General features: G+C 40.0%; 52 protein-coding genes and 1 pseudogene (1 of these 53 running past the window's edge). 20 read left to right on the top strand and 33 right to left on the bottom strand.

All coding sequences use genetic code 11. The features are described 5' to 3' along the window. The 3 genes from gyrB to dnaA all read right to left on the bottom strand — a co-directional run. Positions 1-1,873, bottom strand: partial view of a DNA topoisomerase (ATP-hydrolyzing) subunit B gene (gene gyrB / locus CQA49_RS04520; protein WP_115574782.1) — the 5' portion only. Its footprint begins 452 nt before the window's first position; 1,873 of the gene's 2,325 nt are visible here — the first part of the coding sequence; it begins with the start codon at positions 1,871-1,873; its stop codon lies beyond the left edge, outside the window. Between the two features lie 71 nt (positions 1,874-1,944). Continuing rightward, positions 1,945-3,015 carry a DNA polymerase III subunit beta gene (gene dnaN, locus CQA49_RS04515; RefSeq protein ID WP_115574781.1) on the bottom strand — a complete coding sequence of 357 codons (1,071 nt, stop codon included), beginning with the start codon at positions 3,013-3,015 and terminating at the stop codon, positions 1,945-1,947. Between the two features lie 262 nt (positions 3,016-3,277). Beyond that, on the bottom strand, positions 3,278-4,603 hold the full coding sequence (gene dnaA, locus CQA49_RS04510) for a chromosomal replication initiator protein DnaA (protein WP_115574780.1): 1,326 nt from the start codon (positions 4,601-4,603) through the stop codon (positions 3,278-3,280). A 104-nt stretch (positions 4,604-4,707) separates the two neighbouring features. On the opposite strand from dnaA, the gene ruvC reads away from it, so the two are divergent. Beyond that, the gene (gene ruvC, locus CQA49_RS04505; RefSeq protein WP_115574779.1) at positions 4,708-5,178 is read left to right on the top strand and encodes a crossover junction endodeoxyribonuclease RuvC; all 471 of its coding nucleotides are present in this window, start codon (positions 4,708-4,710) and stop codon (positions 5,176-5,178) included. Positions 5,179-5,203: 25 nt separating this feature from the next. Here ruvC and CQA49_RS04500 read toward each other — a convergent pair whose 3' ends face one another. The 5 genes from CQA49_RS04500 to CQA49_RS04480 are packed head-to-tail and all read right to left on the bottom strand — an operon-like array spanning position 5,204 to position 8,785. Then, a complete protein-coding gene (locus CQA49_RS04500; protein WP_115574778.1) occupies positions 5,204-5,992 on the bottom strand; it encodes a hypothetical protein in 789 nt (262 codons plus the stop codon). A gap of 16 nt (positions 5,993-6,008) precedes the next feature. Further along, positions 6,009-6,305, bottom strand: coding sequence for a YciI family protein (locus CQA49_RS04495; protein WP_115574777.1), 297 nt, complete (start codon positions 6,303-6,305; stop codon positions 6,009-6,011). Between the two features lie 44 nt (positions 6,306-6,349). Next, entirely contained in the window at positions 6,350-7,162 is an 813-nt protein-coding gene (locus CQA49_RS04490; RefSeq protein ID WP_115574776.1) for a metal ABC transporter permease, read from the bottom strand. Between the two features lie 13 nt (positions 7,163-7,175). Beyond that, entirely contained in the window at positions 7,176-7,985 is an 810-nt protein-coding gene (locus CQA49_RS04485; protein WP_115574775.1) for a metal ABC transporter ATP-binding protein, read from the bottom strand. Then, complete coding sequence (locus tag CQA49_RS04480) at positions 7,985-8,785, bottom strand: metal ABC transporter solute-binding protein, Zn/Mn family (RefSeq protein WP_258864189.1); 801 nt, start codon at positions 8,783-8,785, stop codon at positions 7,985-7,987. Before CQA49_RS04480 ends, CQA49_RS04485 begins: the two co-directional genes overlap by 1 nt. Before the next feature lie 146 nt (positions 8,786-8,931). On the opposite strand from CQA49_RS04480, the gene CQA49_RS04475 reads away from it, so the two are divergent. Together CQA49_RS04475 and rmuC are read left to right on the top strand one after the other, a co-directional pair. Further along, entirely contained in the window at positions 8,932-10,167 is a 1,236-nt protein-coding gene (locus CQA49_RS04475) for an asparaginase (protein WP_115574774.1), read from the top strand. Between the two features lie 15 nt (positions 10,168-10,182). Further along, the gene (rmuC, locus tag CQA49_RS04470) at positions 10,183-11,442 is read left to right on the top strand and encodes a DNA recombination protein RmuC (protein WP_115574773.1); all 1,260 of its coding nucleotides are present in this window, start codon (positions 10,183-10,185) and stop codon (positions 11,440-11,442) included. 43 nt (positions 11,443-11,485) lie between these two features. Here the strand turns inward: rmuC and CQA49_RS04465 are convergent, their stop codons facing one another. The 5 genes from CQA49_RS04465 to rsmA all read right to left on the bottom strand — a co-directional run bounded on the left by CQA49_RS04465 (position 11,486) and on the right by rsmA (position 18,873). Further along, entirely contained in the window at positions 11,486-13,795 is a 2,310-nt protein-coding gene (locus CQA49_RS04465) for a hypothetical protein (protein WP_115574772.1), read from the bottom strand. 35 nt (positions 13,796-13,830) lie between these two features. After that, a complete protein-coding gene (gene mreC, locus CQA49_RS04460) occupies positions 13,831-14,670 on the bottom strand; it encodes a rod shape-determining protein MreC (protein ID WP_115574771.1) in 840 nt (279 codons plus the stop codon). Between the two features lie 23 nt (positions 14,671-14,693). Beyond that, a complete protein-coding gene (locus tag CQA49_RS04455) occupies positions 14,694-15,728 on the bottom strand; it encodes a rod shape-determining protein (RefSeq protein WP_115574770.1) in 1,035 nt (344 codons plus the stop codon). Between the two features lie 170 nt (positions 15,729-15,898). Continuing rightward, positions 15,899-18,064, bottom strand: a complete 2,166-nt coding sequence (locus CQA49_RS04450; protein ID WP_258864188.1) for a ribonuclease J — start codon at positions 18,062-18,064, stop codon at positions 15,899-15,901. Between the two features lie 2 nt (positions 18,065-18,066). Next, entirely contained in the window at positions 18,067-18,873 is an 807-nt protein-coding gene (rsmA, locus tag CQA49_RS04445) for a 16S rRNA (adenine(1518)-N(6)/adenine(1519)-N(6))-dimethyltransferase RsmA (protein WP_115574769.1), read from the bottom strand. Between the two features lie 84 nt (positions 18,874-18,957). Between rsmA and hisF the strand changes: the two genes are divergently transcribed. The 7 genes from hisF (at position 18,958) to clpX (ending at position 25,671) form a co-directional block, all read left to right on the top strand. Next, a complete protein-coding gene (hisF, locus tag CQA49_RS04440; RefSeq protein WP_115574768.1) occupies positions 18,958-19,731 on the top strand; it encodes an imidazole glycerol phosphate synthase subunit HisF in 774 nt (257 codons plus the stop codon). Between the two features lie 11 nt (positions 19,732-19,742). After that, positions 19,743-20,357 carry a purine-nucleoside phosphorylase gene (locus tag CQA49_RS04435; protein ID WP_115574767.1) on the top strand — a complete coding sequence of 205 codons (615 nt, stop codon included), beginning with the start codon at positions 19,743-19,745 and terminating at the stop codon, positions 20,355-20,357. Further along, positions 20,354-21,538 carry a 23S rRNA (adenine(2503)-C(2))-methyltransferase RlmN gene (gene rlmN, locus CQA49_RS04430; protein ID WP_408938910.1) on the top strand — a complete coding sequence of 395 codons (1,185 nt, stop codon included), beginning with the start codon at positions 20,354-20,356 and terminating at the stop codon, positions 21,536-21,538. The genes CQA49_RS04435 and rlmN overlap by 4 nt, the downstream gene beginning before the upstream one ends. 170 nt (positions 21,539-21,708) lie before the next feature. Continuing rightward, entirely contained in the window at positions 21,709-22,938 is a 1,230-nt protein-coding gene (locus CQA49_RS04425) for an epoxyqueuosine reductase QueH (protein ID WP_115574766.1), read from the top strand. 127 nt (positions 22,939-23,065) lie between these two features. Next, on the top strand, positions 23,066-23,521 hold the full coding sequence (fabZ, locus tag CQA49_RS04420) for a 3-hydroxyacyl-ACP dehydratase FabZ (protein ID WP_115574765.1): 456 nt from the start codon (positions 23,066-23,068) through the stop codon (positions 23,519-23,521). A 64-nt stretch (positions 23,522-23,585) separates the two neighbouring features. Then, a complete protein-coding gene (lpxA, locus tag CQA49_RS04415; RefSeq protein ID WP_115574764.1) occupies positions 23,586-24,383 on the top strand; it encodes an acyl-ACP--UDP-N-acetylglucosamine O-acyltransferase in 798 nt (265 codons plus the stop codon). Then, a complete protein-coding gene (gene clpX / locus CQA49_RS04410) occupies positions 24,376-25,671 on the top strand; it encodes an ATP-dependent protease ATP-binding subunit ClpX (RefSeq protein ID WP_115574763.1) in 1,296 nt (431 codons plus the stop codon). The genes lpxA and clpX overlap by 8 nt, the downstream gene beginning before the upstream one ends. A gap of 85 nt (positions 25,672-25,756) precedes the next feature. Here the strand turns inward: clpX and CQA49_RS04405 are convergent, their stop codons facing one another. After that, positions 25,757-26,308 (bottom strand): hypothetical protein, encoded by a 552-nt coding sequence (locus CQA49_RS04405; protein WP_115574762.1) that lies wholly within the window; start codon positions 26,306-26,308, stop codon positions 25,757-25,759. Between the two features lies 1 nt (position 26,309). Here CQA49_RS04405 and CQA49_RS09995 point away from each other — a divergent pair, with 1 nt between their 5' ends. The 8 genes and pseudogenes from CQA49_RS09995 (at position 26,310) to CQA49_RS10465 (ending at position 36,583) form a co-directional block, all read left to right on the top strand. Further along, entirely contained in the window at positions 26,310-26,474 is a 165-nt protein-coding gene (locus CQA49_RS09995; protein WP_181882604.1) for a hypothetical protein, read from the top strand. Positions 26,475-26,504: 30 nt separating this feature from the next. Beyond that, positions 26,505-27,749: pseudogene (locus CQA49_RS04400) on the top strand (saccharopine dehydrogenase family protein); the annotation flags it as partial. A 422-nt stretch (positions 27,750-28,171) separates the two neighbouring features. Next, a complete protein-coding gene (locus CQA49_RS04395) occupies positions 28,172-28,738 on the top strand; it encodes a DNA-deoxyinosine glycosylase (RefSeq protein ID WP_115574760.1) in 567 nt (188 codons plus the stop codon). A gap of 68 nt (positions 28,739-28,806) precedes the next feature. Beyond that, the gene (locus CQA49_RS04390) at positions 28,807-31,248 is read left to right on the top strand and encodes a site-specific DNA-methyltransferase (protein WP_115574759.1); all 2,442 of its coding nucleotides are present in this window, start codon (positions 28,807-28,809) and stop codon (positions 31,246-31,248) included. 596 nt (positions 31,249-31,844) lie between these two features. Next, positions 31,845-32,711, top strand: a complete 867-nt coding sequence (locus CQA49_RS04380) for a hypothetical protein (RefSeq protein ID WP_115574757.1) — start codon at positions 31,845-31,847, stop codon at positions 32,709-32,711. A gap of 2 nt (positions 32,712-32,713) precedes the next feature. Then, positions 32,714-33,721, top strand: a complete 1,008-nt coding sequence (locus CQA49_RS04375; protein ID WP_115574756.1) for a virulence RhuM family protein — start codon at positions 32,714-32,716, stop codon at positions 33,719-33,721. Continuing rightward, complete coding sequence (locus tag CQA49_RS04370; protein WP_258864186.1) at positions 33,718-36,144, top strand: DEAD/DEAH box helicase family protein; 2,427 nt, start codon at positions 33,718-33,720, stop codon at positions 36,142-36,144. The genes CQA49_RS04375 and CQA49_RS04370 overlap by 4 nt, the downstream gene beginning before the upstream one ends. Further along, the gene (locus tag CQA49_RS10465; RefSeq protein WP_258864185.1) at positions 36,128-36,583 is read left to right on the top strand and encodes a hypothetical protein; all 456 of its coding nucleotides are present in this window, start codon (positions 36,128-36,130) and stop codon (positions 36,581-36,583) included. Before CQA49_RS04370 ends, CQA49_RS10465 begins: the two co-directional genes overlap by 17 nt. Before the next feature lie 39 nt (positions 36,584-36,622). On the opposite strand, the gene CQA49_RS04365 is transcribed toward CQA49_RS10465, so the two are convergent. The 9 genes from CQA49_RS04365 to CQA49_RS04325 all read right to left on the bottom strand — a co-directional run bounded on the left by CQA49_RS04365 (position 36,623) and on the right by CQA49_RS04325 (position 45,984). Beyond that, positions 36,623-36,862 (bottom strand): DUF2443 family protein, encoded by a 240-nt coding sequence (locus tag CQA49_RS04365; protein WP_115574755.1) that lies wholly within the window; start codon positions 36,860-36,862, stop codon positions 36,623-36,625. Positions 36,863-36,925: 63 nt separating this feature from the next. Then, positions 36,926-37,891, bottom strand: a complete 966-nt coding sequence (locus CQA49_RS04360) for an SIS domain-containing protein (RefSeq protein WP_115574754.1) — start codon at positions 37,889-37,891, stop codon at positions 36,926-36,928. A 52-nt stretch (positions 37,892-37,943) separates the two neighbouring features. Then, positions 37,944-38,996 carry a 7-cyano-7-deazaguanine synthase gene (locus CQA49_RS04355; RefSeq protein WP_115574753.1) on the bottom strand — a complete coding sequence of 351 codons (1,053 nt, stop codon included), beginning with the start codon at positions 38,994-38,996 and terminating at the stop codon, positions 37,944-37,946. Continuing rightward, on the bottom strand, positions 38,971-40,686 hold the full coding sequence (gene dnaG, locus CQA49_RS04350; RefSeq protein ID WP_115574752.1) for a DNA primase: 1,716 nt from the start codon (positions 40,684-40,686) through the stop codon (positions 38,971-38,973). The genes CQA49_RS04355 and dnaG overlap by 26 nt, the downstream gene beginning before the upstream one ends. 16 nt (positions 40,687-40,702) lie before the next feature. Further along, complete coding sequence (locus CQA49_RS04345; RefSeq protein WP_115574751.1) at positions 40,703-42,046, bottom strand: outer membrane family protein; 1,344 nt, start codon at positions 42,044-42,046, stop codon at positions 40,703-40,705. A 90-nt stretch (positions 42,047-42,136) separates the two neighbouring features. After that, positions 42,137-43,264 (bottom strand): flagellar biosynthesis protein FlhB, encoded by a 1,128-nt coding sequence (flhB, locus tag CQA49_RS04340; RefSeq protein WP_115574750.1) that lies wholly within the window; start codon positions 43,262-43,264, stop codon positions 42,137-42,139. 23 nt (positions 43,265-43,287) lie between these two features. Beyond that, on the bottom strand, positions 43,288-44,013 hold the full coding sequence (locus CQA49_RS04335) for a plasminogen-binding N-terminal domain-containing protein (protein ID WP_115574749.1): 726 nt from the start codon (positions 44,011-44,013) through the stop codon (positions 43,288-43,290). Positions 44,014-44,024: 11 nt separating this feature from the next. Beyond that, a complete protein-coding gene (locus tag CQA49_RS04330; protein WP_115574748.1) occupies positions 44,025-44,744 on the bottom strand; it encodes an NUDIX hydrolase in 720 nt (239 codons plus the stop codon). A 37-nt stretch (positions 44,745-44,781) separates the two neighbouring features. Further along, positions 44,782-45,984 carry a peptidoglycan DD-metalloendopeptidase family protein gene (locus CQA49_RS04325; RefSeq protein ID WP_115574747.1) on the bottom strand — a complete coding sequence of 401 codons (1,203 nt, stop codon included), beginning with the start codon at positions 45,982-45,984 and terminating at the stop codon, positions 44,782-44,784. Between the two features lie 86 nt (positions 45,985-46,070). On the opposite strand from CQA49_RS04325, the gene CQA49_RS04320 reads away from it, so the two are divergent. After that, complete coding sequence (locus tag CQA49_RS04320) at positions 46,071-47,501, top strand: M23 family metallopeptidase (protein ID WP_115574746.1); 1,431 nt, start codon at positions 46,071-46,073, stop codon at positions 47,499-47,501. 103 nt (positions 47,502-47,604) lie between these two features. On the opposite strand, the gene pseB is transcribed toward CQA49_RS04320, so the two are convergent. From pseB to CQA49_RS04275, 9 genes are all read right to left on the bottom strand, one after another. Beyond that, entirely contained in the window at positions 47,605-48,603 is a 999-nt protein-coding gene (gene pseB, locus CQA49_RS04315; protein ID WP_115574745.1) for a UDP-N-acetylglucosamine 4,6-dehydratase (inverting), read from the bottom strand. Positions 48,604-48,613: 10 nt separating this feature from the next. Further along, a complete protein-coding gene (gene mrdA / locus CQA49_RS04310; protein ID WP_115574744.1) occupies positions 48,614-50,395 on the bottom strand; it encodes a penicillin-binding protein 2 in 1,782 nt (593 codons plus the stop codon). Further along, complete coding sequence (locus CQA49_RS04305) at positions 50,379-50,858, bottom strand: hypothetical protein (protein ID WP_115737581.1); 480 nt, start codon at positions 50,856-50,858, stop codon at positions 50,379-50,381. Before CQA49_RS04305 ends, mrdA begins: the two co-directional genes overlap by 17 nt. Beyond that, a complete protein-coding gene (locus CQA49_RS04300) occupies positions 50,807-51,289 on the bottom strand; it encodes an N-acetyltransferase (protein ID WP_408938911.1) in 483 nt (160 codons plus the stop codon). The genes CQA49_RS04305 and CQA49_RS04300 overlap by 52 nt, the downstream gene beginning before the upstream one ends. Beyond that, positions 51,279-52,013 (bottom strand): GTP-binding protein, encoded by a 735-nt coding sequence (locus CQA49_RS04295; protein WP_115574741.1) that lies wholly within the window; start codon positions 52,011-52,013, stop codon positions 51,279-51,281. Before CQA49_RS04295 ends, CQA49_RS04300 begins: the two co-directional genes overlap by 11 nt. After that, on the bottom strand, positions 52,013-52,435 hold the full coding sequence (rnhA, locus tag CQA49_RS04290; RefSeq protein ID WP_115574740.1) for a ribonuclease HI: 423 nt from the start codon (positions 52,433-52,435) through the stop codon (positions 52,013-52,015). The genes CQA49_RS04295 and rnhA overlap by 1 nt, the downstream gene beginning before the upstream one ends. Continuing rightward, entirely contained in the window at positions 52,410-53,492 is a 1,083-nt protein-coding gene (locus tag CQA49_RS04285; RefSeq protein WP_115574739.1) for a lipopolysaccharide assembly protein LapB, read from the bottom strand. Before CQA49_RS04285 ends, rnhA begins: the two co-directional genes overlap by 26 nt. Before the next feature lie 8 nt (positions 53,493-53,500). After that, positions 53,501-54,328, bottom strand: coding sequence for a SurA N-terminal domain-containing protein (locus tag CQA49_RS04280; protein WP_115574738.1), 828 nt, complete (start codon positions 54,326-54,328; stop codon positions 53,501-53,503). A gap of 339 nt (positions 54,329-54,667) precedes the next feature. Beyond that, positions 54,668-55,537 (bottom strand): phospholipase A, encoded by an 870-nt coding sequence (locus CQA49_RS04275; protein ID WP_115574737.1) that lies wholly within the window; start codon positions 55,535-55,537, stop codon positions 54,668-54,670. Positions 55,538-55,720: 183 nt separating this feature from the next. Between CQA49_RS04275 and glmS the strand changes: the two genes are divergently transcribed. Next, positions 55,721-57,517, top strand: a complete 1,797-nt coding sequence (glmS, locus tag CQA49_RS04270) for a glutamine--fructose-6-phosphate transaminase (isomerizing) (RefSeq protein ID WP_115574736.1) — start codon at positions 55,721-55,723, stop codon at positions 57,515-57,517. On the opposite strand, the gene CQA49_RS10275 is transcribed toward glmS, so the two are convergent. Continuing rightward, the coding region (locus tag CQA49_RS10275; RefSeq protein WP_220271722.1) for a hypothetical protein at positions 57,491-57,671 on the bottom strand (181 nt) is incomplete at its 5' end. The genes glmS and CQA49_RS10275 overlap by 27 nt on opposite strands.

Here is a 57,671-nt window from a genome sequence, read left to right as displayed (position 1 = left end):
GTAAAAACTCCTCTATATCTTTGTAGAGTTTTTGATAATCATCAGTTTGTAAATGCGGATTTTCAATAAGGTATTTCGCAACTTCTATCATAGAATGGCGCTTTTCAAGCTCTTTTAAGATAAAGCGATAATGTGAGATAAATTTGAGAATCTCCAAAAGCTCGGCATTTCCTACACCTTCAAAGCTAAAATTGCTAATGCCATTTTCGATGAGATATTCACTCAATGCCTTCTCATCTTTGAGATAAATTTCTTTTTTACCCTTTTTAAAGCGATAGAGTGGCGGTTGAGCGATATAAATATGCCCATTTTCAATAAGAGGCTTCAAATAGCGGTAGAAAAATGTCATCAAAAGCGTTTGTATGTGGCTTCCATCGACATCAGCATCTGTCATAATGATGATTTTATGATAACGCAATTTTTCTAGGTTAAATTCCTCACCAATCCCGCACCCAAAGGCTGTAATCATATTTTTAATCTCATCACTTTTTAAAATCTTATCAAGGCGCGATTTTTCCACATTGAGAATCTTCCCTCTCAGTGGCAAAATCGCTTGATAGCCTCTATCGCGCCCTTGCTTTGCACTACCCCCTGCAGAATCCCCTTCTACCAAATAAATTTCAGATTCTGCTGGATCTTTACTCTGACAATCAGCTAATTTCCCCGGCAATGTCCCAACAGAAAAGCCCTCTTTTTTACGCGTTAAATCACGCGCTTTTTTGGCTGCCTCGCGCCCGCGTGCCGCCATTATGGCTTTTTGCATGATAGCTTTTGCATCATTTGGATTCTCTTCGAAAAATTTTGAGATTTTTTCATAAGTGAGCTTTTGGACAATTGGCTTGACAAAGGAGCTTCCGAGCTTTCCTTTTGTTTGCCCTTCAAATTGTGGCTCAATGACTTTTGTAGAAATAATCGCCACCAAACCTTCGCGCACATCATCGCCTGTGACTTTAGAATCTTTCTCGCGCGCGTTTGCATTTGCATCAATATACGCCATAATCGCCCTGCTTAGCCCCGCACGGAATCCCGCCTCATGCGTGCCACCCTCTGGCGTGCGGATGTTATTTACAAAGCTTAGCACCTTTTCATCATAACCATCATTGTAAGCTAGCGCGATTTCGACCTCGACTTCTTGCTCCAAAGTCTCAAAAGTGATGATTTGCGAAACAAAAGGCTTGTGATTGAGATCTTGGACAAATTGCAACAATCCACCTTCAAAATGATAAACTTCCTCAAATGCGCTGCGTTCATCATAAAAGCTGATTGTGACATTTTTATTTAAGTAAGCGATTTCTTTGAAACGGCGCGAAAGCGTCTCTTTATTAAACTCCAGCACTTCCATAATTTCAGAATCTGGGAAAAATTCTATCGTTGTCCCGCGCTCATTTGTCTGTCCGATGATCTCTAGCTCTGTTTGTGGGATCCCTTTTGCAAACTCTTGGCGGTAAATATTGCCATCTTTTTTGATTGTCATAATGAGCTTACTTGAAAGCGCATTCACCACCGACACGCCCACACCATGCAAACCACCAGAGACTTTGTAAGAATCTTGATCAAATTTCCCCCCTGCGTGCAAAACGGTTAAAACAACCGTCGCGGCGGGCATATTTTCCGTTGGGTGCATATCTACGGGGATTCCGCGTCCATTATCTTCAATAATCGCACTTCCAGATTCTGTCAAAGTCACTTTGATATGTGTGCAGTAGCCTGCCATCGCTTCATCGATGGAGTTATCCACCACTTCATAAATCATATGGTGCAACCCGCCTATATTTGTATCACCGATATACATTCCCGGGCGTTTGCGCACAGCTTCAAGTCCCTTGAGGACTTTGATACTACTTCCTTTGTATTCTTTTGGTAAATCTTGCATATGTTCCCTTTAGTTAGTTTTCAAAGCTTTAGAATCTTTCAAATTTAGGGGATTGCCCCCAAAGTGTGGGTTTAAAGAATAATTGGCATAATGATGGTGCTGAAATTATTATCAATAAGCGTTATTGGCATATTTGTTTCATTGAGTGCGAGGGTAAATTTCGCGCTATCAGTTTGTTTAATAAAATCAATCAAATACCTAGAATCCACCCCAAAAATAAATTCTTCAATGCCTGTGTTGAACTCCATCTGCGTAGAGGCTTTGTGATTTTTATCACTCATAGATTCAAAGAGAATCTCATTTGGCTGGAGATTAATTTTGATTTTATCAGAAAGTGATTTGACGACATTCACAGCTTCTAAGAAAGCATCTTTTGGAAGCTCGATAGTGTTTTTAAACTCTTTTGGAATGATCTTTTCATAATCTGGATATTTTCCGCTGATAACTTTGCCAAAGAAAGTAAATTGCTCGCATTTGGTGATAATATGCGTTTGGTTATAAAAAATTTCTAACTCTGTTTCTTTCTTTGCAAGTTTTAGAATCTCACTAATTGAGCGCTTAGAGATGATAAGTGCAAGGGTATTGATGCCTTGACTTTCATGTTTTACGATTGCTAGGCGTCTTGTGTCTGTCGCTACAAAGTTGAAAGAATATTCTTTAATATCAATCAATGCGCCGTTAAGTTCGTATTTTGGGTTATTTGTATCTACAGCAGAATTGATTTTTTCCATAGAATCTAAAAACTTAAAAGATTCTATATGCAATTTTTGATTTGCTTCATATTCTGGCAGGCTTGGGAATTCTTCGACATTATACATTGGCAAATCAAGCTTTGAGCGTCCTTGCTTGATAAGAAGCGTGTCATCTTTTGCTTCTAGCGTGATTTCCCCATCTTTGAGATTCTGAATAAAGCGTAAAACATCTCTTCCATTGGCTGTAGCTTTGCCTTCTTGCTCGACTTTTGCTTGAATCTGGGCTTGCAGAGCGATTTCATAATCTGTAGCTTTGATGATGAGCGTGTTATTTGCAAAGCATTCAAAGTAAATATGTGCAGTGATTTGGGACATATCCCTTTTTTCTAAAAAATTCTGGCAATTTGAGATGATATTTTCAAATGCAGTTTTTTCGACGCTAAGTTTCATTGCAACTCCTTGTGTGGCTTATTATTAAAATCTTTTAGTAGTTAGTAGTAGGCTTAGTGAAAATGTGAAATCTCGCTTTCTTTTTCGTATTTTAGGGCATTTTTAGCTTCTAAAATTTTCACATAAATTTTGAGTGTTTTTCACATTTATTCACTTCTTTTTAAACCTTACTTTAAACTTTCTAGCTTAAAGATTCTTCAAATGTTAAACATTTTAAAAAGATGTAGCGGGCATTATAGCTCATTTTTATTTGCGAGTTGCTTTAAACTTCGGAAATATTGTTATTTTTTACTTTATTTTTGATTTCTTCAACGATGTTTTTGAGATTCTCATCGACTTTGATTTTTTCTTTGATATTTTTAAGTGCTTTGCTTATAGAGCTGTGATCTTTCATATTGAGCTTGTTTGCAAGCACAGGCATAGAATTAAGCGTAAGTGTGTGTGCTAGATAGATAACAATGCGCCTTGCATACGCCACGCGTTGGCTTTTTTCTTTTGAAGTGATTTCACTTGGCTTGATATTAAGTTCCTTTGCCACGACATTTATAACCTTATCGATAGTGATATTTTCTTGTGTTTCTTTTTGGTAGGACTTTACAAGGCTTTTTGCGATATCAAGTTTTGAGCTGTTTGGATTGAGATTTGATTGCAGATTGATATTATGCAAAATCCCAACAATTTGGCGGATATTATCAATCTTTGTCGCAATGTAGTTTATTGTTTCAGAATCTAGGCTCACAGAGTTCATCTCGCATTTTGTTTTGATAATTTCGATTTTAGTTTCAAGCCCAGCATTTTCAATCTGCACAATAGCACCAGATTCAAAGCGAGTGCGTAGGCGCTCTTCTAATCCGCGGATTTTGCTTGGTGGCTGATCACTTGTAAGCACGATTTGTCCATTATTTTGCTTGAGTTCATTAAAGGTGTGAAAAAACTCCTCACACACATATTCTTTTCCACCAAAAAACTGCACATCATCGATAAGCAAATAATCACAAGTCCTATAATTTTTGCGGAATAAATCCATCGCACGCTGCGTTTTGCGCACATTGAAATCATTTAAAAACTGCTCGGCTGTCACATACATCACAACTTTATTATTTTTTACCACAAAATTTGTAATGGCATTGAGCAAATGCGTCTTCCCAACGCCTGTTTGTCCATAAATCAGCACAGGATTATAGCTTGCTTGGTGTTCGCAAATAGTTTTGGCAATAAGTAAGGCATTTTTATTTGAGCTTCCCATTACAAAATTTTCAAAAGTCTCACTTTCGTTATAATTTGCCAAAGTATTTGATTGTATTTTTTGTGGTGTTTTATTGTTTTTTAAACTTTTCACATTTTGTTGGGTTTCTTTTAAAAGTATGTGAATTTCTGGCTGAATTCCTGTGATTTTTTCCGCGCAAAGCTTGAGTTTTTCAATATAATTTGTCTCTATCCAGCTTGCGATAAAAATATTTGGTGCATAAAGCTCGATTAAGTCCATTCTATTGGAATTTTCATCATATTTTAAAGGTTCAAAATAGCTCTTAAATTCGTATTCTGAAATCTCTGTTTTTAGCTGATTTAAAACCTCAACAACATACATTTTTCCTCCTTAGAATCCTTATGAAATTTTTCACCAAAAGCTGTGAATAACCTGTGAAAAAAACGCGTTATAATAGATGAAAAATCTTTTAAGTTGGATTAAAAATGAATATTTTAGGTATCGATCCGGGGACAAGAAATTGTGGTTATGCAGTTTTGCGCTTTGAAAATCGCACTCTTAGGCTCCTTGAAGCGGGGTTTATTAAGATTAAAACGCGTATTTTGCAAGAACAAATTGTCGAGCTTATCGAAGGCTTAGAAATCGTGCTACAAAGCCACAAAATCGATGAGGTGGCGATTGAAGATATGTTTTATGCTTATAATCCGCAAAGTGTGATTAAACTCGCGCAGTTTCGTGGGGCGCTGAGTTTGAAGATTTTGCAAGATTTTGGGAATTTCGCAGAATACACGCCTTTGCAGGTGAAAAAGGCACTTACCGGGCATGGTAAAGCTGATAAAAGCCAAGTAGCCTTTATGGTAAAGCGTCTTTTAAACATACAAGGAGAAATCAAGCCCCTTGATATTACAGATGCGATGGCTGTGGCAATCACGCATTCACAACGCCTGAAGGCTTAAAAATTAAATTAGATTTAAGAATAAATTAAAAAATCTCTGTATTTTCCAAACTTCCGCCTTGCTCGCTATTAAGAGAATCTTTATCTTGTAAGATTTGTAAATCTTGATTCTGTAATAAATCCGCATTTAGCGGGATTTTGAAGCTTTGTAAGAGTTTAAATGCACCATCTTCAAGCACATACGCACTAATGGTATAAAAATCCGCATTTTTGCTCTCCACGCCCTTCACCCACAAAAGCGCACTATTAGCCCTTGAAAGCACTTCTAAGTTAAAAGGCGCGCTCACTTCTTTATAGCTTACAGGCAATTCTAGGCTTTCACCATTTCGCATATCCACCACGCCTAGGATGATTTCGCCAATGTTTCCTTGCAATTTATACACGCCAAAATTTCCAGCATATTCGATAATGCCCTTTTTAAGCGCCTCTTGCGGACCACCTTCGCAATTCACACAACTTTCATCTGCGCCAAAAAGCGTGCCCTGATAGATATTTGCAGGATAATCTTTAAACTGCAAAATTTTATGCTGTTCGTTAAACATTTCAAGCTTAATATCCCCAGTCTCCACATAAATAGAATCTTTAGAATCTTGCGCGTTTGTGCTGTTTTGCGCTTCTTGTGTGCTAGTTTGCTCTGTATTTTGAGAATCTTGTGGATTCTCTATTTGTGGATTTTTAGAATCCGTAGATTCTACAATGCTTTGCTGCGATGAATCTAAAGAAGTTTTTTGCAATTTTAAAAGCTCTGAAATACCTATGCCAAGTCCCATTCCAACAAGCACAAGAAGGAAAAAACTAAGATTTTTCTTATTCATTGTGAGATTCCAACTTTTAAGCTAAGAAATCTTTCAAAATTTCCGCGTGCAACACGGGGCTAAACTCGATAATCTCATATTTTGCGAGGTTATGTTGAGCATAAGGATCGTTTTTTGTGAAAGCTTCCGCACTTTGCTTGTTTTCAAAATGTCCTAGGATAAGCCCGCCAACGCGTGGATTCTGCGGACCTGAAGCGAGCAAAAAGCCAGCCTCATAGCCTTTTGCCAAATATTCCCTATGCAGTGGCAACACCGCCTCTATCTCTTCTATAGGCTTTGTGTAGGTTACGATAATGCAAAAAAGATTTTTCATTGCTAAGCTCCTTAGTTTTAAGAATCTGAAATTTTAAAAATCCATTATGCCCTAAGTTTATAAAAATTTTTCAATGCTACGCAGATTCCAAAGGCGATTGAAGCGATGATGATAATACTTGCGCCACTTGTGAGATTGTAAAAATAGCTCACAAAAAGCCCAGAGACGCAAAAAAACGCGCTTAAGAGAATAGAGCAAAAAATCATCGAGCCTAGGCGCTTTGTGAAATTTTCAGCGATAAAGCAAGGAATGCTTAAAAGCGCGATGACTAAAATTAGCCCAACCGCGCGGATACTAAGCACGATGCAAAAAGCTATCATAATGATAAGCAGATAATAAAATGCGCGCGCGCTCACGCCTTGAAGCTTTGTAAATTCATAATCAAAGCTAAGCGCCTCAAACTGCCGATAAAAGCATAAAATAAGCACAATAAACACGCCATCGCACACGCCCAAAAGCACCAAATCACTAGGCGCAATGGCTAAAATGCTCCCAAACAAATAGCCCATAATATCGCTCTTATATCCGGGCGTCAAATCAAGCAAAATAAGCCCAAAAGCCATGCCAAACGCCCAAATCACAGCGATGATATTTTCACTCCTATTTGGGTAACGCTGCATGACAAAGCCCACAAAAAGTGCGAGCAAAAACGTCCAAACACTCACACTCAAAAGCAGTGGCAAGCCAAAATAAAACGCCACACCAATGCCACCAAACGCGCCATGTGTGATACCTCCAGCTAAGGAAACAAGCCTATTTATCATCGCAAGCGCGCCCACAATCCCGCATGCAATACTTGTCAAAACCGCGCAAAGTAGGGCATTTTGGAAAAAGCTAAATTCTAAAATTTCAAGCATCGCGTTTGTTCCTTTATTTTTTGGGTGTTTTTGAAGGTTTGGGCGGTAGAGAATCTCGCACTTCTTGCGTATTTGGCGTATGCGTGCATTCACAGCTATTGAGGCTCATTTCTATGTCGCAAAAATGCTTATGTGTGCTACTTAGATGCTTGAGAAATTCAAGTTTTTGCGCTTCTTGCGTGTTTTGGTGCAAGAAAAGCTCTTTATTAACATAGGCGATTTTTTCGGCAAAGCTTAGCACCAAATTTGTATCGTGGCACACGATGACAACGCCAATATCCCTTTTTTGCAAGGATTTTAGCAGTTCAAAAATTTGCAATGCATTTTGCAAATCAAGGCTTGCTGTGGGCTCATCTAAAAGCAAAAGCTTGCATTCCCTGCAAAGTGCGCGCGCGATAAAAACCCTCTGTCTTTGCCCCATGCTTAAATCACTGATTTTGCGCTCGCTTAGATTTTCCAGCCCAACGCTTTTTAACGCCTCAAACGCGGCTTTTTTGTCCTCTTTATCATAGAATCCAAAGCGTTTTTTCCCCACGCGCCCCATTAGCACGACTTCAAGCACGCGCAGTGGGAAGTTTGCGTTTGCCTGCGTGCTTTGAGGCACATAGCCAATTTCTGCAATCTTGCAATTTAGCGCTATTTTTCCGCTTTGTAACTTTGGCGGGATAAGCCCCAAAAGGAGCTTTAAAAGCGTGGATTTTCCCCCGCCATTTGGTCCGATGATGGCTAGAAAATCCTTGCTCTCATACGCCAGATTCACATTTTGCAAGACGCATTCGCGCTCATAGGCAAAGCTAAGATTGTGTATGTTAAAAAGTTGCATTATTTAAGCGCGTTATGCAGAATCTGCGCGGTGTAGAGTAAGTCAGAAGCCCAATTTGCACTCAAATAATCAATTGAAACAGCTTCCACTCGCCATTCTTTTACAAGATTTAGCACGACAACCTGCGGGAATCCCACCTGCACGAAAATGATAGGTATATTTTCCTTTTTTGCAGTTTTGGTAATTGCGGCTAGCTCGCGGGGCTTTGGCTCTTTGCCATCGACTTCTATAGCGACTTGCTCTAAATTATACCGACTAGCAAAATGCCCCCAGCTAGGGTGATAGACGATAAATTTCTTGCTTTCTAGTCCGCTTAAAAGCGCTCTTATTTGAGAATCTAGTATATCAATTTCACCCAAAAACACCGCAAGATTCTTTTCATAAAACGCGCGATTTTGCGGGTAGAGTTCGCTTAGCGTTTGTGCGATGACTTTTGCTTGCTCTTTAACCAAAATCGGATCAAGCCAAGTGTGCGGGTCGCCTTTAAGCGTGTCTTGCGCATTTAGACGCACTTTTTTTACTTTTGTAGATTCTAGCCTTTGCACTAGCTGGCTTTCAAACTCCAAATCCCCAACAAAATACACCGCGCTTTTTTCCAAATTTATCATCGTTTGGGGCTTGAAATCAAAGTTGTGCTCATCAGTGTTTGGCGGAATGAGGACATTTACTTCCACGCTTTCCCCTGCGATTTTTTTGACAAAATAGCTTTGTGGCGGGGTACTTACACTAATGATTGGCTTAGCAGAATCTAGCGCAAAGCAAAGCGCGGTGAGATTTAAAAAAAATAAAATTCCTCGCATATATTCTCCTAAAAATTGTGGTGCAAAATAGCAAAAAAGTCGCAAAAATAGGCTAAAAATGGGTGAAAGTATAGCAAAAAATCCCAAAAAATTTATGCTACACTTTTGAGCTTGAAAGTGAGAATCTCTTAAGGAATTAATTTTTTATGCTAGACTTTTCAAAAATCGCGCTTATCACCACAGGTGGCACAATTGCAGGCGTTGCCAAAGAAACCACAAGCACGCGCTATAGCCCAGCTGTGCTAAATGGCGAGGCTTTATTGCAAGCTCTTTTTAGCACTTTACCTTTTTTTGAGAATCCACCTTTTTCTGATAGCCCGCTTAAGGACATGCTTGAAAATCCCCAAAATAACGCGCAAGCACCTAATTTGCCAAAGCTTTTTGAGTTTGGCAGTTTTGATAGCGCAAATGTAGATGATGAAACATTGCTTTCACTCGCGCGCTTTGTGGAAAATGTGCTAAAAAATGGCACGCAAGGCGATGAGGCAGTGAGTGAGGCGGCGGTGGGTGAAGCGATAGAAGGTGTTATCATCACGCATGGCACGGATTCTTTGGAAGAGAGCGCGTTATTTTTGGAGCTTGTTTTAAACGCACAAAAGCCAGTCATCCTCACAGGCAGTATGCGCGCTAGCAATGCGCTAGGAAGCGATGGTGCGCGGAATTTGTATAATGCGTTTTTGCTTTGTAAGCATTTGGTGGATTTGCAAAAAAGTGCGCAAAATATGACAGAATCTAAAAGCACGCAGATTCTGCCAGCACAAGGCGTTTTCATCACTTTGGGAGATTCTATCTTTGCGCCATTTAATCTTATGAAATTCCACACTTTAGACACAAACGCATTTGAGCAAAGTGGGGCGATTGGGCGCATTGTAGATTCTCGCGTGTTTTTTTCATACGCAAAAAAGCCCTTAAATCAGGCATTGAGAGAAAGTTTTGCCCTCACGCATTTGGGAAAATCCCTACCAAAAGTGCAGATTCTCTATTCTCATCAAAATGACTACTGCGCGCTATTGGCGGCTTTTTTATTTACGCAAGGAGTAAGGGGCATTGTCATCGCTGGAATGGGCAATGGAAGCTTGAATGACAGAATCTTAAGCGCGCAAGAAAAAGAGGCTTTAGCAAAGATTTTACCAGATTTTGCCTCGCTCTGCGCACAGAAGGAATTGAGACAAAAAGAGGTTTTGGAGTTTTTGCACGCGCGCGGGCTGGTGATTGTGACAAGCTCGAGGGTGCCTTTTGGCGTTACGACACAGCGCAATTTTTTAAGCGCATGGAATTTCAACCCTCAAAAAGCCAGAATCTTGCTTATGCTTTTACTACATGCGCGGGATTCTCACGCTTTAGAGGAGTCGCACTTTCAAGAGATTTTTTACGCGTTTTAGACTTAGGAGGTTTGAATGGTTTGGATTTATCTTGTGCTTGGTGCTTTGCTTTTTGGCGCGATTTTAGGGCTCATCATCGCGCTTTTCAAGCTCAATAACACGAAATTTGCGCTTTTGCAGCATAAAAAGGATTTGGAATTTTGCACGCAAAAAGCCAGCGAGTTAGAATCCCTTGTGCGCTTGCATAAAGATGAGCTTGCGTTAAGCGCGCAAAAGCTTCAAGCCACTTTGCAAGAAAATGCCACGCTAAAGGCGAATTTGCAGGCACAAAGCGCTTACACGCAGAATCTAGAGCAAAAATATGCTGAAAATCTTAGCACGCTAAAAAGCCAGTTAGAAAAGCAGTTTTTAGCCCAGCAAGAAGCACTTTTGAAGCAAAGTGAAATAACGCTTAGCAGGGATTCTAAAAAGATTTTGGATGAGGTTTTCACGCCTTTAAAGCACAATATCGAGCACTATTCTCAAAAGTTGGGTGAAAATGAGGCGCGTATCGAAGCAAATATCACAAATATGTTTAACTCAAGCAAGCTTATGAATGAAAACGCTCAAAAGCTCGCTCAAGTGCTAAAGGGCGACAAAAAGGCGCGCGGGAATTTTGCGGAATTGCAACTAAAAAGCGTGCTAGAATCTAGCGGGCTTATTGAAGGCGAGCAATACAAGCTCCAAGAGCATTTCAAGCTTGAGGGCGAGCATTATTACCCTGATGCGGTGGTGTATTTGGATAAACACAAAAGCATCATTATAGATTCTAAGTTTTCTTTGCCAAATGACTTTAACTTCGAGCAGATTGATGAGAGCGTATGCGCGCAGTTAGCAAGCAACCTCAAAGCGCGTATTGATGAGCTTGCTAAAAAGCCCTATGTGCGCTTTGAAAGCCATACTTATGATTTTACGCTACTTTTCATCCCTTATCAAAATATTTTGGATTTAGCACTGGAGTCAAATAGCGCGCTGTATGCGTATGCATATAATAAAAAGGTCTATCTCACCACGCCAAACACGCTATTTATGGCGCTTAAGACGATTGCGATTTCGTGGCAGCATATCGATAGCAACCAAAAGGTGCTAAAGGCATTTGAAGAGATTGGGCTGTTTTATGATAAGTTCGCGGGCGTGATAGAGGATTTTGAAGCCATCCAGCGCAATGCCGAGACGCTAAATAAAAGCATCGATCGCATGGAGACAAAGCTCATCGGCAAAGGCGGGCTAAGCTCACGCGCAAGCAAGCTAAAAGAGCTCGGCGCCAAAACGCAAAAAAGTATAGAGGTTTTGTAGGATTCTAAAATATTTTAATTTGTCTTAAAATAAGCGCTTGTTTTTAAGAATCTTTGTGCGCGATAAGCTCTAAAAACACCTGAACGCCGAGTTTTTCACGCACAAAGTCCCAAATTGCGCGCTCTTGCAAGCTATAGGCGCGCAAGGATTCTAGCACCTGCAAAGAAGCATCCAAAATCGCGCGCGCCTTTGTCAAATACTCTTCCTCGCTAAAAGCCACCAAAGGGCCAGCATAGAGAAACTTCTGCAATTCCTGCGTGTTTGTTGGCTTTTGTGGAAGCGCTATAAAATCCGCATCTTGCGTGCTTTGTGCCGAAAAATTTGAAAATGTAGAATCTAAAGAAGTGGAATCCAAAAACTCCTCCAAAGTCGCGCGGTGAGAATCTACCCAAGATTCTATCCTTTTGGCGCGTATCCCTTTGTTTTCCGCACTTAGCGTGAGCGCGATACCGCCTTTTGCGACATACTCGATGCGACTTTCGCCCTGCTCCAGCGGAAAACTATCAAGCCACACATCAATCAAATGCCCATATATCGCGCTATCCACAAAGCCTTCAAAGGAAAAATGCGCCTGCAAAGATTTAAGCTCTTGCCCGAGATTTTCATCCCGCAAAGCCTTAGCTTGCGGATTCTCACCCTGCGCCTGTGCTAATTCCCAAAACCCCTCATCTATCATTGCGCGCACAGCCTTCTCATTCCCGCCACCACAGGCAAGATAAACGCACTCTTTAGATTCCCGCATAAGGCGTAAAACCACGCGCAAATAGGGCTTTGAAGTGATTTTCACCAAACGCCCGATAGTGCCTAGCCTTTTTGTAGGGAAATGCGCTTTAAGCACCTCTAATGCGCGCAAGGAAGCCTCATCCAAAGGCGGATTATAAAATTGAGAATCCATTTTCACCGGAATCCCAACAAAGCGAAATCCCTCATGCACCACGCTTTTTTGCGCGTTGCAAATATGCGTGGCACGCGCATCTATGCCTGCGATGTCATAGACAAAATTCCCATGCGAGTAGTAAATCTGCCTTTCACACGCTCGAATGCTTAGCAAAAAATCGCTTATCCCATAGCCATTGTTTGGGCTTAAAAGCACCTTTACGCCGTCATTTTCAAGCTGTGCGAGGAGCAAAAGAGCTTTCAAAAAATGCGAGTTATAAAAGCCCTTCGCGTTTTCAATCTGCGCGATATTACAGACTTCCACGCCCAAAGATTCTAAGCTCTGAACGAGCTCTGGGGCGTCTGTGGATTTTTCCAACAAGCCCATATTATAAATTTTCAAACGATAATGCTTTGAGAACGCCTCATTTTCTAGGAGATTCTTAAAAAGCGAATATTCGACTTTGTAGGGGGAATTTTCGACGATTCTATCTTTGAGAATGGCAATAATTGGGAGATGGGAATCTGATTGATTTTTGGCGCTATTTTGTGCGTTTTGCGCGATAATCTCTGGGGTGTATTCCAAAAGCTGGCTTTTTAGCGGAGCAAAAAGCGCATAAATTTTCGCGCCCTCTTTGTCAATCTCTTTATTGAAATCGCGCCATTGCGCCTGCGTGTGAAAGCTATTGCCACAAATATGATAGATGAAAAATTGCACATACAGTGCCTCATCAAGCCATTCTAGCGCGTTTGCAATGTTTTTGGAATCAAGGGCTTGCTTTGTGCGCTCTAAAAGCGCGTAAAACACCTCGCGCCACGCAGGATAAAGTGTGAGCCAATCAAGGTTGTTGAAATACCCTTCCACATTCCAAAAGCAATGCAGCTGCCAATTAAAAAGACTGCGACGGCGCATTTTTGAAAGGTTAAGACAATTTTTTAGCGCGCCTTGCATACTTTGTAAAAAAAGCGCAAAATCCACACCAAGCTTTGGGAATCTCTGCAAAATAAAATCTGAAAGATAATCCCTTTGTGGCACATTTATATCAATCAAACTCACATGCGCGATAAAAAATTCCATACCCTCACGCGCGCTACTAGCAAACATCTTGCAAAGGCTTAGAATCTGCAGAAAAAGGATATTTTCCACCTCGCTACTTTGAGGATCAAAAAGCAAAGGGCTAAGATTTTGCAAAAAAACTTCAAAGGCTGGGTTTGGCTTTGGGTTTGCCTCGCATAGAAGCGCGAAAAGATTGAGATACTCAACCTCGCAGATTTCGCCATTAAGCAATACATTTTCTATGCAAGAGGCAAATTGCGCGCATAGGTTTTTAGCGCGTTCATTTTCCTGCGTGCAAAAATGCTTAATCGCGCTTGCTGGGATATTTGCAAGGGCTAAAATCGCCTTATCAAGTTTGTGTTTGTTTGGGTTTTGTAAGAGAGAAAAAATCTCTGCAAACTGCGCTTTTATTTCGTCCATTAATTAATTTGCTCGTCCATTAATTTGCTCGCGCATTATTGAGAATCCTGATTTATTTGACTAAGATCAATTGCCCACATATAACCACTTTCTTCATTTTGCGCGTATGGCTCGATTTCTGCGCGCAGGTAATTATAATCCTCATAAATTGCCACAACTTCGCCCACAGCGACATTTGCGATAAAGATTCCATCAAGTCCGTTGGTATAGACGACATCGCCGACTTTGATATTCACCCATTTTGGAATGTAATTGACATTGATAAGGCGTTCATTTTGGGTTTTTTGTGAGCCATCAAGTATGCCAAGCGCTTTGGAATCGCCGATAAACACGCCATAACTGCATTCTTCAGAACCATTTAAAAAGCCCTGCAAACGCCCATTTTCATAACGCGCGATACCAAGTGCTTTGCCATTTTTCACAAGTCCTAGAAGTTTTGGGCTGGGGTTTGATGCAGAATCTGCCTGCGTTGCTTGCAATTTTTGCTTCGCTTCAGAATCAAGGGCAAGCCAAATGCGCTTGTATTCGCCCATTCTCACATATGAAGTCATAAGAGAGAGGTAAATAAAAGGCTCGTTGCTCAAATCCGTAATATTAGCAAGCGCGCGTAAGGAAGCGTTGTCGTTTTTAAGCGCGAGATTTTCTAGCGAGATTTTTTCGTAATCTTTGACTTTTTCTTTGAGAATCTCAATCTCTTTTGCCTGCTCAAAATGCCTTTTGTAGGCGTCAATAAAGCCTTGATAATTAGAGACAAAAAAGATTCTAATCTTATCGCCAAGAGAGAGAATCTGCGCCTCGACATTTTTATTAAACTCCATTGTAGCAAGCAGTGCGACAAAAAAAAGGACGATAAAAATCAGGGTTTTATAGCGCATTTCAAGGCTTTATAAATGGAATCTTAATCGATTGCTAGCTCTTCTAAGAGTTTTGGATCTTCCATAGCTTTGCCTGTGCCTTTAGCCACGCAAAGCAAAGGCTCTTCAGCCACATATACAGGTAAGCGCACGATATCAGAAAGATATTTATCAAGCCCGCGTATGAGCGCGCCACCACCTGTTAGCACGATACCATTTTCGATAATATCCCCTGACAAATCCGGTGGAAGTGCCTCTAGCACGCTTTTTAACGCATTTGCAATTTCTTTGAGCTGATCTTTCATCGCTTCTCTTGCATCTTCGCTACTAAGCTCAACGGTGTTTAGCAATCCGCTCACATTATCGCGTCCGCGCACTTGAATCGTAGGTGGATTTTCTAGCGGAGATGCCGAGCCAATTTGGAATTTAATCTCTTCTGCGGTGCGTTCGCCAATAAGAAGGTTATATTTTTTGCGCACATACTCCATTATGGCGACATCAAACTTATCGCCTGCTACCTTGATACTTTTGCTAATCACAAGCCCGCCATAAGACACCACGCCAATTTCAGTCGTCCCGCCACCAATATCAATGACAAGATTCCCTTTTGCCTCTTCAGTTTGCAATCCCGCGCCAATTGCCGCAGCCATCGGCTCTTCTATAAGATACACTTCCCTAGCGCCCGCACTTAGAGCAGATTCTTTAACTGCCTTTTTTTCCACGCCTGTAAGTCCATAAGGCACGCACACCATAATGCGCGGACGGATAAGGGATTTGCGTTTATGTGCTTCCTCAATGAAGTAGCGAATCATCTTTTCTGTCATATCAAAATCCGCTATGACGCCATCTTTCATCGGGCGGATAGCGCGGATTTTATCAGGCGTTTTGCCTTCCATTTCTTTTGCTTCTCTGCCTACTGCTAGGATTCTCCCAGAGCCACGCCTGTCGTCTTCTATAGCTACCACAGATGGCTCATTGATGACGATCCCTTCACCCTTAACCAGCACAATCGTATTTGCCGTGCCCAAGTCAATGGCAATGTCTTTTGAAAACACGCCAATAATTTTGTCCATTAGCATACAAACTCCTCGCGATGCAAAAGTAAATTTTGCGTAATTATACACTACATTAAGAAGTTTGTTTGAAAATATTTTATTTTATGGGGATTTTTGTTTGATTTGTGGTGTAGTCTTTGGATTTGTGCTGATTGTAGTTTTCGTGGATTCTGAATTAGAATCCACTTTGTGCGTTAGAGCACATATACCACAGCTTCGATAGTTGGGTATTTTTTCACTTTTTTAAAGATATGTTTTCTAAAGCTTAGGGCGATTTCTTGTTCGAGATTTTTTGCGTTGAGACTTTCTTTTTTGTGGTTTTTGATGACAAATTCCAAAAGCTCTCCCATCTCTTTTTCAAAGCCCTTGTCCTCTTTATTTGCCACTAGCCCGTAGCTTGAGATTCTACAAGAGAGAATCTTACGCTCCTTGCTAATTTGCGCGCTTACAAACACAACGCCTTCATTTGCCAAAGTCTGTCTGTCTTGGATAATATCCACATCAATTTGGCGGTTGATTTGATTGTCAATGAAAATCTTGCCATTTTTGATACTGCGCACTTTACGCATATAGTTTGGATTGACTTCGATTTGATCGCCATCTTCCATAAGGAAAATGTTTTTTTCCAGCACCCCGCAAGCGATAGCTGTTTGCTTATGGCGCGAAATGTGGTTGTATTCCCCATGCACTGGGAGGAAAAACTTTGGCTTAATAAGGCGCAACATGAGCTTTTGCTCTTCTTGCGCGGCATGCCCGCTCACATGGATTTCGCTAAAGTCTTGATACGCCACGCGCGCGCCTGCTTTCATAAGGTAGTTTAGCACCGTTGAGACAGAGCCTTCATTGCCCGGGATCGCCTTTGCGGAGATTATCACCATATCGCTTGGCTTGATTTTGATATGTCTGTGCTCATCAGTTGCCATACGATAAAGCGCGCTCATCGTCTCACCTTGAGAGCCAGTAGTGACGATTAGCACTTCGTTATCAGGGTATTTTTCTACTTCATGCGCTTCGATAAAAATATCCTGTGGAAGTTGGATATAGCCCAGCTCAAGGGCGATTTCAAGGTTTTTTTCCATTGAGCGCCCGATGACTGCGACTTTGCGATTATATTTGCGTCCATAATCGATTGCTTGATATACGCGGTGGATATTTGAGCTAAAGGTGCTCATAATCACGCGCCCTTGCGCCTCTTTGAAAAGTCGCTCAAATGTCGGTCCTACGCTTGCTTCACTCGGCGTTGTCCCCACTCTGTGGGAATTTGTAGAATCACTTAGCAAAAGCATAACGCCTTCTTCGCCATAATGCGCGAGGCGGTGCAAATCCGTTGGGAGATTATCAATTGGCGTATGATCGATTTTAAAATCGCCAGTATGCACGATTACACCCGCTTCTGTGCGGATAGCAAGGGCAGAGGCATCGATTACAGAGTGCGTGATATTAATCCATTCAATCTCAAACTCGCCCACCTTGATAGGCTTGCGCTTTTCGACAATCTTAAAAAACGAGCGGTATTTTTTTAGCCCATGCTCATCAAACTTGCTTCCTATCATTCCAAGTGGCAGAGGTGTGCCATAGAGCGGGAATTGTAGCTGTTTGTAGAGGTAGGGCACCGCACCGATATGATCCTCATGTGCGTGTGTGATGATGACGCCAGCGATTTTGTCCTTAATCGCGTGCAAATAGCTAAAATCAGGCACCAAAATATCCACACCATGCATAGTTTCATCAGGGAAGCTCATACCCACATCAATGACAATCGCGCTATTTTGCGTTTCAATCACCGTGATATTCCCACCAATCTCGCCAAGTCCGCCAAGAGGCGTGATTCTAACACTTGCTTTTGTGTTGAGGTTAAGCTTTGTGTGCGCGTTGAGACTTTCTTTTTGGATTCTCGTGTTTGCTTCCACACCGCGTTTTAAGTCTTTATGCAAGCCTAGATTGTCTTTTTCATTTGGATTGCGCACTTCGCGGATTCCATCTTTGACTTCATCGATATTTTGGTGTTGTTGTGGTTGAGGATTTTTGCCACTCCAGCGGCGCTTTTCAAATCTTGTGTTATTTTGATTTGTCTGCTGTGGTCCTTGCAAGGCATTATTGTAGTCTCTTTGCCGAGAAAAGCGCCCTTCGTTTTCGCCTCTATTTTGCTCACCTCTGTTTTGGTTTTTGGAATCCCTATTTTGCGCTTCTCTACCTTGATTCTGAAAATCTTTGTTTTGAGAATCCCTATTTTGAGAATCTTTCGTGCCTCTAAATTTTTTTGCAAAATTTTTAAAACGGCTTTCTTTTTGCTCTTGTGGAGCGTCTTGTGTCTGCGTGTTTTGCATATTTTGCACATTTTCATTTGTGTTGTCTTGCATTTTCAACTCCTTTGTTGATAGATTTTTAAATACTGCTGCGTGCTGACTTCATTTGGTCGAGCATTAGGGGAGATGGCGAGCTGTTCAAAAAGAGAATCTACTTCTTTTGGATTAAAATTCTTGCCTAGATTCTTACTGAGCTTTTTTCGTGGTGCGCTAAAGGCGAGTTTGAGGAAGGATTCAAAATCAAAAATATCAAAATCCTTTGGGATTTCTTTTGTGCTTTTATCAATGCAAAATACACTTGAAGTAACCTTTGGCATAGGCTCAAAGGCGGTATTTGGCACATCAAATAAAAGCGTAGAATTCCCAAAAAACTCACTTAATACGCTCAAAGCGCAAAATTCACGCATTCCTACTTTTGCGCAAAACTTCTGCGCCACTTCCTTTTGAGTCATTACCAAAATATACCTACATTGGCAATCTCGCAAGAGACGCAAAATAATATGCGTAGCGACATAATAAGGCAGGTTTGAAATAAGCATATAAGGCTCATCGCAAAGCCAGCAATCGCGCTCTTGCTTCTCTTGCAGACTTAAAACATCTGCGTTGATGAGATTTAGCTTTTCACTCAAATGCGGGAAGTTTTTAGAAAATAAAGAACATAAGTCGCTATCGACTTCATAGGCTATGAGAAAATCTCTTTTCACCAGCTCTTGTGTCAAATCACCCAAGCCAATGCCAATTTCCACCATCTTATAGGGGGCGTTGGGAATGGCTTGAATGATTTTGTGGATATAGGAAGTATCTTTGAGAAAATTCTGCCCGAAATGCTTTTTTGCTTTGTGCGTGTCTGTGATATTTCTCATAAAATTCCCAACCAAAAATGCTATAATTATAACCAAAAGTTAGATAATTTTCCTTGAATTTTATTAGAATTAAAGGGTACTTTGATGAATTTTGCAAAGAGAATCATTCCTTGCCTTGATGTAAAAGATGGGCGCGTGGTAAAAGGCGTAAATTTTTTGGGTTTAAAAGACGCTGGAGATCCGATAGAAGTGGCGCGTCGCTATAATGATGAAGGCGCTGATGAGTTGGTGTTTTTGGACATTACCGCAAGTCATGAAAAGCGTGGCATTATGCTTGAGGTGGTGAAGAAAGTGGCACGCGAGATTTTTATTCCTTTTAGCGTTGGCGGGGGGATAAATAGCCTTGAAGATATGTATAGTCTGCTCAATGCAGGCTGTGATAAAGTGAGTATTAATAGCTCTGCGTTTAAGAATCCCGCACTTATAGAAGAAGGCGCAAAAAGATTTGGCTCGCAGTGCATAGTCGTGGCGATTGATTACAAAAGGGTGGATTCTGAAAATTCTTGCGCGCCAAAATGGAGCGTGTATAGTAATGGTGGGCGCATTGATACGCAAAGGGATTTGTTAGAATGGTGTAAGGAAGTGGCGCAAAGGGGCGCTGGGGAAATTTTGCTCACAAGTATGGATTGCGATGGGGTGAAAAATGGCTATGATTTGGAAGGTATCAAAATGGTAAGCAAGCTAGCGCCTATCCCTATCATCGCAAGTGGGGGCGCGGGGAAAATGCAGGATTTTTTAGACGCATTTTTGTGCGGTGCTGATGCGGCATTGGCAGCGAGCGTGTTTCACTATGAGGAGATACAAATTTTGGAGCTTAAAAAATTCCTTGCTAAACATAATATAAGTGTGAGAATCTAAAGCGAGAAAACATGTTTGTTTGTGCTGGGAGAAATGAAATTTTTAGCTTTGCGAGTGTAATTGGCGTTGGGTTGGTGGAAAGCGCCTATAATCTCACGCGCATTTGTTTGGAGAAAAAACCTAGCGAAATTATTTTTATCGGAAGTGCGGGAGCGTATGGGAAAGATTCTCAAATATTTGATTTGCATTTTTCGCGCACAGCTACGCAGATAGAATCTTCAAGTTTATTTGATAAATCTTACACGCCATTGCAAAATCGCGTGGAGTCAAAGTTGGAATTTAGAGAATCTCAAAAAGGCGAGGGTGGTTTTGGTAAGATTTTAGAAATGGAATGCAAAAAAGAATTTGTTTCATGTGGAACAATTATCAATAGCTCAAATTATATTACTACAGATTCTGTTGTGGCGCAGGAATTTTTCATGCGAGGAATCTTGCTGGAAAATATGGAGTTTTTTTCTGTGATACAAGTGGCAGAATATTTTAGGATTCCATGTTGTGGGATTTTGTGTGTGAGTAATTATTGCGCGCCAAATGCTCATAAAGAATTTATGACAAATCACAATGCGCTAAAAACAAAACTTGAAAATTTTTATACAAAACTTTTGGACTTAAGGCAAGGTTCATGATGGAAATGACAAAAATCACAGAAGGCACAAAAACTGCAAATGCTACAAAAAATACAAGCGCGCCTAAGTCTGAAAAAAGTCAAAATATTTTTAGCTATACGCTTGATGAGCTAGCGCAGATTTTCCAACCAAAGTTTCGCGCAAAGCAGATTTATAAATGGTTGTATGTGTATTATAAGCAGGATTTTTTGGAAATGTCGGATTTACCAAAAGATTTGCGTCAGAATCTAGCGGGGCAATTTTGCGCGAAAAATTTGGAGATTCTTAAAGTAGAGGAGAGTAAAGACGGAAGCAAAAAATATCTTTTTAAAACAAAAGATGGCTATACTTTTGAATCTGTTTTGCTAAAAATGAAAGAAAAGTTGCAAGATGAAGATGGCAAGATTCTTAATTCTGAAAAATGGAGTATCTGCGTTTCCTCACAAGTTGGGTGCAAGGTGGGTTGTGCATTTTGCTTTACAGCAAAGGGAGGATTCCAAAGGGATTTGGAATCTGGTGAGATCGTCGAGCAAATCGTGCAAATAAAAGCGCATAATGAAATCCCCCCGCAAAAGCGCGTGAATATCGTCTATATGGGTATGGGCGAACCACTGGATAATTTAGAAAATGTCACAAAAGCGATTAGAATCCTAAGTGAGCTTGATGGCTTGAGTATCTCTGCGCGTAGGCAGACAATCTCTACAAGCGGTATCGCACCAAAAATCCGCGAACTAGGGAAGCTTAATCTTGGTGTGCAGTTGGCTATTTCTTTGCATGCGGTCGATGATAAATTGCGCTCGGCTCTTATCCCTATGAATCGTAAATATAATATTCAACAGGTTTTGGATGAAGTACGAAAATTCCCCATAGATTTGCGTAAGCGCGTGATGTTTGAATATCTGATGATTAAGGATTTGAATGACAGCCTTAAGGAGGCAAAAAAATTGCTTTCTTTGCTTAATGGGATTAGATCAAAGGTGAATGTGATTTTGTTTAATCCGCACGAAGGGAGCAAGTTTGGGCGTCCGAGTATGGAGAAAGCGCGGGAATTTGCGGACTTTCTTACGCAAAAAGGCTTGCTTTGCACGATTAGAGAATCTAAGGGCTTAGATATCAGCGCAGCATGTGGGCAATTGCGAGAAAAGGAGAAAGATTTGAGCGCAGATAGAAAAATAGACAGAGAAGCGGAGGCAAAAGGATAATTGCAAAAGTTTGCAAAATAATGAAAATGTTTCACATGGAACTTTAAATTGAAAGGAATTTAAGATATGGAATTGCTTGATTGGGCGATGGTTGTATTTTTGGCAATCGTATTTGTCGGTGGCAGTATTTGGTTTTTGTATTACGCCTACACATCGGATAAGGATAAAAAATGATTTTGGTGCATATTTGTTGCTCGGTGGATAGTCATTATTTTTTACAAAAGTTACGCGCGAAATATCCAGATTCTCAACTTATCGGGTATTTTTATAATCCAAATATTCACCCGCGCTCAGAATATACACTGCGTTTTAATGATGTCAAGCGTAGCTGTGAAATGCTAAATATCGAGCTTTTTGAAGGGGAGTATGAGTTGGAAGATTGGCTTGCAGGTGTGCAGGGCTTAGAAGACGAGCCAGAAAAGGGCGAGCGCTGCGTGAAATGCTTTGATATCCGCTTGATAAAAACCGCGGTTTTTGCAAAGCAAAAAAATATTAGAATCTTTACCACGACTTTGCTTTCAAGCCCTATGAAAGAACAGCAGATTCTCTACGCGCAAGGGGATAAAATCGCGCAAGAATATGGTTTGGAGTTTATCAAAATCGATGTGCGTAGCAATGGTGGCACGCAGGAGCAAGCCCAGCTTGCGCGCGAGGATAATTTGTATCGGCAAGGGTATTGTGGTTGTGAGTTTGCGCTTCTTAAACAACGACAAAAAAGTCAGAAAATCTCTTTAGAGTTGCTAGAAAATATTAGCCAGCAGTTTTTGCCAGCGAGCAATGAGGACAGGCTAGAGACTTTCAAAAAGCGCGATATGTATGAACGAGAATCTACGCCCTATATCCTTGCGAAGCGCCCCATCATCGCGTGGCGCAATCTGCGAAGCGTGGCTTTCATTAATGGCGCGCCCCTTGATATTTATGTTTTGGCAGATTCTAAAAGTAAAAATAATGTCAAAACTTCTAAGGTTGTATGGATTGAAAGTAGTGTGTCTTCGCCACTTGCACTAAGACAGATTCTAGGATACAGCACGCCAAATACGCCCAAAAAAGCAATAAATCTAGAATCTCATCTTATCCATTTAGGCATAGCGAGCAAAGATGATAGTGTGTTTTTGTCTTTGCGAGATTTTAATACCCTTTGTGGAAGCGCATATAAAAGTGTCAAAGAGCTTTTGGCAAATCCGATTGCGTATGAAATGGAAAATATCTTGCGCGTGAGTCTTTGTGGATTTTCGAGCATTAATCCAATCATCGTGCTTGATGAGCGTATAGAATCTAACCTGCGCTTGCATATACATACGATTTTCCAAGAGGAGGGCGTGTTTAGGGTTATCGCTGGCAATGCAAATCCACAGCCACATTTGCAAGATTTTTCACAGCAAGAATCTGCTCTCTCTTAAAGCTAGCATGCAAAAAGCACGCATACAAACAAGCCCTTAAAAAGGTGCCAAGGCTTTAATATGAAACAAAACATTTTTTTGCTACAATGCGCCCCTTTAGCAAAATATTACATTTTAGGAGCAAACTATGATGGATATTAACAAGATTCGCGAGATTCTGCCACATCGCTATCCTATGCTGCTTGTGGATAGAGTGGTTTCAATCACGCCGCAGGTAAGCATTGAAGCGTATAAAAATGTCACAATTAATGAAGAGGTTTTTTTGGGGCATTTTCCAAAACAGCCAATTTATCCCGGCGTTATGCAGATTGAGGGAATGGCGCAGGCTGGTGGTTTGCTGGCATTTGTGAGTATGTTTGGTGATAATACAAAAGAGGCGGAAAATAAAATTGTGTATTTTATGACAATTGATAATGTCAAATTTCGCGTGCCTGTCGTGCCGGGCGATAAGCTTGTATATAAGCTGAATGTTTTAAAGCACAAGGGCAGTGTTTGGAGTTTGGGCGCGCAGGCTTTTGTCGATGAAAAGCTTGTTTCAGAAGCCGAGCTTAAGGCGATGATTGCCGATGGCGTAAAGGCTTAAATTAGCAGTTTTGTGGCAATTAGAGAATATAATTTAAAAAGAGTTAAATTTTAAGGAGAGGGCTATGGAAGGAATTTCTCCTCATTCCGTCATCGCAAGTGGCGCAAAGATAGGTAAAAATGTCAAAATCGGGCATTTTTGCGTGATTGATGCAGGGGTTGTCATTGGTGATGATTGTGAAATAGGCAATAATGTAACGATCACAGGGAATACGACACTTGGCGCGCGTAATAAGATTTTTAATGGTGCGTGCGTGGGCGTGCCACCGCAGGATTTGAAATATGCGGGTGAAAATACGGAACTTGTCATCGGTGATGATAATATCATAAGAGAATGCGTCACGCTCAATAAAGGCACGCAAGGCGGAGGCGGTAAAACGACAATAGGAAGCAACAATCTTTTTATGGCGTATGCGCATGTGGCGCATGATTGCGTCGTGGGGAATCATTGCATTTTTGCAAATGTGGCGACACTTGGCGGACATGTGCATGTGGGTGATTATGTGAATTTTGGTGGTGTGTCGGCTGCGCATCAATTTGTGAAAATCGGCGATGGCTGTATGGTGGCTGCTTTTAGCGCGCTCGTGCAGGATTTGCCCCCTTATTGTATGGCGCATGGGAATCATGCGGCAATCATCGGGCTAAACAAGCATCGCCTACGCAAGATGTTTAATAGAGAGGAGATCGATGGAATCTCGGCTTTGTATAAAAAGCTATTTTCTCACACCGCACCGATTAAAGAGCTCGCACAAAAAGAGTTAGAATCCCCGAATATTTCTCAAGCGCAACGCTATATTTGTGAGTTTATCCTCTCAAACACAAGGGGAATTGCTATAAAAAATAAGGACAGACACAATGACTAAGTATTGTAGCTTCTGTGGAAGCCCAGAGACGCCAAATAATCTTATTTTGACAGGGAATAAAACCGGGCAAGATGTGTTTATTTGTAGAAATTGCATAAGAAGTGGGGAAAGCATACTAAGTAAGCATGACAAGCCCTACATTGCAGAGGAGACGCAAAATCCGCATATTCGTATCCCAACGCCAAAAGAATTGCACGCAAAGCTTGATGAATATGTCATTGGGCAAGATGAGGCGAAAAAGGTTTTTTGCGTAGCGGTGTATAATCATTACAAGCGCATAAGTATGGAGATGAACGCGGGCGCTTTAAATGCTTTAGATTCCGCAAATTCCGCAAAATCTGCATTGGAATCTCTCAAAGATGTGGAAATCTCAAAATCAAATATCTTGCTTATAGGACCAACAGGGAGCGGGAAAACGCTTATGGCGCAGACTTTGGCTCGATTTTTAGATGTGCCAATTGCTATTTCAGATGCGACAAGCTTGACAGAGGCAGGCTATGTAGGCGAAGATGTGGAAAATATCTTAACGCGCCTTTATCAGGCTGCAGATGGCGATATCGAGCGCGCGCAGAGAGGGATTGTGTTTATCGATGAGATTGATAAAATTTCGCGCCTTTCTGAAAATCGCTCTATAACGCGCGATGTGAGTGGGGAAGGTGTGCAACAAGCGCTTTTGAAAATTATCGAAGGAAGTGTGGTAAATATCCCGCCAAAAGGTGGCAGAAAGCACCCAAATCAGGAGTTTATACAGCTTGACACAAGCCATATTTTGTTTATTTGTGGTGGGGCATTTGATGGGTTGAGCGAGATTATTAAAAGGCGCGTGGGCGGGAATGTGCTGGGATTCCACGGGCAGAAACATGGCAAAAGCGATGAAAGCTATCTTTTGCATTTGGTTGAGCCAGATGATTTGGTGAGTTATGGGCTGATTCCAGAGCTTATCGGGCGCTTGCCGGTGATTACCACGCTTAATCCAATCGATGAAAAAGCAATGATAGCAATCCTCACACAGCCTAAAAATGCGCTTATTAAGCAGTATCAAAAGCTTTTTGCGATGGATAATGTGAAACTAGAGTTTGATAAAGGTGCTGTGGCAAAGATTGCCCAACTTGCCATTGCGCGAAAAATCGGTGCGCGTGGATTGCGCTCGATTATTGAAGAGCATATAAATGACTTAATGTATGATTTACCAGAGCTCAATGGTTGTGAAATAACGATAAGTAAGCAATGCATTGAAGGCACGCAAAAGCCAACAATTGTAAAAAAGGTCAAAAAACAAAGCTCGTAAAATGCGAAGTTATCGCGGAGTAGAATCTAGATTTTTTTTTGTAATGCCTTAGATTCTCAAAATAAATTGAGAATCTAAGATGCAGCTATGGCTTTACAGGCGCTTGAAAGGCAATTTTTACCTGTGGCCAAGTTATCCCCTCATGTTCGATTGCGACTTTTTTCTGTAGATTCTCTCTCGCAGAATCCAGCTTAAAAAGACTTAAATCAAGCAAGCCTTCAGCCTTTAGAATTCCATTTGTGATGGTGTATTCCATAGGGATTTTTGCGCTTTTGCCATTCATTTTGACAGTGGCTAGTATGCTCCCGCAGTCCTTGCCTTCGATGACATTTTTGAGCGTCACCTTGATTTCCTTGCCTTCAAATTTTGCAAAGAAATGCTCGCGTATGTTTTTATTTTTGACCTCATCTTTGAGATCAGCCTTCATAGGATCAATCACAGCGCTTGCGTTTTGTAGCGTTTGCGCGAGAGTTTTTTTCTGCTTACCAAACTTAAACTTGATATCGCCAAAACTTCCGCTCACAGCGACTTTTTGCGGTGTTTTATAAGCAGTCCAAGTCACACTTATTTTGCTTGTGTCAATACTCGTTGCGGTGAGAAACATCGTGCTTAGTAGCGCAAGAAACAAAAGCCTCATTATGTATCCTTTATGTTGGTTTCATACACGAGGTATGTTCTTTCATTATAAAGGCTTTAAAACAACGCCCACAGCGTATTTTTACAATTTAAGCAAGAGTTTAGGATTCTACACATTTTTAGAAAATTTTGATAGAATCCGCCCTTTATCTAGGGCTTTGAGATAGAATCCAGCTTAAAGCAACTAAGGAGCAAATATGGCAGTAGTTTTACAAATCGGAGCGGGGGGCGTTGGCGGTGTTGTGGCGCATAAATGCGCGCAAAATAGGGAGGTTTTCTCACATATCGTGCTAGCTAGCCGCACACTTAGCAAATGCAAAGCAATAGCAGATTCTGTGCGCTCTAAGGGCTTGGGAGAAATCGAAATTGCAGAAGTTGATGCAGATAATGTGGATAGCTTGGTGGCTTTGATTGAGCGCGTAAAACCGCTTGTGGTGGTGAATGTCGCGCTGCCTTATCAGGATTTAAGCATTATGGAAGCCTGCCTACGCACAGGGGTGCATTATCTTGATACCGCAAACTACGAGCACCCAGACTCCGCGCATTTTGAGTATAAGGAGCAATGGGCTTATGATGCGCGCTACAAAAAAGCGGGGATTTTTGGGCTGCTTGGTAGCGGCTTTGACCCGGGCGTTACAAATGTTTTTTGTGCCTACGCGCAAAAGCATTATTTTGATGAAATCCATAGCATCGATATTTTGGATTGCAACGCGGGGGATCACGGCTATGCCTTTGCGACTAATTTTAATCCAGAAATAAATTTGCGTGAAGTCTCTAGCAAAGCGCGCTATTGGACGAGGGATTCGTCAGTATTGGGCGAGAAAGCAGGGAGCGCAGATTCTGCGTTAAACCCCGACCTACAAGAGGATAAAATCTATCGCAAATTTGAGCGCGAGGAAAAGCATTTTAAGCTAGATTCTAACACGCAGGATTTGCGTAATGAGCCTTATGCGGGCGGGACTTGGCGAGATGTTGCGCCGCTAAAATTAATGAAAGAATGGGAATACCCAGAGGTTGGCGTGAAAAATTCATATTTGCTCTATCATGAGGAGTTGGAATCTCTTGTGCGAAATATCCGAGGGTTGCGTAAAATCCGCTTTTTTATGACTTTTGGGGAAAGCTATTTAACACACATGAAATGCCTTGAGAATGTTGGGCTTTTGCGCGTTGATGAGGTGGCGCATAATGGCACAAATTTAGTGCCTATTCAGGTGCTAAAAACGCTGCTGCCAGACCCTGCAAGCCTTGCGCCTCGCACAAAGGGGCAAACGCATATTGGCTGCTATATGAAGGGCGCGAAGGACGGCAAGGAGCGCACAATTTATATTTATAATATTTGCGACCATGAGGCTTGCTATCGTGAGGTAAATGCACAAGGTGTGAGCTATACAACAGGCGTTCCAGCGATGATTGGAGCGAAGCTGATATGCGAGGGGAAATGGGGCATTGGGCAGCCCAAAAATGTGGCTTTCACTCAATCTTCGCAAAATCCACATTTTTCAGATTCTATGGATTTTAACGCCGAGCGTTTAAAACTCAATAGCGATATGCCAAAAGGCGGGGAATATCAGGGTATTGATAATGCTGTTGAGTTGGCAAACGAAAACCATGCGGAAGCAGTTGAGATGAGAAATTGTGGTTTTGGAGCGAAAGGCGAAGGGAGTTTGCTAGACGCAAATGACCAAGCATTGAGCGAACAATCCGCAATTTATCGCTCAAATGCAACGCAGGGAGCTGGAATCTGGAATATCGAGCAAAACGACCCCGACCCATTTATGAAAGAACTAAATAAACAAGGGTTGCCTTATGTTGTTGTAGAAATAGAATCTAACGGAGTGCGTAAAGTGCTAGAAGATGGGAGGAAATGAAAGGTGCACCCACAGGTTGGTTTAGCACAAAAGGTGGACTAGCCTTGAATGCTGATATGCAAATCCATCCATTTGCGCCGACGAGGGTTGATGAGGATTCTAGGATTCTGATACTAGGCTCGTTTCCTTCTGTGGTGTCGCGTGAAGTGGGGTTTTATTATGCGAACAAGCAAAATCGCTTTTGGAAGCTGCTTTGCGCGATTTTTGGTGAGAATCTGCCGCCGCTAGATTCTGTAAATATCGCGACATATCAGGACTTTCTCACAAGGCACGGGCTTGTGCTATGGGATATTACTAAGCAATGCGAGATAACGCGCTCTGATGATGCAAGTCTCAAAGTCCATGCGTTTAATGATATTTACGCGCTTATTAAAAATACAAATATCCGCACCATCTGTCTAAATGGCGCGACTGCCACAAAACTTTTCAAAATCTATCAATCACAGCAAACACACACTATAAATAACCTAAAAATCCACACCTTACCTTCCACAAGCCCACGAAATGCTAGGTATGATTTAGAGAGATTGGTAAAAGCTTACCAGCTAGCCATAAAAAGTTAATTACTATTAGTATTTAAGGCTATTTCTGATAATATAGCAGTGCCAAAATTTACTATAAAAGGCAGAAAATGAATCATAAATTAGAATTTTACTCAAGATTAGAATCTTGCTATCTTGGCTCAAAAATTAAAGATATAAAAGATAAAAGCGGTTTTACAAATTTGCTTGAAATTAAGGCAAAATATTTTAAACACTTAAAATCAAAACTAGAAAATTTCATAGGTGCAGATACTCATGAAAATCAAGATATTTATAACAAGCTTTATACCTTTTTTGATACCTATCTAAACGAAACAGGCACGCCATTTTTTAATAATACCCCCATCTATAAAAACATTTATGCTAGAGTTTATAGCAATTCTAGCGATACAAGCTTATTTTATAAAACGCAGGATTTATACTATGTAAAATCTGATACACTTTATAAAAGCATGGAATTTGAGGGTGAAAATTATATACTTAAATTTGATGCGAGCGAGTTTAAACAAAATGCTGATAATACAAAAAACAAAATAATTTTTAAAATAGCTAGCATAGAAAAAGAGGAGCAGGATTTAACAATAATTATAAAAGTAAGCAATCAAAAAGAACTTTTTGAGAATCTTAGCAATGTTTTCAAGCAAAACTCAAACGAATTTAGCGAAGATTTTATAAAAGAGCTAAAAAAATATAAACTTAAAGAAGAAAATCTAAAAAAGGATTTTGCAAGCTATAAAAGGCAAAATGAAGTGGATTTTTTTATCCATAAAAATGCGCGCGAGTTTTTAAACGAACAATTTGACTTGTGGCTTTTTTCTTACTTGCATAAAGATGATAAATTAGGTGATTTTACGCAAGAGACTTTAGCAAAAATCGCAAAGATTAAAGACGCCGCGAAGCTAACGATAGATTTAATCGCTGATTTTGAGGACGAGCTAAAAGCAATTTGGTTAAAGCCCAAATTTGCTAAAAAGACGCATTATGTTTTTAGCCTTGATAAGATTGCAAAGCAGATTAAAGAACAAGGCTTGTGGCAGGAATTTTTGTTAAATTTAACACAAGATAAAGGCTTTGAATCGCAGCTAAAAGAATGGCAGGATTTAAAGCTTGCTAGTGAAAATTTTAATGCTAATGAGTTTTTGGAAATTTTAGGTTCTTTATCGTTGCAAGAAAATGAAACCAACAATAGCAAGCAAGAAAAACAGTATCAATTCCTACCCCTTGATACAAAGCATTTTAGTAAAGAAACGACTTTTAAGATCCTAAGCCTTTTTGATAATCTTGAAAATCATCTTGATGGCGAGCTTATCAAAAGTGATAATTTTCAAGCCCTAAATACCCTTATGCCAAAGTATCAAAATAAAATTGATTTGATTTATATTGACCCACCTTTTAATACAGGTAGCGATTTTGAATACAAAGATAAATTCCAAGATTCTACATGGCTAAGCTTAATGCATAATCGCCTTGAGCTAGCAAGAGATTTGTTAAGTAGTAAGGGGAGCTTTTATCTGCATTTAGACCATAATGCAAACTATCGTGGACGTGAACTTTTAAATAATATTTTTGGAGAGGATAATTTTAGAAATGAGGTGATTTGGTATTATTCAAATAAAATGGCCAATAGTGGCAATAGTTTTGCAAAAAACACGGAATCCATTTTAAATTCATCGAAAACGGAAAATTTTATTTTTTATCGTCAGAAAGAATTGAGAGAACAGCCAGTAGTGCTAAGCAAAAGAGAGGGTAGAGATGGTAAAAATATGAGGGCAAGAGATGAAAATGGAAATATTATATATGAAACTTCATACGATAGATATGTTGATACAATGTGGAATATTCCAATTATAGGTTCAACTTCTACCGAACGTGTAGAATCGGATTCTAATCTTACCCAAAAACCAGAAGCTTTGCTACAACGAATTGTAAAAGCAAGTAGCAATAAAGATTCTATAATTTTAGATTTTTTTGCAGGTAGTGGAACAACTATAGCTACAGCCCAAAAACTAGGGCGTAAATGGTTAGGTGTAGAAATGGGTGAGCATTTTTATAAAGTTATTATTCCTCGTATGAAAAAAGTTATAGCAGGTTTCGCAAGCGGGATTAGCAAAGAAGTGGATTATAAAGGCGGCGGAGCTTTTAAATACTACGAACTAGAAAGCTATGATGAAGCCTTAGCAAATTGTGAATATGTGCTAGATTCTGCTGTCATTGCGAGTAAGCAAAGCGAGCGAAGCAATCCACAAAATCTGCAAAAATACCAAGCAATAATAGACTATAAAAAATCCCGCAAACTTATAAAAACAATACAAAAAGACAAAATAGCGCATTTAGATATGAGTGATTATAGAGAGGATTTTGATATATTTACTACACTTAGCAACCTAAATGGCGTTAAAATCAAAAGAGTTTTTCTTGATAACCAAGGCATAGAAACCTGCGAATTTGATAGTGGCGACATAGTGCAAATTGATAGCATAGATATACAAAAATACCCACGACTAAAAAACCTTATCTTTTGGGAGAAGTGAGAAGTGTTAGTGTTTCTAATATTTTTAAGGTGTTTTTATTTCACTTATGTATTTATGTCTTTAACGCCATTAATTGTATTTTTTATTATAAAAAATACTGATATTTATATTGATATTTTTAGTTTTAAACTAAATAATATATATTTGTCTGTAATTATTATTTGTGTTGCGGCTGCTATATCTTATTTGTATATTTACACAATTAAAAAGAAATGCAAGCCTAATGATAGTATGATATGTTGCAAGGTTGAAATTGCTGAACCAAAATACATACCCATTTACATAACTTATTTTGTCATTGCTTTAAGCATTCCTTACGATAAGCATAATGTGTTTTATAGTTGGATTATTTTTGCTTTAGTTTTTACATGTATCTATCTCTTAATACTTAAGGGTAAATTTTCTTATTTTAATCCATATTTGCTTTTTTATGGTTATCACTTTTATGAGATAGAAATAGATTCCACAAATCAAGAATTTGCTGGTTACAAAATATTTTTAATTTCAAAAGAAAATATTAAGGATACACACAAATATTCAACCTTAATACGATTAAATAATTTTGTATATTTTGATTATAGAAAGGAGAATTAAAAATGAGTAGCGTTTATGGAAAAGGAAAAAATGGCTTTTATAAGCTTATTGAAAATATTGAATCTGATATATGGGATTTCAATGTTAAGGATTATGTAGAAATAGATTTTACTAAAGACGGTTTGAATTATAAGCTTGATGATGATGAAATATTTTTCATTGAGACTAACGATGAGGATATAGAGCCATATTTGAATCGTATTTTAAATTCTACAAGTTGCAACATGGCAAAAGGAGAAGACCTTAAATCTATAGAAACATTTTATTTTTTTGAAAAAGATCAAGCCAACAGTGATATAAAATTATATATTCAAAGGGTAATGCCAAGTCAAAGAATAGAGAAAAAATCATTGCTTTGGTTTAAATTAGGAAATAAAATAAGCATTGAAGAAGAAATTTCTATACCTATTTTACCAAAACCTGATGTATATTGGGAGCAAAAACAAAAAAAGATATATTTTGCTAAGTTTATCAACCTAGAAAAAATATTTCCTCATTTTTTAAAATACTATAGAGATGCAAATGAGGATGATTGGAAAAATTTTACAAACACTGAAAAATATCCATTTTTAGATATTGCAGAGGATATAGAGCTATCTAAGATAAACAAGTCAAAATTGAAGACTTTAGCTTTGATAGTAGATAAACTAGAGAGCATAACAAATGAGGATGCTAACAAATATTTAGAATATGCAAAAAAATACAATCCTAATTTAATTAAAGATGGGAAATTTAAAATACATGAAATAAAAGACATAGACAATTTTTCCAATATCATATTTGAAAAGTTTTTTACCGCTGAAGTTGGTGGAAAAGAAGTAAGAATAGCTAACTCATATAAAATATGCGTTGATAAAAAGGCTAAATAATAATGCATCCCCCAATAATCTATACCGCTAAAGATGGAAAAACACAAGTCGAGCTTTATGAGCTAGGCAGTAGCGTTTGGCTTTCTCAAAATGATATGGCAAAACTTTTTGCTACCTCCAAGCAAAATATTAGCTTACATATAGCAAATATCCTAAAAGATGGGGAGTTAAGCGATATTTCAGTTGTCAAGGATTACTTGACAACCGCTACAGATTCCAAGCAATATAAAATAAAAATTTATTCTTTAGAGATGATTTTGGCTGTTGGTTTTCGTGTGCGTAGTAAAAGAGGCGTGCAGTTTAGAATTTGGGCGAATGAAAATCTTAGACATTATCTTCAAAAAGGCTTTATCATCGATACTGATAGGCTTAAAAATCCAAATGGTAGGACTGATTATTTTGATGAGCTTTTAGAGCAAATTAGAGATATTAGAGCCAGTGAAAAGAGATTTTATCAAAAGGTTCGTGATCTTTTTGCTTTAAGCGTAGATTATGATGCAAGCGATAAAACAACACAAATGTTTTTTGCAAATATACAAAATAAGTTGCTTTTTGCTATCACAGGACAAAGTGCGGCTGAACTTATTTGCACAAGAGCTAATGAAAATGCTTTAAATATGGGGCTTACAAGCTTTAAGGGCAATGTTGTAAGAAAGGGCGATATTATCATTGCTAAAAATTACCTTAATAAAGATGAACTAGATAGCCTAAATCGCTTAGTAAATGTGTTTTTAGAATCTGCTGAGCTTCGTGTTAAATCAAAACAAGTTTTAACTATGGATTTTTGGAAAGAAAATGTAGATACCTTGCTTAAATTTCAAGGCTTAGAAATTTTAAAAGGAAATGGAAGCATTTCAAATGAGCAGATGAAAAATATAGTTATGCCAAAATATGAAATTTTTGATAAAAAAAGAAAAAAAGAGCAGGCTTTAGAAGCCGATAAAGACGATAAAAATATACTTGAAGCAGAATATAAAGCCTTAAGTAATCGCACAAAGGAAAATAAATGAGCAAAAAGCAAAATACACAAAAAGCCGATACTTTAATACTTAATGAAATCATTAATCAACGCATTGATAAAACTAGCTTTAATGATATTTTAGAAAGTATTGATTTTACTAGTTTTAGTGATAAAATCACACTTGAAAGCTATCAAAGTGAAGCCCTTAGAAATGCTATTATTGCTTTAATGCTTTTTAAAGAATGCCCTATTCCTCAAGGAACTTATGATATAAAGGGCTTGCTAGCACATTATCAAAGTTATGATAGTAGGCTAAAACTTGAGAATATCAATCGCGCGAGTTTTTGGATGGCAACTGGGAGTGGAAAAACCATTGTTATGATAAAGCTTATTGCGATTTTAGCTATGCTTATGCATAAAAAAGAATTAGAATCTAAGCCCATAATGCTCCTTGCTCCAAATGATAAAATTTTAGAACAATTTAAAAACACCATCTTGCTTTATAATAATTTTCAAGAAAAGCCTATTCAGATTCTAGAACTTAAAGAATATGAAAAACAAAGTGCGCCAAATCTTTTTGAAAGTGCGTGCAAGCTGTATATAGCGCGCAGTGATTTACTTGATAATGAAGCAAATGTAGGCAAAGATAAAAAGGCAAAAAGGCTAAATTATAAAAATTATTTATGCGAAAATGGCTGGTATATCCTGCTTGATGAAGCACATAGGGGCGATAGTGGCTTTTCAACGCGCAAAAACTATATCAATGAGCTTGCAAAAGGACTTAGGCAAGATGCTAAACCAAGTGGATTTATCTTTAATTTCTCTGCGACTTTTGATGATGAAATTGATATGCAAACTTGTGCGTTTAATTATAATTTGGAAAAGTTTAATCTTGATGGCTATGGTAAAAATATCGCTGTGCTAGATTCTGATTTAAAGGCTTTTTCAAGTGGAGAAAACGAGGCAGAACAGCTTGAAAAAATCATGCAAAGTTTTATTATCTTTGCGGCTATTTTAAAGGCTAAAAAGGAGCTTTTTACGCAGTTTGAAAATTCTTTTGAGAAAGATGAACATAAAAAATTGCTTTATCATAATCCTTTAATCATAGCAGTTTCAGATAAGGTAAATACGAAAATAGCTGGTATAAAGCTATATTTTGAAGCTATATTAAAGATAGTTAAAGGCGAGGTTAAGGACTTTGAGGGTTTATTAGCAAAACTTTGCAAGGATTTAGAAAAAGCAAGCTTATATTTTGGGACGTATTATTTAGATAATGCACTTATAGAAAAGCTAAAAGACATAAGCTTAGATGAGGTAAAACAAAGTGTATTTTATGCAAGTGCAAATGCTGGCATTGAGGCTTGCAAGATAAAGGGTAATGATAAGGAACTTGTTTTTAAAAGCAAGAATGCAAGTAAGCCCTTTTTACTTTTAAATATAGGAAATATTAAGGAGTGGCAAAAAGAATATATTATTAAACTAGGAATTGATATAGGCGAGGATTTAGAGCAAGGATATTTTGCAAATATTAATGATATAAATTCGCCTATAAATATAATGATGGGTAGCAAGGTTTTTAGCGAGGGCTGGGATAGTAACCGCGTGAATATCATAAATTTTATCAATATAGGTAGCACGCAGGCAAAAAAATATGTTTTACAAACCATTGGTAGGGGTGTAAGAATCGAGCCTTTTGCATACTTGCGTAAAAGACTTGAAAAATGTGGCTTAAAAAGCTTTGATATAAGCGCAAAACTAGGCTTTAAAAATCAATGGCTTGAAACGCTTTTTATCATGGCTAGCGATAAAGAAGCGATTAAATATATCTTAGAAAAAATGCAGCAATTTAGCTCGAAAAAAGCCCTAAAAGGCTTTAGAAAAAATCAAACTTTTAAGCCTTTATATGTGCCAAAATATAAGACAGAAGCTATGCAAGAAAGAAGCTATAAGATTTCACAAGATGATTATAATGGGCTTTGTGATTTTATGCAAAGTTATGATGAAGATGTTTTGCTTTTAAGTGCTAATTTAAAAAGCGAGGCTTTAGGTTTTAAGACTTTAGAAAAAATCAAAAATAAAAGCAATATAGCCGTGATAGAAGGCAGAAAACAATTTCATGACTATGAAAAAATGCTAAAAATGCTTGATAACTTTTTTACAAGAAGCTATAAGGTGCTAGAAAAATTTGAACCAATAAATGATGAGATAAAGCATTTTCATCATTTTACAAGCACACTAAATTATAATATGATTGAGGAATTAAATCAAAAAATAAAAGAAGTTTCAAGAGCAAAAAGTGATAAAGAGTTAAAAGCAGAGTTTGAAGCAGGAAAAATCAGCATAGATGAAGTCTTAAAACTCAAAGAAGCAGCTCAAGAGGCTAAATTTATGGGCTACACTATTGATGCTGAATTAAAAGAGCATTATTATAGCCCCTTAATTTCCAAAGAAAATGATGATAAAATTTCATAATAGCATTAAAATACCAAGTGAAATTGAGTTTTTAAAGGAATTAAAAGAATATATAAAGCTTGATGATAATGTTTTAAAAGCTTATGAATGGTGTTTTAGTAAACTTGTAGAAAATATTGATGAAATTTATATTCCATATTTTGATGAAGAAGTGCAAAGCGAAAAAAGATTCTATCCAGACTTTATTTTTTGGTTAAGGCATAAAGAAACTAGTGTCTATACGATAATATTTATCGACCCAAAGGGATTAAAGCAAGGACAAAATATCGCACGCTTTAAGCTTGAAGGATTCAAAAATACCTTTAAGGATCATATTACAAGCAACAACGACAAGCAAAGTATTGTTGTTAAGCTTTTTTTCTACAATCAAAAGGAAACATTACCTAGCTATGAGGAATATGTTAAAGCAAGCGTAAAAAGTATTTTTGAGTGTATGTAAAATTCTAATTTAGAGCCAAAGGTATGCAAATAAATTATTTTAAAACACCAACATTTCCCTTTTTAGCTTATTGAGTGCGTCTATTTCTTTTTTGAGTTTTTCCACTTCTGCGTCAATTTGCCCAAGTAGCGTGAAAGTCAATGTCTCTGGCATGTCCTGCGAGCCGCGTTTAATCATAATATAATCAAGCATCGAAATTTTTGCCATGCCCAAAAGAATGTTAATATCATCGCGTATATCCTCGATATTGCGGAAAATTATATCAATGCGTTCAAACATGCTCCCTCCTTAATATTCCTAAATCCCCCTACTTAACCTTCGCAAGGTTAGATTCTGCAGAATCTACGATTTAATCCCAGCAGAAATCAGCGTGTGCAGGTGTATAACGCCCTGTATTTTGTCCTGCTCGTCCGTGATGACAAGTATTTGTATCTTGTTTTCCTCGATAAATTTTAGCGCATCAAAGGCAAGCATATCGGCATTCTTGCAAGTTTTTGGGCTCTTTGTTGCGTATTTTAACACATTTTCTTCTAGGTTGAAATCCTCTTTTAGCAGCGCACGGCGCAAGTCCCCATCGCTTAGCACCGCCACAAGCTTCCCATTTTTTGTGATAAGCGCATTTCCGAGCCTTGCTTGAGTCATCACCACGATAGATTCTTTAAGTGGCGTGTCCCACTCAATAATAGGCAGATTCTGTGTTTGCATCAAATCTCTAATTTTCACAAACAGCCTTTTGCCCAAGCTCCCGCCCGGGTGGAATGAGGCAAAATCGTTGTGCTTAAAATCCCTGTAATGCATAAGGCACACAGCCAGCACATCGCCAAGCGCGAGCGTTAGCGTTGTGGAACTTGTGGGCGCGGTGTTAAGCGGACAGGCTTCTTTTTCCACAAAAATATTAAGAAAAAAATCCCCCATTTTTGAAAGCGAGGAATTTTTATCCTTGCTCATTGTGATGATCGGATTCCCAAAGCGTTTGATATGTGGGATTACATCAAGTAACTCTTGACTTTCCCCGCTGTAGCTTATGGCTAAAATCACATCATCTTTTTGTATCATTCCCAAATCACCATGCATTGCTTCTGTTGGGTGCAAAAATGCGCTAGGTGTGCCTGTGCTAGAAAGTGTGGCAGAGATTTTCGCGCCGATATGCCCGCTTTTCCCCACGCCTACGACAATGAGCTTGCCCTTAGCATTTGCAATAAGCTTTACAATTTTTTCAAGCTCGCTAGAATCTAGCCTTTTCATAGAATCTAAAAGCGCGCTAGATTCTATCTCTAGCACCTCTTTGGCAATTTTTAAAAAATCCATAAGCCCCTCCTTTTTAAATTTTTAAATCCCAAAAGCCCTTTAATCTCACAATTTAAGATTTCAGTAGCAAATATTGTGCGCTTTTTTCCTTTTCAAGCGCTTGTGTGGTGAAAATCTCATCGCCAATCTGCACGCTGTATTCCTGCCCTTGTTGCGTTTTGGCATAGCCCAGCACAATGCGCGCGCTTAAAAGCTTATCTTCTTTTGACGCGCTTTTTTCTATCAATCCCACCGGTCCGATAGAATCTAAAAGCGTGATTTTTTCCATCAGCGGATTTGGCGCGCTTAGCTTTTGATTTTCCTCTTCATTCCTGCCAACCACACAGCGCGCGCCATTTTCTAGCACGAGGTAGCGCCCTACTTTTATCATTTCGATATCTTCAAGTATCATCGTGCGGTGTGTGGATAAGTCTTTCATCTTTTGCGCGATAGAATCTTGCGTGAGCAAGCACCCGCCACCGGGCTTTTCAAAATATTTGAACCCATAGGATTCTATCATTTGTAGTTGCCTTGTCCTACTGCGCCCGCTTATATCAAGGAGTTTATCTCTATCCACCCAGCCCATTTTTTCTGCAAAGCTAGGCTCTAGGAGCTTTGCACTCATCGGGCGCAAAAGTAGCTCATCAAGCGTTTTTGGCTTGCTCTTATCGCTTCCATCGCGGCTTAGGATTCTATCAAACTTAGAATCTTTGCCAATTTCGCGCACAAGCTTTCTCACTTCATCAAGTGCTTGTTTGCGTTGGGATTTTGGGCGCTGTCCTAGCACCTCGCCACTGATGACAAAGTCCGCGCCACACTCTAGCAGGTAGTTAAACGCATTGCCAAACATATTTGCATGGCAGTCAATGCAGGGGTTGAAATACTTGCCATAGCCATATTTTGGCTTGAAAAGCACGGAGTTAAAAAACTGCTCGCGTATATCAATGACTTTGAGCTCTACGGGGATTTGCGCGGTGGCATTTTTGAAATACTCCATCTTATCCTTATTCCCGCCAAAACCGATATTAAAATGCAGCGCGATAACCTCGATACCTTGATCTTTAAGAAGTTTCATAGCAATGAGGCTATCACAGCCCCCGCTAAAAAGTGCTAAAGCTTTTTTCATAGCTTATAAGTTCTCCTTTTTGAAGTTGTGAAATTTTTTGCTTGATTGTAGCAAGAGATTCTAATTTTTGCTTAGAATCTAGCCCAAGATTTGGCACAGCGCGCAAATCTCGCTTATAGGCTTGCGTGATGAGAATACGCAAATGCGCCCTAAGTTCTTCAATCGTTTCTAGGCTTTTGAGATTTTCATTTATCCACAGCGCGCGCAGATTCTCATTTTCTTGCGCATTTTGCCCACTTAGGAGAAGTTCAAATTCCTTTTTGTAATGCAAAAACACATCGCTATCAATGTATTCAAGCGCGGTATCAAGCCAATCTCTATGCTCTAAAAGCGTGTAGATTAGCACACTTTCGGCAATATCATTTTGCGTTTGCGCATAAATTTGTGTTTGTGCTTGCGTGCTTTGGCTTGCGCGGTGAATCTTAATGAGATTTGGCGTGATTTTGAGCTGTTGGGCAAGGAAATCGACATATTCTGCCTGCAAAAGTGGCGTGAGCGTTTTAAGAAAAGCTTGAGATTCTAAGAGGGCTTTTTGTTTGGAGAGCGGATTAGTTAAATCAAAAGTTGCGATGATTTGCGTTAGCACAAACTCGATGAAAGGAATTGGCTTTGAGAAAAGGCGCTTGAGCTCCTCTATTCCGTTGCTTTGTCCATTTGGATTCTGCGTATTTTGGCTATTTTGTGCGCTACTTTGCACCATATCTGCGGGATCTTTGCCCCCTTCAAAAATCACCACGCCACCAAGCGCGGATTTCGCACTTAGCATTTTACTTGCACGCAATGCCGCGGCAATGCCTGCTTTATCGCCATCATAGCTTAGGATAATCTCTGGATCGCCTTTTTGCAAAAGTGGCAAATGCTCATTTGTCAAAGCCGTGCCAAGCGTCGCCACAGCGTTTTTAAAGCCCGCTTGATGCAGCATAATCACATCAATATAGCCCTCACACACGATGACTTTTTTTTCTCGGAATATAGAATCTTTAGCAAAATAGTAGCCATAGAGCAGTTTTGATTTATTGAAAATCTTGCTTTGTGGGGAGTTGATATATTTTGCAGGATTGTTTGAATCTAGCGTGCGTCCGCCAAAACCCACAACCTTACCACTGCTTGAATGTATGGGGAAAATTATGCGATCTCTAAAACGCGCAAATTCCCTCGTATTATCCCTTCCGATAATCCCAAATTCTAGCGCTTCTTGCTTATCTTGCTTTGTGTCGTTGAGAAATTTTATCGTCTCAAAGCCCGCCGGCGCATATCCTAGCTGGAAAGATTCTATATTTGCTTGAGAAATCCCGCGTAAGTTTAGGTATTGCAGAATCTGCGCGTTATTTGCAAGCTGCTGCTGATAGAATCTCGTGGTATTTTCTAGCAAATTGCTTTGCTTTTTTTGCACTTTTGTGTCGTATTCAAGCGTGAAGTTAAGCATTTCTGCGATTTTTTCAACGCTTTGATTAAAGCTTAAATGTTCATATTCCATCACAAACGAAATGCAATCGCCCCCGACACCGCAACCATAGCAATGATAGCTATTGCGTGCGGGGCTTACGACAAAGCTTGGCGTTTTTTCATTATGGAAAGGACAGCACGCGCTAAAGTTGCTTCCATTGCGCCTTAGCTCGATATAAGAGCCAATAATTGTCACAATGTCTGCTTGCTCTTTTAAGCGCTCAAGGCTTTGTTTTGTGATCATTATTTTTTATCTGCCTTTAGAGTTGCACTTGAAAATAGGCTTTGGCAAAGCTTTTATTAAGCGCGCTTTCGCCCTCGTGCTTTTCAAGCATATATACGCCTATCGCGCCAATTTCTAGCTGCTGCGTAAAGTTATGCTTCACGCCCAAACTTAGCGCATTTTGGCTTCTTTGCGCACTCACGCTATTGCGCGCGAGGACTTCAAATGAAGTGTTGCTAATATTGTAATCCAAAAACGCATACCATGTGCGCGCCTTTGCTTCATACATATTTGTCGTGTGGCTTCCGCTATGCATACCGCCCGGCGCGATGACGCCAAAGCCACTATGCGCGTGATTATGTGCTTCAAAACGCATTGTCGTCCCCATATTTGCAATTTCAAAAAAATGTGTGCCAATTTGCTGGAATCCTGCGCCAAATTCTAGCTTATTTTTGTAAGCAAAAGTCTGCTCCAACCACACAAGATAAGTATCCCCGCGCGTGTCAATATCATGCGTGTGCCCATCATGGCTGTGAGAATGCTCGTGATCATGGGCTTCTTGCTTGAAAAGAGAATCTAAATAGGCATAATGCAGCATAGTTTTTGCAAAAAAGCGCGAGCGAGAGCCAAACTCTAGCTCTGCCTTGCCTCCAAAAACGCTAAAAAATTCAGGCATCACATAGCCAAAGCCCTTCAAGCTTAAGTGATTGCTTATAAACTCCACTTCGCCCATGTAGAGATTCTGTCTGTCATAGAGATCTTTATAAAAGTTAAAATCGCTTGAAAATTCCCTTGTGATATGTGCTTGCTCATTTACCCAGAGAGCTGAGATTCCAAGCAAGGCATTATCAAAAACATTTGCCTTTGCAAACGCGTGCGCACCCTGCAAAGAATGCCCCACCCAATCAAACTCATCTTCAAAACGCCCAAGCTTTAGCCCAATGCTGTGGCGTCCCCCTTCATTTTTGTAGGACAAATAGGCTTGATTTGCGACAAATTTTGCGCTGAGGTAGTCATAAGTCGTGCCTGCAAAAGCTGTATCCATCTGAAATGGTGCAAACGCCTGCGCACCAAGTCCTGCGTAGAGATTAGGAAACATACTTGCTTCTAAGAGCATTTTTGCATAGAGCATTGAGTAATTATCGCGCCTTGCGTTTTCTCTTTTTGAGCTAAGTGCGCTAGTTTTGCCAAAGATTCCCACAGAGGCTTCAAAATCATGCAAACTTTGCGTGCCATCATTATGGTGGTGATGATGGTGCAAATGTTGGGAAATTTGAGAATCTGGCGCTGTTTGCGATTGCGAGCTTTCTTCTTGCGCGAGCGCATTTGAGAAAGCTAAAAGTGCGGATATTGAAAGGTAAAGAGGTAATTTATGAAACATTTTGACTCCTGTTTGTCATTTTTTTTTTTTTTGAAAGCAGGTGAAAGTGTAGCTGAAGTATTCTTAATAAAACCTTATTTATAAGAATGATTATCTATTTGCAGTTCTGGCTCTTGTGTCAATTTTACGCAAGGTTTTTGCAAGCGTTTCTTTGCCTTGGAGAGAATCCAAATGTGCCACTTGTTGCAATACCTTAGAAACGGCTATAAAGAGATCTTCTGGGATATATGTGCCAACTTCTGCAAGCGCGTAAAGTTGCCTCGCAAGGGGCGGATTTTCAATAATGCGCACATTATGTTCGCGCGCGATGGCTTTGATGCGTATAGCAAGCTCATCAATGCCCTTTGCCACGATAAGCGGTGGCGTGCCTTTGTCTAATTCCTCATCGCTATAGCGCACCGCCACAGCGTAATGCGTGGGGTTTGTGATGACAACTGATGCGTTTGGCACTTCTCGCATCATATTTGAGCGCGCGATTTTTTGTTGCATTTGGCGCACACGCGCTTTGATTTCTGGATTCCCTTCATGGAGTTTGGTTTCATCTTTAAGCTCTTTAACGCTCATACGCAGGCTTTTTATATACTGATAGCGCTTAATCATAAAATCCGCCACCGCCATTGCAAAAAATAAGATAAGCAAGATTCCAATCAAAATGAGCGCCTTTTCTCTAAACCACAAAACCTGCTGATACAGGCTCAAACGCGAGATTGTAGGCAACTCACCAAAAAAGCTAATAAACACCACAAAGCCCACGATAAACGCAATGCTAACCTTGAGCGTAATCATAAAGCCATCAAGGAGCTTTTTTAGGCTAAAGACATTTTTAATACCAGTTACGGGGTTAATCTTTGAAAGCTTTGGGCGCACAGCTTTTGGCGCAAGCAATAAGCCAAACTGCCCGACATTTGCCACTACGCCAATAATCATTAGCCCGATAAACACGGGCGCGACCATTTTAAATACTTCAAGCAGCAACTCTAAAAAAAGCTTTAAAAGCTCTTGTTTGTCGAATTCCTCAACTACAAAAAAACTCGCAATATGGCGGAATACATTTTCGCACCCGCTCACCCAAAAAGGAATCATAAAAAAAATAAGCGCCAAGCCACAAAGCATGACAAAAAATCCCACAAGTTCAACGCTCTTGCTTACATTGCCTTCCTCGCGCGCTTTGGAGATTTTGTGCTGGGAGGGGGCGAGGGTTTTTTCATCATCAGCCATGAGCTAGCCTTTGGGCGCAGGGATTAGTGCGCGTGTGTTTGTGTAAGCTTGTCGTAATAAGGGAAGTAATCTTTTGAATTATTTGACTTAAAGCGCGAGCCTAAGCGCTTATTTGGCGCAGTAATGCGAGAGAAAAAAGGCGTTATTACTTCTGTGTGTAAAATGCTAGAATCTTGAAATTCCTGCGTGCCAAACACCGCGAAACTTTGACAATCAAAAACCTTTATATTTTGAGAATCCGCGATGAATAAAAGCCCTATGCTGTATTTGGGGCAGAATTTTTGAAATTCTTTTTTCTGCGGATCGTTGGTGTTTTCTTGCTGTAAAAACGCGGCAAAAAGATCAATATGCATAAATTGTATATTTGGATTGCTTTTGATGATGTATTGATAAGTCTCTTGGTTTGGTGCAATGGCGATGGCGCGGTTATAAAAACTGCGGAAAAGCACTTCATCGCCCACTTTTGGCTCATTAATTGGCGTTGGCAAAAACTTCTGTTCTAAAAGCTCAAATGGCTTAAATGTCGCTGTTGCCTTGCCATCGGCTATTTCTATGATATGAGTTTGCGCGATGATGACTTCATTTGATTGATTTTTAGTTAGCACCACGCCACTTTCGCCGAGTTTCAAATCATGCGCGGGAAAAGTGAGTTTGTCTTTTTCGATAGATTCTATATTTTCGCGCACAGCGTTAATATCAAAACCGCTCAATAACCCCAAACAAAGTGTCAAAAAAATAAAAGCTTTCATTGATGTGTCCTTTAAATAATAAATTTTATTTGCTTTGTATGTTGCAAAAACCACAGAATCCCAAAGCCAAGTCCGGGCGTTTTGACAAAGCGAGAATCTTGCAAAAACGCCTCTAAATCCCCTCTTGCAATCTCAAAGCATTCAATCACTTCGCCATCGATGCCACCACCAGCGCAAACTTTATCCTTTTGTCCCACACGCGCATAAAATAGATATTGCTGCGCTCCACTTGAGCCAACGGAAGTGCGGAAAGTCGCCACTTCCACAAGCGCGCTAGAATCCACTTTATACCCGCATTCTTCAAGCACCTCTTCAGCAGCGATTTGCTCTATACTTTTGCCTTCTTTATCAACAAGCCCAGCGCATAGCTCATACACATAGCCCACGCTTTTTTCATCTGTATTTTCTTGCGGGGCTTGATTTTGTGAAATTTGATTTTCTTTAGATTTTTCTTTGCGCTCTTGCTCGCGTATAAACACCGCTGGGCGGAATTGTCGCACGACAATAAAGCTGTCATTATCCACATTATGCAGGATAATCGCCACGCTGTCATGACTTTGGATAAAATCCCATGTTTTTTTGAAGCCATTTTCGACATAGTGCATTCTTTGGGGCTTAATGTATGGAGAATCTACGCAAGGCGCAAGCGTAATATCTGAAATCGCGCTTTGCTTAGCGCTTGCCAAAAGGGAGGCGAGATTGGCAGAAGTGGGGTTGTTTTTTGTATTCATAATTGGGAGATTCTATAATGTTATGATGATTTTTGGACTAATCTTTTTGTATTTCTTTTTTGAAATCATCATTTGGGCTTAGGCGCACGATGAGCGCTTGTTTTTGCTCGGTATCTGCTTGTGCGATGATGGTATCAAGCTCGCCTTTATAAGCATTTGCAAGCGCTAAAAACTCTTCTTTTTCTTTGTTGAGAAGTTCTTTTACCTGCGTTTTGATATTGCCCAAAGGATTTATCGGGCGATTATTTTTATACACACCAAAATGCAAATGCGGTCCTGTGCTAAGTCCTGTAGAGCCAACTTTTGCGATATATTGCCCTTTTTTGACACTTTTACCAGTTTTCATTCCGGGCGCAAAGGAATCTAAATGCGCATAGATTGTTTTCAAACCATTTTCGTGGCGGATTTCTATCACATTGCCATAGCCACCTTTTTTGCCCACAAAGTTTATCACGCCATTTCCTGCTGATAGCACCGTGCTTCCTTTGGGTGCGGCGTAATCCACTCCATAATGCGGGCGCACAAAGCCTAAAATCGGGTGTTTTCTACCTAGCGAAAATCTCGAGCTAATGCGCGCAGTTTTAATTGGCGTGTAAAGCAAAAAGCCCTCAATTTCCTTGCCTTGTATATCATAGTAGCGCCCATTGTTGAAAGAAAAAAGATAGTTTGGCTTTTTATTTGTCTCTATCATCGCAGCTTTTATGCGCGCGTTGCCTAGCGGATTCCCAAGGCGGTATTTGCGCTCATATACAAGGGCTAGTCTATCGCCTTTCAATACATTGCGACTAAAATTCACGCTATTTTTATACGCGCTTAAAAACTCATTTACTAAGCCCTTATCATCTGTGAGCTCCATTAAGTCTTGGTAGGCGGATTTTTGGATTGAAAGCACGATTTGCTGTTTTGTCTCAAAATACGCGATGGGCGTGAAGTCGATTTTATAGCTTCCATTGTGGCGTGAAATGTGGATTTGCATACCGTCACCTATGGGGATTAGCGCTTGCACAAGGTTATTTTCAGAATCTAGCGCGGTAAAGTAGCGCACGCCAGCATAAATTTCGCTTGTTAATTCCCTATCTTCTGGGTTTAAGTCATAATATACGCTTGTTGGAATATTGTATTTTTGGAAAAAGCCAAAAAGCGTGTTGCCATTTTCCCATACAGCACTTTCTACCACCGCGCCAAAGGCACTTTGACTTAAAAATACCAGCAAAAAAATACCTTGCAAAATCTTTTTCATTCGTTTGTGCTACCTCGCAACTTTAGAGTAAAATGCCCGCAATGCTAGCATAAAAACTTAGAATCTAGGCTTAATAAAAGCTTTATATGAGCGTTGCTATAATGCGCTTTTTTGCAAAATGGGGGCTTAGTGGAATTATGAGAATTGTTGGAATTGTGGTTGCGTTGCTTATTTTGTTGGGCGTGGGCTTTGGGCTAAATGTGCTTTTATGCGAGCAAACTAAGCCCACTTACTCGCTCAATCTCCCAACGCATTGGAATCTAAAAGATGATTTGGTGGTTGATTTTAGCAATGAAAGCGGTTTGAGAGGCTATGAGATTGAAATTTTGCTAGATTCTCAAAGTCTTTTTCAGAAAAAAGAAGTGGTGCTAGGGAAGCCAAAACATCTCTCTATCTCTTTGCCAAAACCGCCTACCGAGCTAAAAAACGGCACAATTTTGCAGTATAAAATTAAGGTGCGCGATTGGAGTAATGCAAACTTTTTTATGGGCAATAGCGTAACGCTTGATATGTTTCTTACCATTGATATGATTGCGCCGCGCGTTGAGATTCTCGCGCATTCTCCTAAAATCTCGCGTTCAGGAAGCGCGCTTGTGGTGTTTAAGGTTGAAGATATCGCGCTAGATTCTATAGTTTTAAGCAATGGCAAGAATGAATTTGAAGCCTTTAAATACGAGCCAAAAGCGCTAGATTCTCTCACACTTCCGCCAAATACACAGCTTTTTGCCTCTATCATCGCGTGGCCTTTGAAAAACACCTTTTTTGAAGGCAGTATCACCATCACAGACAAGGCGCATAATGTCACTAAAATCCCCATTCCTATCGCTAAAAACCTTTCCGCGCCTTTGCGAAAATCAAATATAAGGCTAAAAGAAAATTTTTTAGAATCCAAACTTCCAACGCTCATAGAGCAAATTGGCTCGGTTAATTTTGAGGATTTCAAAGATGATAAAGAGCGCTTTTTGTTCATCAATGAAACTATGCGCAACGAAGATGAGGAAAAAATCATCGAAGCGTCAAAATATATCGCCACAGACAAAAGCTATATCGAGGAATTTGTGCCATTTTATCCGCTGAAAAATGCACAGGCAGTGGGATTTTTTGGCGATGAGCGCAGTTATTACCTCGATAAGGATATGGTGAGTATCACTTATCACATGGGGCTTGATTTGGCGAGTGTGAGAAATGCGCCGATTTCATCAAGCAATGATGGCGTGGTTACGCTAAGGCGGTATTTGGGACTGCATGGAAATACGATAATGGTGTATCATGGATTTGGGCTTTCATCGTTGTATGCGCATCTTTCAGATTCTCTAGTGAAGGTTGGCGATACCATTGCGCCAGAAACTTTGCTAGGCTACACAGGCGAGAGTGGCTGGGCGTTTGGCGATCATTTGCATTTAGAAATCTTGGTGCAGGGCTATCCTGTGAGTTTGAATGAATGGATGAGCGCAAAATGGGTAGAGGAAAACATTAACAGCGTTTTTAGACGATCACACGAAAAGGCGATGAAGTAAGGTTTTGCGATTATGCGTTTAATGGTAGGGTTTTGCGTCTAATGCACGCTTGCAGGCAAGAGAATCTACGAAGTTTTGATAGCTAGAAAAGCTAAAAATAAAATTACAAATTTTTCAAAAACTCCTGCAATTGCGCAGAATCTAGCCATTGACTATTTGTGTTGCTTGCGTATTCAAACTCTTCACCTACGAGATTCCCGCGTAAGTTATTGCGGGTAAGTGTATAATCAATTGGCGTTTGAAAATTGATTGTTGGCATAAGTGTGTAAAAGCTTTCAAACTCCACGCACAGCCTAGAATCATCTTTTGGAATCATCACTTCATGCAGCTTTTCTCCCGGGCGGATTCCGATGGTTTTAAGCCTCGCATTTGGCGCGATGGCATGGGCTAAGTCCTTGATATACATACTTGGGATTTTTGGCACAAAGATTTCCCCACCATGCATTCTCTCCAGTGAATCCAGCACAAATTCCACACCAGAATCGAGCGTGATAAAAAACCTACTCATTTTTTCATCAGTTATTGGAAGTTCATCTGCGCCAGATTCTACGAGCTTTTTAAAAAATGGAATGACAGAGCCCCTCGAGCCTAGCACATTCCCATAGCGCACCACACTAAATTTACAATCCTGCGCGCCTTTGATATTGTTTGCCGCGATAAATTGCTTGTCAGAGCAAAGCTTTGTCGCACCATAGAGGTTGATTGGATTTGCGGCTTTGTCCGTGCTAAGCGCGATGATAAAGCGCACATTGTTTTTTAGCGCGGCGTTGATGACATTGCTCGCGCCATCGATATTTGTTTTGATACATTCCATCGGGTTGTATTCTGCGATCGGCACATGTTTGAGCGCGGCAGCGTGGATACAGATATCAATGCCATTGAGCGCTACTTCTAGCCTTTTAGCATCGCGCACATCTCCGATAAAAAAGCGCATACGCTTATCAGTGAAGCTTTGCGCCATTTCGTATTGTTTGAGCTCATCGCGACTATAAACGACTACTTTTTTGGGATTGTGCTTCTCTAAAATCGTTTGGATAAACTTTTTGCCAAAGCTCCCTGTCCCGCCGGTGATAAGGATATTTTTATTATCGATTACATGCATAGAATCTCCCTTATTTTATGTAGCCTAAATCACCGAGTTTATTTACAATGCTTACCAAAATCGGTCCGCCATTGCCCCCGCCCCCGCCATGTTCTAGCAAAATGGTTATAGCATATTTTGGCTTTTGATAAGGCACAAAGGCAGTGATCCACGCATGCGAGCGCGAGAAATAATCCATTTCAGATTCTTTTAATCGCACTTTGATGTCTTGCGGGATTCCCGTGACTTGCGCGGTGCCTGTTTTGCATGCGATGCTAGCTTTAGCGCCCCGCGTGCGCCAATATGCCGTGCCACCATCTGGGGAATTGCACACTTGATACATGCCTTTTCTTAGCACCCAAAGTTTTTGCAACTCATGCTCGTTTAGCACTTCTTGTATCTCATATTCCTTCGCTTCGCCATTGAAAGCCTTCGCAAAATGTGGCGTTACAAGCTTGCCTGTGGCGATAAGTGCGGTGTAGCGTGCCACTTGTATGGGCGTGGCGAGAAAATATCCCTGCCCGATAGAGGTGTTAATCAAGTCACCACCAACCCAATTTTCCCCCTTTACCTTAAGCTTCCATTCAGGCGTAGGCACGACGCCGCGAGATTCACTAGGAAGGTCAATCCCGCTTTTTTCCCCAAAGCCCATTTGGTGCAAAATGCTTGCGATGTTATTAATCCCAGCTTTTAAAGAGAGCTTGTAAAAATACACATCAACGGATGAGCGGATGGCTTTAAGCAAATCCGCGCTATTATGCCCGCATTTCCAATCTCTATATTTCCGCCCGCCAAGCTCAATAAAACAAGGCGTCTCAATAACCGTATTTTCTGTAATATCCGCGTATTCTAAAAAGCTTAGCCCCATAGCCATTTTAATAACCGAGCCCGGCGGATATTGCCCGGAGGTAAATTTATTCACAAGTGGGAGATGGGGATTTTCAAGTAATTCTTTCCATGCGGGGATACTGATGCCATCGACAAAGTCATTAAGATTGTATTCTGGGTAGCTTCCCGCCGCGAGAATCTCGCCATTTTCCACATCCATCACCACCACAGCGCCTTCTTTATTTTCAAATTCAGAATCTAGCAATTCCTGCAAATGCAAGTCAATGCTAAGGTTGAGGTTATTTTGCTTTAGCGGCGCGCCTTCTTCTAAAAGGCGGATTTCTTTGTGCAAGGAGTTTATTTGGCTTACTCGATAGCTTGCCTCACCTTGCAAAAACTCATTATATTGCGCTTCTATGCCGACTTTTCCGATACTTCTTGTGAAAAGCGAAAGGGGATTTTTCTCTATATCTTTTTGATTTGCTTTTGAGACATAGCCGATGATATGTGAAGCAGAAGAGAGGTTAGGATAAAAGCGCTTTTGCGCGGGTGCTATGCTAATATAAGGGCTTTGCTTGAGATAAGTGTAAGTATGCGCGATTTGCATATAAGTGAGAAAATCCACAACCATAATTTGTGAGTGATTGTAAGAGGTGTTGGCGTGCGTGTAGGTTTTGAGCAATTTTTGAGAATCTAAAAAGGGAAAATAGCTTGTGATAAGCTCGATTTGAGATTCTAAAACAGAATCTTTTAAGCGCGGGGCAAGAGAGAGGGAAAATCCTAGCTCATTTGTGGCAAGTGGCTCGTTGTTTCTATCTAAAATCTCCCCGCGAATGGGCGTGAGCGTATCAATTTTGGTGGCATTTTTTTGCGCGTATTTTTCATAATAATCATGGTTTATAATTGTCACAATATAAAGGCGCACAATGATAGTGAGCCACACAAGCGCAAAAAGCGCAACCATTATCCTAAATCGAATACTCATAAAAACTCGCTACAATCGTTTCAACCACGAAATAATACACAAGAATAAGTGGATTTATATCAAGGTAGAGATTCCCAAAGGATTTAAACGCAACAAGCACAAGATACAGCCCAAAATACACAAGCGCGATTTGCAAAACCGCCAAAAAGCGCTTTGCATTCAAAGTATCTACATACAAAAACGCCATATAGCGCAATACCAAAAACAGCACAAGCAAGATTCCAAGCGGCATATCATTGAAAATCTCCACCACAAAAAGCATACTTAGGATAATGCAAAAACGCCAGAAATTATCCTCTTTGTCATAATGCACCAAAAGCAAGAAAAAAACCCCGAGCAATGGCGGCAAAAAGCTTAACAACCCAGCCAAACTCTCATACACAAAGAGAGCAATAAAAAGCGCGATATTTTTTAAACTTTGGCTATAAGAGCCACCTCGTCGCATATTGGAAAATGTTTGCATTTGATACAATCCGCCCATATTTTATGATTTGGTAAAAGTGCTTTGTCGATTATAGCAAAACCAAGCTTTTGAAATAATTTTTCTCTATAAGTTAGCACTAATATTTCGCTTAAACCCAGCTCTTTGGCTTCTTTTTTGACAGATTCTATAAGCGCGCTTGCGATGCCTTTGTTTCGATACTTTTCATCTACGATTAAAGAGCGCAATTCCCCCAAAGTGCTAGAATACACATACAGTGCGCAGAATCCAATGATTTTGCCTTTCTCATTTTCTTTGCTTGGATTTTCACGCGCGACATGATAGGAGCGGATAGCATTTGCCATCTCATCAATACTGCGCTCTAAAATCACCCCGCGCTCCACTTCCACGCTCACAAGCGCGCGCATTTCCTCGATATCGCTAAGCGTTGGCTTTTGGATGCTATACATTATTTTCCTCTTGTTGCTGTTGTTGGTTTGAGGGCGACATTTTGCCCAAAACTTTTTGAAAAATCATAAACCGCAACGCAGAAACGCTAGAAATTTTATGCTGGATTTTTTTAGATGGGTTAATGCTAGAGAGTATCGCGCCTTGTGATTTGAGCGTATTTAGCGCGCTTTGGTTGAGCTTATCAGCTTTTGTAAAAATGCTTAGAATCTCTTGATCGCCCCTTTTTATGCTTTGCAAAAACTCTAGCACCGCGTCATCTTGAGCCAAATCCGCATGCCTGCTATCGCGCAAAAAGACAAAAAGTTTAATGCTGCTGCGCTTTTGCAAAAATTCTACCAAATCCCTTTGCCATTTTTCCTGCAGGCTTTTGCTCACCTTTGCATAGCCAAATCCGGGCAAATCGATAAAAACAAGCTCTTGTGCAGAATGCGTGTCTTGCGCGTTTTGAGAATCTTTAGAATCTACGCTTTGAGTGGGATTTATGCCTTGCGTGTTTTTATTAGATTCTCGTATTTCCCAGCGCGTGGAAAAAAAGTTGATAAGTTGTGTTTTGCCCGGTGTGCTTGAGCTTTTGGCAAGATTTGCGCCTAAGAGGAGATTAAGAAAGCTAGATTTTCCAACATTGCTGCGCCCTAAAAAGGCGATTTCAGAATGCAAGGGGCTTGGGGCTTGTGCGATATTTTGCGCGCTTAGCAAAAAGCGGGGATTTATGGATAAAACTTGCATTAGGAGAGAAACTTTTGCGCTTGAGCTTTTGCGATGGAATCGCATTCTTCATTAAGCGGGATTCCCGCATGCCCTTTGATCCAATGCGCGCTTACAAAATGCCCTTTGCTTACCTTTAAATACTCGCGCCACAAATCGGGATTCTTAACCTTTGCGAAGTCTTTTGCCACCCAATTTTTCAACCAAGTGTTAATCCCTTCGCACACATATTTTGAGTCGCTGTAAAGCTCTATTTTGCAAGGTTCTTTGAGTGCTTTTAGGGATTGTATGACGGCTAAAAGTTCCATTCTATTGTTTGTCGTGTGTGCTTCGCCACCGCTTAACACTTTTTTTGTGCCTTTGTATTCTAAGATCCCGCACCAGCCGCCAGCACCCGGATTCCCAAGTGCGGAGCCATCACAATAAAGAGTGACTGATTTCATCTTTTTGCTCGATGACTTTGCAGATAAGCTCAAAGCAAAGCAAGGCGTTACATTTAGGACAGCGATTGCTTTCAAATGGGAAAATGCTTTTGCATTCACTACAACGATATTCAAAGCTTAAATCCGCCCTAAAGGCTGAAAACTCGCGCAAGATTCTAATGCTTTCTAGCTCAAATTTTTCGCATGGCGCGCTAGATTCAATATAACCTTTGGCGCGATAAATTTCTAAGATTTTTGGATTTTTAAGGAGGCTTAGCGGGACTTCTTCTTTGGTGCATTTCCAAAAAATATCAAGGAGATTTTCGATATTTTGCGTGTTTGAAGCCTCTTTGTGATTTAAAACCTCTTGCCAAAATAGTGGAAGGTTTATTTCTTTATAGAATCCTAGTATGAGCTTTTGAAGTTGCGGGTGGTTGGAGTAGATATTTTTTAGCTTTGCAATCTTTGCTTCATAGCCAAGTGTGGCGTCATAGAAGGTATTAAGCGCTTGCAAATAGGCGTAATTTTTTGCAATTTCTTGTAGATATTTCTCATCGCGGATTTGACTTTGATTGCAAATCTCTTCAATGCAACCAAGCGTATCAAGCGCGTCTTTGTAGAGTCCGAGATTTTCATAAGTTTTTAATAAATAGCTTAAAACTTCTCTATTGCGCGGGTAGTTTTTGATGATTTCTAAAAAGATATTTTTTGCCCTTTGTAAGAATCCCGCTTGAAAATACGCGATTCCCAGCGCATAGAGAATCCGCGCCTTTTCTTGAGAATCTTCTAAATTATCAACAATGCTTCCATAAATTTTAATCGCTTCTTGTATATTGCCACTTTGGATATAGGCTTGCGCGATAAATTCAAGCGTTGGGATAGGATTTGTGCTTAGCTTTAAAAACTCTTCCACCCCATCTTTGACGCCTAAATAATCATAAGATTTTTTGAGATTCTCAATCGCACCAAGGCGCTTTTTTTCGCGCATTTTATTACGCAAAAAGTCCAAAATCCCCACACTAGCGATAATCACAAAAAGTATGACAACGCCAAAAAGCGGGTCTTTATACCACACCATTTTTTAGCCTATTCTCGTATATACACGATTTTTGCACTTGCGCGCATTTTGTCAAAATGCTCTTTGATAATATCTTGCTCTTTTTGTGCGAGCAATTTAGAGTTTATAAACGCTTTTGCTTGCTCAAAGCTTAAAAGCGTATTGCCATTTTTTTGCAAAATAAGAAAGCTTATGAGCAAGTCGCCAGAATTAAGCACAGGCGTAAATTCACCCTTTGGCGTGGTGACAAAAACTTGCTTGATTTGTGGGCTTAGCGCATCTAGGGCGATTTCTTCTTGCATTTTTTCCACGCCATCGATGGATTTATTTGGCGCTGCTTGTGCCTTTTGCAAAAGCGTATCACTTTTTGCGCTATAGCGCATTACGCTCACACTTGTAGGAATCTCAAATTCTTTTTTGTGCTTTGTGTAATAGGCGAAAAGCTCGTTTTCATCGGTGATGCTTACATTTGATGAGAGAATCTTTTGCATAAGCTCGCGCGTTTGGATTTGTTTTTTGATTTCTGCGCGATAGTTTTGGTAGCTTAAGCCCCTTTTTGCGATTTGTGAGATAAGCTCACTTTTGCTCATACCGCTACTTTGGGCGATTCTTGTGATTTCATCATCGATTTTAAATTCATCAACGCTGATTTTAAAACGCTCAATCTCATCATCTTTCAAACGCTCATTAATAAGCATATCAATAGCCTGCTCTTTGGTGATTTTAAACTCTTTTTGCACGGATTTGATTTCATTTAGCGTGATGGCGTGGCTATTTACGCGTATTGCCACACCCGCGATAATCTCAGCATAGCAAAACGCCCCGCAAAGCAAAAAAGACAAAAAAGCTGTTTTCATTTTTTTAAACCCTTTGTGAAAATATAGTTTGGGATTTTAGCTAATCTTTGATTAAGTAAGGGCAAAATTTGCAATCTTTGCTAAAAAATAGCGCGCAAATGTGCGTTTTTAGGGAATCTAAAAATCTAAGATTCTAGCTAGCATGGCAGAATCCTAGATTTTCAATGGATTGCTTCATTCGTTTCACTCACTCGCAATGACAAAATACAATACGCGACAATAACCACAAAGCAAGGTGGCAGAATCTTAAGAGCCTAATTAATTAGAAAGGGTGGAATATGTGCGCGTAAGCGGAGCCGAGCGGAATTCACTTCCGCGAAGGTGATACAACAAAAGGAATTAAAGATTCTGCCACAGGCGCACACCGAGTCCTGCGCGATTTGAGTGGATATTGTATTCATAGATATTGTCGCCATAGCCGTTTGTGTATTGCACATAAAGCCCAATATTGTGCGTGAGGCGGTAGGTGTAGCCTAACACAAAGCGTGGCTTATAAAAGCTATAATCTGCCACAATAGGCGTAAGATAGGCTTCAAGCAAATGATCGCCATAATTTGCATACAGCAAAATGTCTGCATAGCCACGATAGCGCACTAGGTCGGGATTATCATGCAAAAAGCCATCATAATGTAAGCCCGTCCAAATCCACGCATTTAGCACTGCGCCGACTTTTGCGCGCTCGCTAAAGTTATGCTGTAATTTTAGGCTGCCTAGAATCTGATTTTGCGTGCGTGAGCGCAAAGCACGCTCGCCATTTGAAGTGTGTTTGAAACCGATGCGGATATGGCGCAGAGTTTTGGAAGCATTTTCATACGCCCAATAGAGTTCTGGCGAGTAGTCAATATCCCTAAATGGGCGAGAATCCGCTTTATTATAAAGCTGAAAAAATGAAGTTTGCGTGTAGGCAAAAAAGATGAAATATTTTTTATTAAGATTGACAATGGGGATTCTAAAGCTAAATTGATATTTCACTTCATTTGCGATGTTGCTATCATAGGGCTTGCTAAAGCTGTAATAATAAGGCAAGGCGTAGATTGGATTTTGCAAATATAAGCGCCCTAAAAAGGTTTCTGGGATCTCATTGCCAAATTCGATTTGCTTCGCTAGTGGTGGAGATTCTAAAGGATTTTCAGAATCTGCGTCTTTATCTTTTGCTTGAGCTTGCAAAAGGCTAAAACATAATAATAAAAGAAAGAAACCTGCGCGCATACGACCTCTTAAAGTATAAAAATATTTTGGGGATTTGCCATGTGGCTAGCGTTTAAAGAGAAATTTTGTCATTATATTGTAAGATAACAAATTTTATGTTGAAAAATTTGCGTAAAATGCTAGATTCTTGATTTTAAAATGCAGTAGAGAATCTTTAATATTTTTAGGAATTAGGAGTTAAAAATGTGCGGAATCATCGGCTACATAGGCAATAATGAAAAAAAACAAATTATTCTAAATGGCTTAAAAGAGCTTGAATATAGGGGCTATGATAGCGCGGGGCTAGCTGTTTTGGTACAAAATGAGATACATAATTTTAAGGCTGTGGGGAAAATTGTCAATTTAGAAAATAAATGCAAGGATTTTAGCTCTGCTGGTTTTGGCATAGGCATAGGGCATACGCGCTGGGCGACACATGGCAAACCTAGTGAATCTAACGCACACCCGCATTTTGCGGAATTTAGTAGCGTGGTGCATAATGGAATCATCGAAAATTATATGCAAATCAAGCAGGAGCTTGAATCTAGCGGGCATAAATTTGTAAGTCAAACAGATACTGAAGTCATCGTCCATCTTTTTGAGGAGAATCTAAAAGCGCATAAAACGCCCATGCAAGCCTTTAAAAAGACTATCGCACGCCTAAGTGGGGCGTATGCGATTTTGCTTATCACAAAAGCAGCGCCAGATTCTGTCTTTTATGCTAAAAAAGGCTCGCCACTCATCATTGGCAAGGGCGAGGGTGCAAATGAGGGGATTTATTTTTCAAGCTCTGATGCGCCACTTATTGGGCTTGCGCAAAGAGTGTGCTATTTGGAAGATGGTGCGGTTGGCTCTATTGATAGTGATGGATTTGAGAATCTTCAAGGCATTGTCGCGCTCAATGCGACGAAGTCATACGCGCAAAAAGATGGCTTTAGATTCTTTATGGAGAAAGAAATTTATGAGCAACACAAAGTTTTGCTTGAAACGATGATGGGGCGCGTGAGTGATGAGTTTATTGGATTTGAAGAGGTGGAGAAAGAATTTTTTGAAGGCATTGATGAGATTACGATTTGTGCGTGTGGGACGAGCTATCATGCGGGATTGAGTGCGAAATATTTGCTTGAGCGAGAATCAAAGATTAAATGTAATGTGGTATTTGCAAGTGAATATCGCTACGCAGAGCCTGTGATGCGTAAAAATGAGCTTTTTGTATGTGTCTCGCAAAGTGGTGAAACTGCCGATACGCTCGAAGCGCTCAAGCTTGCAAAAAAGCATGGGCTAAAGAGTTTGGCAATTTGCAATGTGGATAATAGCTCGATTGTGCGAGAATCTGATAGGTGTGTTCTCACGCGCGCAGGGATTGAAAAAGGTGTAGCAAGCACAAAAGCCTTTGCTACGCAGGTTATGGCGTTGTGGATTCTTAGCGTGTATGTGGGATTTGTGCGTGGAGTGATAAAAAAAGAGGCGTTTAAAACTTACGCGCAAACAATGCTAAAAGCTAGCAAGCTCACAAAGGTGGATTCTAAACTGCACGATAGGCTAAAGCGCTTGTCAAAGCGTTATTTGCACGGGCATGGATTTTTCTTTATCGGGCGCGATGTGTTTTATCCGCTCGCACTTGAAGGCGCGCTCAAGCTTAAAGAGATTAGCTATTTGCACGCGGAAGGCTATCCGAGCGGAGAGATGAAGCATGGACCGATTGCGCTTGCAGATTCTGAACTTTTTTGCCTAGCGCTTATGCCAAAGCATATGTTGTTTGAAAAGATTAAAAGCAATGTCGAGGAGCTAGGCGCGCGTGATAGCACGATTTGTGCGATTTGTGCTGATGAGGTGGAGGGCGCTGATGATATGATTTATATCCCGCACACCGCGCATTATATGGAGGAATTTTATGCGATGATGGTGGTGCTACAGCTTTTGGCGTTGGAAATTTCTGTCAAACTTGGTAATGATGTAGATATGCCGAGGAATCTAGCAAAGTCTGTGACGGTTGAATAATGAAATTTTTGGGATTTTGTTTAGAATCTTGAAAAAGTCCCAAAATCCCCCTTTCCTATAAGCCAACTTTAAGCCTTCCATTTGTAATATTGCGTTTCCCAAATTCATTTGGCTTCCTTTTTTCCCAAATATTTTAACTTCATTGATACCCACT

Origin of the sequence: Helicobacter sp. MIT 00-7814 (assembly GCF_003364115.1) — a bacterium.
Classification (GTDB): domain Bacteria; phylum Campylobacterota; class Campylobacteria; order Campylobacterales; family Helicobacteraceae; genus Helicobacter_F.
Note: the sequence above shows the minus strand (reverse complement) of the source record. Positions and strands in the feature narration are given on the sequence as shown.

Bases quoted from the DNA above. Each gene is read 5' to 3' on its own strand.
- CQA49_RS04325 (WP_115574747.1), bottom strand. From the start codon at position 45,984: ATGAAAAAGATTTTGCAAGGTATTTTTTTGCTGGTATTTTTAAGTCAA.
- CQA49_RS04495 (WP_115574777.1), bottom strand. From the start codon at position 6,305: ATGAAAAATCTTTTTTGCATTATCGTAACCTACACAAAGCCTATAGAA.
- mreC (WP_115574771.1), bottom strand. From the start codon at position 14,670: ATGCGCTATAAAACCCTGATTTTTATCGTCCTTTTTTTTGTCGCACTG.
- CQA49_RS09995 (WP_181882604.1), top strand. From the start codon at position 26,310: ATGTATCCTTTATGTTGGTTTCATACACGAGGTATGTTCTTTCATTAT.
- CQA49_RS04465 (WP_115574772.1), bottom strand. From the start codon at position 13,795: ATGGACGAAATAAAAGCGCAGTTTGCAGAGATTTTTTCTCTCTTACAA.
- CQA49_RS04405 (WP_115574762.1), bottom strand. From the start codon at position 26,308: ATGAGGCTTTTGTTTCTTGCGCTACTAAGCACGATGTTTCTCACCGCA.
- CQA49_RS04370 (WP_258864186.1), top strand. From the start codon at position 33,718: ATGAGCAAAAAGCAAAATACACAAAAAGCCGATACTTTAATACTTAAT.
- CQA49_RS04295 (WP_115574741.1), bottom strand. From the start codon at position 52,013: ATGCAAGTTTTATCCATAAATCCCCGCTTTTTGCTAAGCGCGCAAAAT.
- rnhA (WP_115574740.1), bottom strand. From the start codon at position 52,435: ATGAAATCAGTCACTCTTTATTGTGATGGCTCCGCACTTGGGAATCCG.
- fabZ (WP_115574765.1), top strand. From the start codon at position 23,066: ATGATGGATATTAACAAGATTCGCGAGATTCTGCCACATCGCTATCCT.
- mrdA (WP_115574744.1), bottom strand. From the start codon at position 50,395: ATGAGTATTCGATTTAGGATAATGGTTGCGCTTTTTGCGCTTGTGTGG.
- CQA49_RS04435 (WP_115574767.1), top strand. From the start codon at position 19,743: ATGTTTGTTTGTGCTGGGAGAAATGAAATTTTTAGCTTTGCGAGTGTA.
- dnaG (WP_115574752.1), bottom strand. From the start codon at position 40,686: ATGATCACAAAACAAAGCCTTGAGCGCTTAAAAGAGCAAGCAGACATT.
- CQA49_RS04455 (WP_115574770.1), bottom strand. From the start codon at position 15,728: ATGCTAATGGACAAAATTATTGGCGTGTTTTCAAAAGACATTGCCATT.
- glmS (WP_115574736.1), top strand. From the start codon at position 55,721: ATGTGCGGAATCATCGGCTACATAGGCAATAATGAAAAAAAACAAATT.
- hisF (WP_115574768.1), top strand. From the start codon at position 18,958: ATGAATTTTGCAAAGAGAATCATTCCTTGCCTTGATGTAAAAGATGGG.
- CQA49_RS04475 (WP_115574774.1), top strand. From the start codon at position 8,932: ATGCTAGACTTTTCAAAAATCGCGCTTATCACCACAGGTGGCACAATT.
- CQA49_RS04425 (WP_115574766.1), top strand. From the start codon at position 21,709: ATGATTTTGGTGCATATTTGTTGCTCGGTGGATAGTCATTATTTTTTA.
- CQA49_RS04480 (WP_258864189.1), bottom strand. From the start codon at position 8,785: ATGCGAGGAATTTTATTTTTTTTAAATCTCACCGCGCTTTGCTTTGCG.
- CQA49_RS04450 (WP_258864188.1), bottom strand. From the start codon at position 18,064: ATGCAAGACAACACAAATGAAAATGTGCAAAATATGCAAAACACGCAG.
- CQA49_RS04275 (WP_115574737.1), bottom strand. From the start codon at position 55,537: ATGCGCGCAGGTTTCTTTCTTTTATTATTATGTTTTAGCCTTTTGCAA.
- pseB (WP_115574745.1), bottom strand. From the start codon at position 48,603: ATGCATGTAATCGATAATAAAAATATCCTTATCACCGGCGGGACAGGG.
- rsmA (WP_115574769.1), bottom strand. From the start codon at position 18,873: ATGAGAAATATCACAGACACGCACAAAGCAAAAAAGCATTTCGGGCAG.
- CQA49_RS04285 (WP_115574739.1), bottom strand. From the start codon at position 53,492: ATGGTGTGGTATAAAGACCCGCTTTTTGGCGTTGTCATACTTTTTGTG.
- CQA49_RS04390 (WP_115574759.1), top strand. From the start codon at position 28,807: ATGAATCATAAATTAGAATTTTACTCAAGATTAGAATCTTGCTATCTT.
- CQA49_RS04395 (WP_115574760.1), top strand. From the start codon at position 28,172: ATGAAAGGTGCACCCACAGGTTGGTTTAGCACAAAAGGTGGACTAGCC.
- CQA49_RS04320 (WP_115574746.1), top strand. From the start codon at position 46,071: ATGAGCGTTGCTATAATGCGCTTTTTTGCAAAATGGGGGCTTAGTGGA.
- dnaA (WP_115574780.1), bottom strand. From the start codon at position 4,603: ATGTATGTTGTTGAGGTTTTAAATCAGCTAAAAACAGAGATTTCAGAA.
- CQA49_RS04355 (WP_115574753.1), bottom strand. From the start codon at position 38,996: ATGAAAAAAGCTTTAGCACTTTTTAGCGGGGGCTGTGATAGCCTCATT.
- CQA49_RS04360 (WP_115574754.1), bottom strand. From the start codon at position 37,891: ATGGATTTTTTAAAAATTGCCAAAGAGGTGCTAGAGATAGAATCTAGC.
- CQA49_RS04375 (WP_115574756.1), top strand. From the start codon at position 32,714: ATGCATCCCCCAATAATCTATACCGCTAAAGATGGAAAAACACAAGTC.
- clpX (WP_115574763.1), top strand. From the start codon at position 24,376: ATGACTAAGTATTGTAGCTTCTGTGGAAGCCCAGAGACGCCAAATAAT.
- CQA49_RS04490 (WP_115574776.1), bottom strand. From the start codon at position 7,162: ATGCTTGAAATTTTAGAATTTAGCTTTTTCCAAAATGCCCTACTTTGC.
- CQA49_RS04485 (WP_115574775.1), bottom strand. From the start codon at position 7,985: ATGCAACTTTTTAACATACACAATCTTAGCTTTGCCTATGAGCGCGAA.
- ruvC (WP_115574779.1), top strand. From the start codon at position 4,708: ATGAATATTTTAGGTATCGATCCGGGGACAAGAAATTGTGGTTATGCA.
- CQA49_RS04345 (WP_115574751.1), bottom strand. From the start codon at position 42,046: ATGTTTCATAAATTACCTCTTTACCTTTCAATATCCGCACTTTTAGCT.
- CQA49_RS10465 (WP_258864185.1), top strand. From the start codon at position 36,128: ATGATAAAATTTCATAATAGCATTAAAATACCAAGTGAAATTGAGTTT.
- CQA49_RS04280 (WP_115574738.1), bottom strand. From the start codon at position 54,328: ATGAAAACAGCTTTTTTGTCTTTTTTGCTTTGCGGGGCGTTTTGCTAT.
- CQA49_RS04330 (WP_115574748.1), bottom strand. From the start codon at position 44,744: ATGAATACAAAAAACAACCCCACTTCTGCCAATCTCGCCTCCCTTTTG.
- CQA49_RS04305 (WP_115737581.1), bottom strand. From the start codon at position 50,858: ATGCAAACATTTTCCAATATGCGACGAGGTGGCTCTTATAGCCAAAGT.
- lpxA (WP_115574764.1), top strand. From the start codon at position 23,586: ATGGAAGGAATTTCTCCTCATTCCGTCATCGCAAGTGGCGCAAAGATA.
- CQA49_RS04335 (WP_115574749.1), bottom strand. From the start codon at position 44,013: ATGAAAGCTTTTATTTTTTTGACACTTTGTTTGGGGTTATTGAGCGGT.
- CQA49_RS04380 (WP_115574757.1), top strand. From the start codon at position 31,845: ATGAGTAGCGTTTATGGAAAAGGAAAAAATGGCTTTTATAAGCTTATT.
- CQA49_RS04500 (WP_115574778.1), bottom strand. From the start codon at position 5,992: ATGAATAAGAAAAATCTTAGTTTTTTCCTTCTTGTGCTTGTTGGAATG.
- flhB (WP_115574750.1), bottom strand. From the start codon at position 43,264: ATGGCTGATGATGAAAAAACCCTCGCCCCCTCCCAGCACAAAATCTCC.
- CQA49_RS04365 (WP_115574755.1), bottom strand. From the start codon at position 36,862: ATGTTTGAACGCATTGATATAATTTTCCGCAATATCGAGGATATACGC.
- dnaN (WP_115574781.1), bottom strand. From the start codon at position 3,015: ATGAAACTTAGCGTCGAAAAAACTGCATTTGAAAATATCATCTCAAAT.
- rlmN (WP_408938910.1), top strand. From the start codon at position 20,354: ATGATGGAAATGACAAAAATCACAGAAGGCACAAAAACTGCAAATGCT.
- rmuC (WP_115574773.1), top strand. From the start codon at position 10,183: ATGGTTTGGATTTATCTTGTGCTTGGTGCTTTGCTTTTTGGCGCGATT.